Annotated in this window: 52 protein-coding genes, 1 riboswitch and 1 other annotated feature (2 of these 54 running past the window's edge); of the genes, 15 read left to right on the forward strand and 37 right to left on the reverse strand. The window is 56.6% G+C overall.

Features of this window, described 5'->3' with window-relative positions:
- The 6 genes from ELR57_RS12070 to modA all read right to left on the reverse strand — a co-directional run.
- On the reverse strand, positions 1–1,457 hold the 5' portion of the coding sequence (locus ELR57_RS12070) for an ABC transporter ATP-binding protein (RefSeq protein WP_192896566.1). It extends 247 nt beyond the left edge of the window; 1,457 of the gene's 1,704 nt are visible here — the first part of the coding sequence; the start codon lies at positions 1,455–1,457; the stop codon falls past the left edge of the window.
- Complete coding sequence (locus ELR57_RS12075) at positions 1,430–2,323, reverse strand: energy-coupling factor transporter transmembrane component T (protein ID WP_238162494.1); 894 nt, start codon at positions 2,321–2,323, stop codon at positions 1,430–1,432. The genes ELR57_RS12070 and ELR57_RS12075 overlap by 28 nt, the downstream gene beginning before the upstream one ends.
- Positions 2,320–3,291 carry a DUF4430 domain-containing protein gene (locus ELR57_RS12080; protein ID WP_126959316.1) on the reverse strand — a complete coding sequence of 324 codons (972 nt, stop codon included), beginning with the start codon at positions 3,289–3,291 and terminating at the stop codon, positions 2,320–2,322. The genes ELR57_RS12075 and ELR57_RS12080 overlap by 4 nt, the downstream gene beginning before the upstream one ends.
- Positions 3,292–3,359: 68 nt before the next feature.
- Complete coding sequence (locus tag ELR57_RS12085; RefSeq protein WP_126959317.1) at positions 3,360–7,721, reverse strand: S-layer homology domain-containing protein; 4,362 nt, start codon at positions 7,719–7,721, stop codon at positions 3,360–3,362.
- Positions 7,722–7,900: 179 nt separating this feature from the next.
- Positions 7,901–8,086: riboswitch (cobalamin riboswitch) on the reverse strand.
- 81 nt (positions 8,087–8,167) lie between these two features.
- A complete protein-coding gene (gene modB, locus ELR57_RS12090) occupies positions 8,168–8,854 on the reverse strand; it encodes a molybdate ABC transporter permease subunit (RefSeq protein ID WP_126959318.1) in 687 nt (228 codons plus the stop codon).
- A 2-nt stretch (positions 8,855–8,856) separates the two neighbouring features.
- Positions 8,857–9,666 carry a molybdate ABC transporter substrate-binding protein gene (modA, locus tag ELR57_RS12095; protein ID WP_126959319.1) on the reverse strand — a complete coding sequence of 270 codons (810 nt, stop codon included), beginning with the start codon at positions 9,664–9,666 and terminating at the stop codon, positions 8,857–8,859.
- 160 nt (positions 9,667–9,826) lie between these two features.
- On the opposite strand from modA, the gene ELR57_RS12100 reads away from it, so the two are divergent.
- Entirely contained in the window at positions 9,827–10,789 is a 963-nt protein-coding gene (locus tag ELR57_RS12100) for a helix-turn-helix transcriptional regulator (protein WP_126959320.1), read from the forward strand.
- 222 nt (positions 10,790–11,011) lie between these two features.
- Here ELR57_RS12100 and ELR57_RS12105 read toward each other — a convergent pair whose 3' ends face one another.
- The 5 genes from ELR57_RS12105 to rnz all read right to left on the reverse strand — a co-directional run bounded on the left by ELR57_RS12105 (position 11,012) and on the right by rnz (position 16,625).
- Positions 11,012–11,542: a hypothetical protein gene (locus tag ELR57_RS12105; protein WP_126959321.1), complete on the reverse strand. Its 531-nt coding sequence runs from the start codon at positions 11,540–11,542 to the stop codon at positions 11,012–11,014.
- 2 nt (positions 11,543–11,544) lie between these two features.
- On the reverse strand, positions 11,545–13,107 hold the full coding sequence (locus ELR57_RS12110) for a tetratricopeptide repeat protein (RefSeq protein ID WP_126959322.1): 1,563 nt from the start codon (positions 13,105–13,107) through the stop codon (positions 11,545–11,547).
- Positions 13,108–13,247: 140 nt separating this feature from the next.
- Positions 13,248–14,168 (reverse strand): heme o synthase, encoded by a 921-nt coding sequence (gene cyoE, locus ELR57_RS12115; protein ID WP_126959323.1) that lies wholly within the window; start codon positions 14,166–14,168, stop codon positions 13,248–13,250.
- 258 nt (positions 14,169–14,426) lie between these two features.
- Entirely contained in the window at positions 14,427–15,485 is a 1,059-nt protein-coding gene (locus ELR57_RS12120; RefSeq protein WP_126959324.1) for a DHHW family protein, read from the reverse strand.
- 195 nt (positions 15,486–15,680) lie between these two features.
- Positions 15,681–16,625 carry a ribonuclease Z gene (gene rnz / locus ELR57_RS12125; protein ID WP_126959325.1) on the reverse strand — a complete coding sequence of 315 codons (945 nt, stop codon included), beginning with the start codon at positions 16,623–16,625 and terminating at the stop codon, positions 15,681–15,683.
- 222 nt (positions 16,626–16,847) lie between these two features.
- On the opposite strand from rnz, the gene glsA reads away from it, so the two are divergent.
- Together glsA and ELR57_RS12135 are read left to right on the forward strand one after the other, a co-directional pair.
- On the forward strand, positions 16,848–17,789 hold the full coding sequence (gene glsA / locus ELR57_RS12130; protein ID WP_126959326.1) for a glutaminase A: 942 nt from the start codon (positions 16,848–16,850) through the stop codon (positions 17,787–17,789).
- Between the two features lie 439 nt (positions 17,790–18,228).
- Complete coding sequence (locus tag ELR57_RS12135; protein WP_126959327.1) at positions 18,229–20,064, forward strand: UbiD family decarboxylase; 1,836 nt, start codon at positions 18,229–18,231, stop codon at positions 20,062–20,064.
- Positions 20,065–20,067: 3 nt separating this feature from the next.
- Here ELR57_RS12135 and ELR57_RS12140 read toward each other — a convergent pair whose 3' ends face one another.
- The 4 genes from ELR57_RS12140 to ELR57_RS12155 form a co-directional block, all read right to left on the reverse strand.
- A complete protein-coding gene (locus ELR57_RS12140; RefSeq protein ID WP_126959328.1) occupies positions 20,068–20,814 on the reverse strand; it encodes a hypothetical protein in 747 nt (248 codons plus the stop codon).
- The gene (gene cysC, locus ELR57_RS12145) at positions 20,811–21,332 is read right to left on the reverse strand and encodes an adenylyl-sulfate kinase (protein ID WP_126959329.1); all 522 of its coding nucleotides are present in this window, start codon (positions 21,330–21,332) and stop codon (positions 20,811–20,813) included. Before cysC ends, ELR57_RS12140 begins: the two co-directional genes overlap by 4 nt.
- A 128-nt stretch (positions 21,333–21,460) precedes the next feature.
- Entirely contained in the window at positions 21,461–22,192 is a 732-nt protein-coding gene (locus ELR57_RS12150; RefSeq protein ID WP_126959330.1) for a YebC/PmpR family DNA-binding transcriptional regulator, read from the reverse strand.
- Between the two features lie 48 nt (positions 22,193–22,240).
- On the reverse strand, positions 22,241–23,002 hold the full coding sequence (locus tag ELR57_RS12155) for a DUF2087 domain-containing protein (RefSeq protein WP_238162495.1): 762 nt from the start codon (positions 23,000–23,002) through the stop codon (positions 22,241–22,243).
- A gap of 750 nt (positions 23,003–23,752) precedes the next feature.
- On the opposite strand from ELR57_RS12155, the gene ELR57_RS12160 reads away from it, so the two are divergent.
- The gene (locus tag ELR57_RS12160; RefSeq protein ID WP_126959332.1) at positions 23,753–24,205 is read left to right on the forward strand and encodes a VOC family protein; all 453 of its coding nucleotides are present in this window, start codon (positions 23,753–23,755) and stop codon (positions 24,203–24,205) included.
- Positions 24,206–24,295: 90 nt separating this feature from the next.
- On the opposite strand, the gene ELR57_RS12165 is transcribed toward ELR57_RS12160, so the two are convergent.
- From ELR57_RS12165 to ELR57_RS12180, 4 genes are all read right to left on the reverse strand, one after another.
- The gene (locus ELR57_RS12165) at positions 24,296–25,255 is read right to left on the reverse strand and encodes a hypothetical protein (protein ID WP_126959333.1); all 960 of its coding nucleotides are present in this window, start codon (positions 25,253–25,255) and stop codon (positions 24,296–24,298) included.
- Between the two features lie 82 nt (positions 25,256–25,337).
- On the reverse strand, positions 25,338–26,273 hold the full coding sequence (locus ELR57_RS12170; RefSeq protein WP_238162496.1) for a tyrosine-type recombinase/integrase: 936 nt from the start codon (positions 26,271–26,273) through the stop codon (positions 25,338–25,340).
- Positions 26,274–26,376: 103 nt separating this feature from the next.
- Positions 26,377–26,784, reverse strand: coding sequence for a DUF1259 domain-containing protein (locus ELR57_RS12175; protein WP_126959334.1), 408 nt, complete (start codon positions 26,782–26,784; stop codon positions 26,377–26,379).
- 220 nt (positions 26,785–27,004) lie between these two features.
- Positions 27,005–27,952 carry an EamA family transporter gene (locus ELR57_RS12180; protein ID WP_126959335.1) on the reverse strand — a complete coding sequence of 316 codons (948 nt, stop codon included), beginning with the start codon at positions 27,950–27,952 and terminating at the stop codon, positions 27,005–27,007.
- 246 nt (positions 27,953–28,198) lie between these two features.
- Here ELR57_RS12180 and greA point away from each other — a divergent pair, with 246 nt between their 5' ends.
- A complete protein-coding gene (greA, locus tag ELR57_RS12185) occupies positions 28,199–28,666 on the forward strand; it encodes a transcription elongation factor GreA (RefSeq protein WP_126959336.1) in 468 nt (155 codons plus the stop codon).
- Positions 28,667–28,770: 104 nt separating this feature from the next.
- Here the strand turns inward: greA and ELR57_RS12190 are convergent, their stop codons facing one another.
- Positions 28,771–29,853 (reverse strand): MBL fold metallo-hydrolase, encoded by a 1,083-nt coding sequence (locus tag ELR57_RS12190; protein WP_238162497.1) that lies wholly within the window; start codon positions 29,851–29,853, stop codon positions 28,771–28,773.
- A gap of 174 nt (positions 29,854–30,027) precedes the next feature.
- Here ELR57_RS12190 and ELR57_RS12195 point away from each other — a divergent pair, with 174 nt between their 5' ends.
- A complete protein-coding gene (locus ELR57_RS12195; RefSeq protein WP_126959337.1) occupies positions 30,028–33,360 on the forward strand; it encodes a DEAD/DEAH box helicase in 3,333 nt (1,110 codons plus the stop codon).
- A 9-nt stretch (positions 33,361–33,369) separates the two neighbouring features.
- On the opposite strand, the gene ELR57_RS12200 is transcribed toward ELR57_RS12195, so the two are convergent.
- Positions 33,370–34,866 (reverse strand): outer membrane protein assembly factor BamB family protein, encoded by a 1,497-nt coding sequence (locus ELR57_RS12200; RefSeq protein ID WP_126959338.1) that lies wholly within the window; start codon positions 34,864–34,866, stop codon positions 33,370–33,372.
- Between the two features lie 229 nt (positions 34,867–35,095).
- Between ELR57_RS12200 and ELR57_RS12205 the strand changes: the two genes are divergently transcribed.
- Both ELR57_RS12205 and dapA read left to right on the forward strand, forming a co-directional pair.
- A complete protein-coding gene (locus ELR57_RS12205) occupies positions 35,096–35,857 on the forward strand; it encodes an alpha/beta fold hydrolase (protein WP_238162498.1) in 762 nt (253 codons plus the stop codon).
- Between the two features lie 129 nt (positions 35,858–35,986).
- Positions 35,987–36,856, forward strand: a complete 870-nt coding sequence (dapA, locus tag ELR57_RS12210) for a 4-hydroxy-tetrahydrodipicolinate synthase (protein WP_126959339.1) — start codon at positions 35,987–35,989, stop codon at positions 36,854–36,856.
- 371 nt (positions 36,857–37,227) lie between these two features.
- Here dapA and ELR57_RS12215 read toward each other — a convergent pair whose 3' ends face one another.
- From ELR57_RS12215 to ELR57_RS12235, 5 genes are all read right to left on the reverse strand, one after another.
- Entirely contained in the window at positions 37,228–37,698 is a 471-nt protein-coding gene (locus ELR57_RS12215) for a glutathione peroxidase (protein ID WP_126959340.1), read from the reverse strand.
- Between the two features lie 139 nt (positions 37,699–37,837).
- A complete protein-coding gene (locus ELR57_RS12220) occupies positions 37,838–38,770 on the reverse strand; it encodes a manganese-dependent inorganic pyrophosphatase (protein ID WP_126959341.1) in 933 nt (310 codons plus the stop codon).
- A 153-nt stretch (positions 38,771–38,923) separates the two neighbouring features.
- The gene (locus ELR57_RS12225) at positions 38,924–39,151 is read right to left on the reverse strand and encodes a hypothetical protein (RefSeq protein ID WP_126959342.1); all 228 of its coding nucleotides are present in this window, start codon (positions 39,149–39,151) and stop codon (positions 38,924–38,926) included.
- Between the two features lie 52 nt (positions 39,152–39,203).
- On the reverse strand, positions 39,204–39,827 hold the full coding sequence (locus tag ELR57_RS12230) for a P-loop nucleotide/nucleoside kinase family protein (protein WP_370452256.1): 624 nt from the start codon (positions 39,825–39,827) through the stop codon (positions 39,204–39,206).
- Positions 39,824–41,059, reverse strand: coding sequence for a D-alanyl-D-alanine carboxypeptidase family protein (locus ELR57_RS12235; RefSeq protein ID WP_126959343.1), 1,236 nt, complete (start codon positions 41,057–41,059; stop codon positions 39,824–39,826). Before ELR57_RS12235 ends, ELR57_RS12230 begins: the two co-directional genes overlap by 4 nt.
- 132 nt (positions 41,060–41,191) lie before the next feature.
- Here ELR57_RS12235 and ELR57_RS12240 point away from each other — a divergent pair, with 132 nt between their 5' ends.
- Both ELR57_RS12240 and ELR57_RS12245 read left to right on the forward strand, forming a co-directional pair.
- Positions 41,192–41,455, forward strand: coding sequence for a hypothetical protein (locus ELR57_RS12240; RefSeq protein WP_126959344.1), 264 nt, complete (start codon positions 41,192–41,194; stop codon positions 41,453–41,455).
- 55 nt (positions 41,456–41,510) lie between these two features.
- Positions 41,511–41,813, forward strand: coding sequence for a hypothetical protein (locus tag ELR57_RS12245; protein WP_126959345.1), 303 nt, complete (start codon positions 41,511–41,513; stop codon positions 41,811–41,813).
- On the opposite strand, the gene ELR57_RS12250 is transcribed toward ELR57_RS12245, so the two are convergent.
- Both ELR57_RS12250 and ELR57_RS12255 read right to left on the reverse strand, forming a co-directional pair.
- Entirely contained in the window at positions 41,810–42,565 is a 756-nt protein-coding gene (locus ELR57_RS12250) for a polysaccharide deacetylase family protein (RefSeq protein WP_238162499.1), read from the reverse strand. The two genes, ELR57_RS12245 and ELR57_RS12250, sit on opposite strands and share 4 nt — an antisense overlap.
- Positions 42,566–42,634: 69 nt before the next feature.
- The gene (locus ELR57_RS12255) at positions 42,635–43,927 is read right to left on the reverse strand and encodes an MFS transporter (RefSeq protein WP_126959346.1); all 1,293 of its coding nucleotides are present in this window, start codon (positions 43,925–43,927) and stop codon (positions 42,635–42,637) included.
- A gap of 256 nt (positions 43,928–44,183) precedes the next feature.
- Between ELR57_RS12255 and trhO the strand changes: the two genes are divergently transcribed.
- Positions 44,184–45,089: an oxygen-dependent tRNA uridine(34) hydroxylase TrhO gene (gene trhO / locus ELR57_RS12260; RefSeq protein ID WP_126959347.1), complete on the forward strand. Its 906-nt coding sequence runs from the start codon at positions 44,184–44,186 to the stop codon at positions 45,087–45,089.
- Positions 45,090–45,225: 136 nt separating this feature from the next.
- On the opposite strand, the gene ELR57_RS12265 is transcribed toward trhO, so the two are convergent.
- Complete coding sequence (locus ELR57_RS12265) at positions 45,226–46,413, reverse strand: aminotransferase class I/II-fold pyridoxal phosphate-dependent enzyme (RefSeq protein WP_126959348.1); 1,188 nt, start codon at positions 46,411–46,413, stop codon at positions 45,226–45,228.
- A 57-nt stretch (positions 46,414–46,470) separates the two neighbouring features.
- Positions 46,471–46,713, reverse strand: a binding site (T-box leader).
- Between the two features lie 217 nt (positions 46,714–46,930).
- On the opposite strand from ELR57_RS12265, the gene ELR57_RS12270 reads away from it, so the two are divergent.
- Positions 46,931–47,314 carry a VOC family protein gene (locus ELR57_RS12270; protein WP_126959349.1) on the forward strand — a complete coding sequence of 128 codons (384 nt, stop codon included), beginning with the start codon at positions 46,931–46,933 and terminating at the stop codon, positions 47,312–47,314.
- Positions 47,315–47,344: 30 nt separating this feature from the next.
- On the opposite strand, the gene ELR57_RS12275 is transcribed toward ELR57_RS12270, so the two are convergent.
- From ELR57_RS12275 to ELR57_RS12300, 6 genes are all read right to left on the reverse strand, one after another.
- Positions 47,345–48,823 carry a 4-hydroxyphenylacetate 3-hydroxylase family protein gene (locus tag ELR57_RS12275; RefSeq protein WP_126959350.1) on the reverse strand — a complete coding sequence of 493 codons (1,479 nt, stop codon included), beginning with the start codon at positions 48,821–48,823 and terminating at the stop codon, positions 47,345–47,347.
- 186 nt (positions 48,824–49,009) lie between these two features.
- Positions 49,010–49,375 carry an ArsR/SmtB family transcription factor gene (locus tag ELR57_RS12280; protein ID WP_126959351.1) on the reverse strand — a complete coding sequence of 122 codons (366 nt, stop codon included), beginning with the start codon at positions 49,373–49,375 and terminating at the stop codon, positions 49,010–49,012.
- Between the two features lie 92 nt (positions 49,376–49,467).
- Complete coding sequence (locus ELR57_RS12285) at positions 49,468–50,016, reverse strand: GNAT family N-acetyltransferase (RefSeq protein WP_126959405.1); 549 nt, start codon at positions 50,014–50,016, stop codon at positions 49,468–49,470.
- Positions 50,017–50,038: 22 nt separating this feature from the next.
- Positions 50,039–50,935 carry a cation diffusion facilitator family transporter gene (locus ELR57_RS12290; protein WP_126959352.1) on the reverse strand — a complete coding sequence of 299 codons (897 nt, stop codon included), beginning with the start codon at positions 50,933–50,935 and terminating at the stop codon, positions 50,039–50,041.
- A 44-nt stretch (positions 50,936–50,979) separates the two neighbouring features.
- Complete coding sequence (locus ELR57_RS12295) at positions 50,980–51,720, reverse strand: GTP pyrophosphokinase (protein WP_126959406.1); 741 nt, start codon at positions 51,718–51,720, stop codon at positions 50,980–50,982.
- Positions 51,721–51,797: 77 nt separating this feature from the next.
- Positions 51,798–53,762: an ATP-dependent DNA helicase gene (locus tag ELR57_RS12300; RefSeq protein ID WP_126959353.1), complete on the reverse strand. Its 1,965-nt coding sequence runs from the start codon at positions 53,760–53,762 to the stop codon at positions 51,798–51,800.
- 178 nt (positions 53,763–53,940) lie between these two features.
- Here ELR57_RS12300 and ELR57_RS12305 point away from each other — a divergent pair, with 178 nt between their 5' ends.
- On the forward strand, positions 53,941–54,198 hold the full coding sequence (locus ELR57_RS12305; RefSeq protein WP_370452259.1) for a hypothetical protein: 258 nt from the start codon (positions 53,941–53,943) through the stop codon (positions 54,196–54,198).
- Positions 54,199–54,278: 80 nt separating this feature from the next.
- Here ELR57_RS12305 and ELR57_RS12310 read toward each other — a convergent pair whose 3' ends face one another.
- Together ELR57_RS12310 and fabF are read right to left on the reverse strand one after the other, a co-directional pair.
- A complete protein-coding gene (locus ELR57_RS12310) occupies positions 54,279–54,926 on the reverse strand; it encodes a hypothetical protein (RefSeq protein WP_126959354.1) in 648 nt (215 codons plus the stop codon).
- Between the two features lie 107 nt (positions 54,927–55,033).
- Positions 55,034–56,278 carry a beta-ketoacyl-ACP synthase II gene (gene fabF / locus ELR57_RS12315; protein ID WP_126959355.1) on the reverse strand — a complete coding sequence of 415 codons (1,245 nt, stop codon included), beginning with the start codon at positions 56,276–56,278 and terminating at the stop codon, positions 55,034–55,036.
- A gap of 135 nt (positions 56,279–56,413) precedes the next feature.
- Here fabF and ELR57_RS12320 point away from each other — a divergent pair, with 135 nt between their 5' ends.
- Positions 56,414–57,268 carry a helix-turn-helix transcriptional regulator gene (locus ELR57_RS12320; RefSeq protein WP_126959356.1) on the forward strand — a complete coding sequence of 285 codons (855 nt, stop codon included), beginning with the start codon at positions 56,414–56,416 and terminating at the stop codon, positions 57,266–57,268.
- Positions 57,269–57,394: 126 nt separating this feature from the next.
- Positions 57,395–57,671: the 5' portion of an ABC transporter ATP-binding protein gene (locus ELR57_RS12325; protein ID WP_126959357.1), read on the forward strand. The gene runs 524 nt beyond the window's last position; the window shows 277 of its 801 coding nt (coding positions 1–277); its start codon is at positions 57,395–57,397; its stop codon lies off the right edge, out of view.

Genomic DNA, 57,671 nt, shown 5'->3' on the forward strand with positions numbered 1-57,671 from the left:
CTCTTCAGGAGCTGGCCCAGCTTCTCCTTGAAGAAGTTGTCCAGCCCTTTCGTCGGCTCGTCCAGCAGCAGGATCGCCGGTTCCAGCAGCAGCACCTTGGCCAGCGCCGCCCTCTGCTGCTCCCCGCCGCTCAGATCGTATGGATGCTTCTGAAGATGAGGCTCCATCTCCGCGAACCGAACAACCCGCTCGATCCGCTCCGCTTTCTCCTCGGCCGACAGCTTCAAGCCGGACAGCATCTCGTATAGATCAAGCTCGACCGTCTTCTTCACGAACAGAGATTGCGGGTTCTGGGGCAGGACGCCGAGGCGTCCCCGGAACAGCTTGCCCGGGCTCGTCGAAGCCGGGTCGTCGCCTCCGACTCGGACTTTGCCGCGATAAGGCTTCAGCACGCCGCTGATCAAGGACAACGTCGTCGTCTTGCCGGTCCCGTTCCCGCCGACAATCCCATAGAATTGGCCCTCTCTCACCTTCAAGGATAAATCTTTGATCGTATCCGGCGCGTGCTTGTCGAACTTGAACCAGACGTCCTTCAGCTCGATGGCGATCGGCCGCTGCTCCTTCACCGGGACTTCGGTCAATGCCTCCGCCGTCCGGAGCGGGTATTGCGCCGCCTCTGCCGAACCCAGAACCGCGTCCAGCCATTGGCGACCTTCCTTCACGGTGATCGGAGGCTCCGATACGGCGTTCGTCTCCGCTTCGGCATGAATCCGCATCGGCGTCGGCATCGAGCGGAACATCGGATGCCCGAGCTGCCGCAGCTTCTCGCCCGCTTCTCTCGGCGCCGCATCCGCCACCACGACGCCATGGTCAAGCACGATCAGGCGATCGGACACGGGAAGCACTTCTTCGAGGCGATGCTCCGTCAGAACGATCGTCGTTCCGAGCTCGCGGTTGATCTTGCTCAGCGTCCCGAGAAATTCCGCGGCCGCGATCGGGTCCAGCTGAGAAGTCGGCTCGTCCAGCACGAGCACGGACGGATGCATCGCCATAATGGACGCCAGATTCAGAAGCTGCTTCTGGCCTCCGGACAGTTCGGCGACATCCCGGTGGAACCAGGTCTGAATGCCGAAGTAGCTCGCCATCTCGGCGACCCGCAGCCGGATCGTCGGCGTATCGAAGCCGAGGCTCTCGAGGCCGAACGCCAGCTCGTGCCATACCTTGTCCGTGACGATCTGGTTATCCGGGCTTTGCAGCACGTAGCCGATCTCCGAAGCCTGCGTTCTGGCGTCCCATTCCGCGACCGGACGGCCGCGATAGAGAATCTCTCCTTCTCGCCGGCCGTGAGGCGTCAGCGCCGGCTTGAGGTGGCGGAGCAGCGTGCTCTTGCCGCAGCCGGATTTGCCGCAGATCGTGACGAACTCTCCGCTTCGGATTCCGATGTCGATATCGGATAGGGCGCTGCGCTCCTGTTCGGGGAACGTGAAGCTTACATTCTGGATGCGATAGATCTCCATTTGATGTCCTCCAAGATTTGAATGCCGACCGGCATGAGGCATAACGCGAAGTAAGCGACATAGACGATCGCGCTGAACGATGAGTAAGGATCCAACCGGATGGATGGAAAATAGCGGATCGTGTTCTCGCCAAGCGCCGCCCCCGCCAGAATGACCAGAAGGAGGCCGGCCAGGATGCCGAGAGCCAGCCGGTCCCGGTTATCGAAGCGGTAGAGCGAGAAGCTTGTCCGCTTCGGCAGCCCGTACCCTCTCGATCTCATGGAATCGGCCGTCTCGATCGCGTTCTCCAGCGCCCAGGTCGTCATGATGGAGACGATCCGAAGGCCATGCTTGGCCCTGCGGTACGGCGAGCCTTGCGTGACGTCCCTGCCGATGCTGCGCTGCGCATGGGAGATTCTCCGGATCTGGCTTTTGTACCGCGGCACGAATCGGAGAACCATCGAGAAGATAAGCGATAAAGCGGGAATCGCTCGTCCGAAAAGGTAAATGAATTTGTCCGACGTCATCACGGCGTTGTAGCAAGAGAACCAAATAATAACCGTCACGAACATGACAGCCGTAGCGACTCCGTACAGGATCGATTCCAGCGTGACCGGATTGCCGCTCTTCAAGTAGAAAAGAATCGTCACTCCCGCATGGTTGAACGCGGGATTGATCACGGCCGTTATCAAGAGGAGCGGCAGCATGTAGATCAGATTGAACTTAAGCGCACGCTTGCCTTTAAGCATCTGGGAATAAACGACGGCGCTGACCAAGGCGATAGCTTGCAGGACAGGATGCATGAAGAACATGCCGAACGCGATGACCGAGACGAAGAAGAGCATGTTGACGACGGGATGGTAACCGGAGAACGCGTCCCGCTTCACTTCTGCGCCCCCGCTGCCTTGTCTCCGCCGACGTCACGGCCGAGGTCGCACGTATACACCCATTCGATGACGTCTCCGTCCTTCAATGGATAGCGGCTGCTGCCGTAGTTCGGGAACCATCCGTTCACCTTGTACATCCACCCGCTTAGCTCGCCGCAGTCGAATTCGTAAATGTTGTTGATCCCTTCGATATAATTGCTGTTGTAGATCGGGGTCATGGAGAACTCCATGTGAATCTTGTGCTTCTTCATCTCCCGCTGCAGAACGTCGAACACGGATTCTCCCTCGTAGAAGCTCACCTTCTGCGACGCGAAAATAACGCCGTCATCCGGTAGCACCTCGAGCTTATCCTCATTGAAGTAGTCGAGGTTATCGAGGATCGTCTTGCACGTGACGGAGAGAGTGGCCGTCAGCACTTTCTTCTTGTCGACGTCCGCGTCCTGCCACTCTACCGGCTTCGGCTTGCCTTCTGGGACAGGTTCGGTCAGGTATTTGTCCTTCCCTCCCGCCGATGCCGAAGGCGACGGCGAAGCCGGTTTGCCAGCGGCGGTCTTGTTCCCCTTGCTTGGAGTCGCGCCGGCGCTTGGCTTAGAAGCGGTCTCCTTCGAGGGAGAAGCGCTCGCAGGTGCCGAGACCGATGGCGATGGCTCCCCTGACGATGGCAGAGCGGATGATTGGCCCGGACTTTCCTTCGGCGCGATCGTCGAGTTCGCGGCCTCCGGGGCCGATGCCGACTCTTGAGGAGCCGGTTCGGCGGATGAATCCGGCGCTTCCGAAGACGGATCCGAACTTGCGTCCTGCCCCGCTGAAGGCGAAGCTTCTGCTCCAAGATCGGAAGATTCGGTTGCGGCCGGCGGCGCCGCCGGCTCGGATCGGCCGGAAGGACGATCTCCGCCCCAGACGAAAGCAAGCGCCAGCACGCACAGGATCCCTGCCGCGACCAGCCATTTTTTAGGTGTCATTCTCATTGGTTTATGCACGCTCCATGCGACTAAGCAAGGGCGCCGTACGCCCTTGCTTAGCTCAAATCATTTCCTTATTTGACGTCTGTCAGGTCATAGAGCCTAGGGAGCCCTTCTGCGAAACGTTCGTATGCGACAAGCGCATACATCGCTTGATCGGTCGCCATGGCGTCGGTGTTCCCCGGACTCGCTCCGCCATTGGCGACGCCGCCGGTTTTGACGTGATAGAATCCGCCCTCAGGGGCCGCGAAGCTTAACAGCGCCTCGAGAGCCGAATGCCCGTTCTTCACGAACCGGGCATCCGCGGCCGGATCGATGCCGAGACTTGTCAGGGCCACGATTACCTGAGCGATGCTCTCCGAGTTCACGGTCTGCGAGATCGCGAAGCTTCCGTCCGCCAGTTGGGCCTTGGACAGCCAAGCGACGCCGCGGTCGACCGCCGCATGCACCTTCTCATTCGTATCGTAGTACGGTGCGAGCGCTTGGAGCGCCATCGACGTGATGTCCGGATCGGATTCCTTCGCGTTGGCGCCGAGGGCCCATCCGCCGCCGGCCACTTCGCGCTTCAGGATGAAGTCGATCAGCAACTCCCGCGTTGTCTGCGTCTTGACGCCGGTCACGGCCGGTATCTCGTAATTCCGGCTGTCGAGAGCGATCAGCGCGAAGATCGGGCCGTTGATGCCCTGCTTGATCAACGTCTCGTAATCCGCGAGCTTATCGAGCAGGTTGTACCCTGCCGCATCCGTGACGCTCTTGCCTAAGGCCGACAGGGCCAGAATTACCCGGTCGTATTCCGTGTACTTCACCGAATGCAGGTTGCCAAGCTTGTCTTTTAACGTCTTGTTCAAGTTCTCGATATATTTATCGTAATAAGACTCCGGAACTTGAACCCCCGAACGGGACAGACCGAATACCGTCCACTCTCCTCCGATGCTGCCGACGATCGGATCGGCGATCGTCTTCTGCATGTACGCGGCGGTCATCGGAATGAGCTTTTGTACTTTGTTGCGCAGATCTTCGGCCGTCGACCCTTCGTCCGCCTTGTGCTCGTTCCGGTAGTCATATGCTCTCATGGCGACCACGATCGCCATCTCGCGCGTTACCGAATCCTTCGGAGCGAATCGATCGCCCTGCCCCTTCATGATCTGAAGCGAGAGAATCTTCTGCACGTCTGACTTCGCCCAAGCCGATACTTGGTCCATATCCTTCAGCGATTCGGCTGCGGTCGCCGATTCAAGATCGAGTGCCCTAGACAGGATCGAAGCCATCTGCTCCCGGGTAATCCGGTCGTTCGGGTTGAACTTGTCGCCATAACCGCTGACGAAGCCGGCCTGTTGCGCGGTATTCACGTAAGCGTAGAACCACTTGTCTTCTGTGACGTCCGTGAAGCCGTTCGTCTTCGTCTCGGATGCGGCTATTCCGAGGACGCTTACCAGAAGCTTCGCGAATTCGGCTTTGGTAATCGAAGCCTGGGGACTCAGCTTGCCGCCGCTGCCTTGCACGAAGCCTTGGCTCGCAGCCTTGCTCATCGAGTCGAATGCCCAGCTAGAGACGCTTGCCGCATCCGAATACTGCTTCTTCAGATCAAAGTCTTCGGTTGCCGGTGCCGCAATGCCGTAAGTCAGATACGTCGTAAAATGATTCGTCTTCACGATCAGATCGTTGCCGTCCGCATAGGCGTAGGCGAACTTCTCTTGTCCGGCCGTGGCGTAAGCTCCTTGCTCGTCGGACTTGTAGATCGTGATCGGAGTGAACTTCCCGTTCTCGACGAAGCCGGCCAGCTGGTCCTTCGCCCCTGCGATCGTCAACGTAACGGGCCTGTCAAAGACGAAGGAGTCGTTATCGCTTCCCATCGAGAACGAATGAACGATGCCTTTAAGCTCCCGGCCTTCGCTCAGGCTTTCCTTGACCAGCCCGGCGAGCTTGTCGGCGTTCGCGGCGTCCGCGAACATCTCGAGCGTCTCTCCGCCAGCCTTGAGCTGCGTTCCGTAATCAATTGCAAGCTTATAATCGCCTCTGGTAACGATCAGGTTGGGAATGGCGGCTTTAACCGCCTTAAGGTTAATAAAGAACTTGAATGGCGACGTTGCCGGAATGTCGTAATAAATCTTACCGGAAGACTTATCCGGATACAGGACGTCCAGTACGAAGTCCTGCTGCTGCTCCGTCGGGAGCTTGACCACGACGTCGCCTTCTTCGGCTCCTTCGCTTCCGCCGTCCATCGGCCGCTTGCCCGGATCTTGGCCGAGGTCCTCGCCTAGATTCGTCGTGTAGCGCCATTGAACCCTATCGCCGTTCTTAAGCGTGTAATTGCTCGCGCCGTAATTCGGATATTTGCCGTTGACGCTGTACATCCAGCCGCTGCCGGAGCCGTGATCGAATTCGCCGTCTCCCGCTATGGATTGCAAGTAGACGCTGTCGTACTTGTCCGTCCATGCGTAGCTGTACTCGATGTTCCTCGCGTCAAGCTCGCGCTGAAGGACGCTCCATACGGTGTCGCCCCCGTACAGCTCGACGCTTGCCGGATCAAGGACATACCCCTTGCCGATCGTATTCTTGTCGATGGAGAGGGTGATCTTGCCCGTCGAAGCTTGTCCGCCGCCGGTCCCTCCGCCCGAGTTGACGGCGGCCGTCGAGTAAGCGACGTAGTCGGTAAAGTGATTGGTCTTGACGATCAGGTCGGGGCCGCTATCGTATGCATATTCGTCCAAGCCGCTTTCGATTCCTTCCGAGTCGGATGCGAATCGCGCGATCGGATGCGCGGATCCGCTCTCGATATAAGCGGCGGACTTGCCCTTCATGCCCGAGAACGTAAGGGTGACATAGGAGTCGAACTCGACCCGGTCCGTTCCTCCCATCGAGAAGGCTTGGGAGATCGAATCGAGAGATCGGCCTTTCTCCACGATTTTGCCGATCGTGCTCTTTAGGGCGTCGCTGGCCGGATCAAGCTTCGTCAGCCACTCAAGCTCCGAACTGTCTCCGCGCGTTACCTCCGAATTCCGCGGAAGGAGGACCGAAACGCTGCCCTTTACGGCTTCGATTCCCGGCAGCTTGCTTCCGAACGGAAGCTTAAAGCTAACGGCGGAATCCGAGTCGTCCGGGATTGCGACCTTGATCGTGCGGGAAGAGTCAGCTGCGGAGACCAGAATTCGATAGCTGCGATGATCGGCCGGAATCTCAATGCTTGCCGGATCCTCATCGGGGAGGTTGATTTGTACGGGGCCGCCTGCATTGATGCCCGTATCCGTCATCTCGTATAAGCGGGTCTGTCCCTGCTTCATCCGTTCGTAGGCGACGAGCGCGTAGGTTCCTTGATCGGTCGCCATTCCGTTCGCGGCGCCCGTCAGAACGTGCTTGAACCCGCCTGTCGGCACGGCGAAGCTTAGCAAAGCGTCGATCGCGGAGATTCCGTTCTTGACGAATCTCGGATCCGTTGCCGAATCGATTCCCAATTCGGATAAGGCCGTAATGACCTGAGCGATACTCTCGCTGCTGACCGTTCCGTAGCTCGCGAAGCCTCCCGTCGAATTCTGGGCATTCGACAGCCAGGTCACCGCGCGGTCGACGGCCGCTCTGACGTTCTCGTTCGAGTCATAGTACGGAGCCAGAGCCTGGAGTGTCATGGCGGTCAGATCGACGTCCGCAGCCGAGGTGCCGAGCGCCCATCCCCCCGCTTGCGCGGTTCCGGCCTTGATTTCCTTGCTCAGAAGATAGGCTAGGAGCTTCTCTCGCGATGCCTGGGTCTTCCCTTCGGCGGCCTGCGGGAACTCGAATTGAAGGGTATCCATAGCGATTAAAGCGAAGATTGGACCGTTAATTCCTTGCTTGACGATATAATCGTAATCGGATAAGGCCTGCGTGATGTCGTACCCCGCTACATAGCGCGGATCCAATCCCGCCGAGGCGAATCCGATGATCAATCTGGAATGCTCGGTGCTCCTGTTCTTGTCCAGAACGCCGCCGTTGGCGTTCATTAGATTCTTAACGCTGTTAACGACATTCTTGCGATAGATCTCATAATAGTTGGCAGGCACCGAATAGCCGGCTCTCGCAAGCGAGAGTACGCTCCATTCGCCGCCGGAAGTGCTGAATGTCGGGTTCGGAACGTCGGCCAGAATCTTCGCCAGGTTCTTCTCCAACTGCTCGCTGACCGCGTCCGGGCTGGCCAGCTCCTCCGAATCGCTCAGCGCATTCAGACTGCCCGGATCTTCCGATTGGTTCGGTTCTTCAAGGCTGCTCGGTTCTTTCGAGGCGTTCGGATCTTCAACATTGCTAGGTTCTTCAAGACTGCTTGCATCTTCTGAACGGCCGATCGACGCTTGAAGCCCGTCCTCCGCTGCGAAGGCTCGGCTAGGCGCGACTCCAACGTTCGCGGCGAATAACGTAATGAAAAGGACAAAAGCCAGTAACCCGTATAAAGTTTTCTTTATCTTCATGCCTCTCAACCTTTCGACTAGCTAAACTCAACTGCAGGTCCATCCATGTTCTGCATCATGCCTCCGTCGCGTACAAACCAAAAAAACCTCTTAACCCAGTAGGTTAAGAGGTTTAATCCATGCCGCGGTCGTCAAGTTTACCAGCCATGAATCAAACACCCCCTATCGCTCGTAGAGTTGATGGTGTTGTCATTCAGGCAGGTCTTCTGGCTCGAGAGTCGATGCGCTTGCTGCCTTCCCGGTTGCCCAGTGGCGCATTAGCAAGAGCTTCTCTCTTACAGCGGCGGGACCGCGCGGGATTCTCACCCGGCTTCCCTTTTAATCCTTGCGTAAGACGGCAAGGAACCTGAACTCCTATTCGATTAGTCTCTATCTTATCGCGTTCCTATGAATTTGTCATTGCTTGTTCTTGTCGCATTCCTGATATTTTTGCGTCCGGCGTTCTCTCAGCGGTTGAACGACTCGGATGCCGAAGCCTTCCGGCCCCTTCCCGTCGCCAGCAGCATCAGGAACGAGATGATGAGAATCGTTCCGGTCCAAGCCCATGCCAGCTTCGTATGCCCCGCGTCGACGGCGACATAGATCGCGGTCGGAAGCGTCTGGGTCCGCCCCGGGATATTCCCGGCGATCATCAGCGTGGCGCCGAACTCCCCCAACCCTCTCGCGAAACCGAGAATAAACGCGGTCACCAGCGAACGGTAGCTGAGCGGCAGCGTGATATACCGGAACACCTGCCACTCGTTCGCTCCGATCGATCTGCCGGCTTCCTCCAGGCTGCGGTCGACCGAATCGAAGCCCGCTCTGAGCGACTGGTAGACGAGCGGGAATGCGACGACGACCGCCGCGATTACCGCCGCCCACCAGGTGAAGATGATCGGAGCGCGGAATGCCCATTCGATCAGCTGTCCCGCCCAGCTTCGGCGGCCAAGCGCAACCAGCAGGATGAACCCCACGACCGTCGGAGGAAGCACCAGCGGCAGCATGAAGGCCGTCTCGACTAGCACTTTCCCCTTGAACGCTGCGCGGCTCATCCATCTGGCGGCGATCATTCCCGCAATCATGACTATAACGCCGGCCAGTAGAGACACTTGAAGCGACAGTTTGATCGGCTCCCAGTAATTCGCTCCATTCATCGTTATGCCTTAGGCGCCGAGAAGCCGTATTCGGTAAAAATCTTCATGGCGTCATCGGTCTGCAGATAGTCGTAGAAAGCTTTGGCGGCATCCGGATGGCTCGTTGCCGCAACGATGCCGATCGGGTATTCGATCTCCTTATACGTTGCCGGGTCGACCGAGAAGGCGATCTTGACCTTGCCAGAGACGAGCGCGTCCGTCTTGTAGACGAAGCCGACATCCGCGTTGCCGGTCTCTACGTATTGAAGCACTTGCTTGACGTCCTTCCCTTGCACCATCTTGCTCCGCAGAGAAGCCCAAAGGCCCGCTTGGGTAAGGGATTCTTGCGCATATTGGCCGGCTGGAACACTGTCCGGGATGCCGATTGCGACGAATTTTACCGCGTCCGAGGAGAGATCCGTTACGTTTGCAATCCGTGTATCGCTATCCTTCGGAACAACGGCGACCAGTTCGTTGTTCAGGAGCGTCGTCGTTTGATCGGCTTGGATAAGCTCCTTATCGACCAAAGCCTTCATGTTCTTCGTTGCGGCAGAGAGGAACAGGTCGGCTGGAGCTCCCTGCTCGATCTGCTGCTGAAGAGCTCCGGAAGCGCCGAAGTTAAAGCGAAGGGTCACATTTGGCGCCACGGTCGAGTATGCTTTCTGAATGTCGTTTAGAGCGTCGGTCAGGCTGGCCGCGGCGGAGATCGTCAACTCTGCTTTCTCTGCCGGAGCCGCTGCATCTTCCTTCGAATGGTCGTTGCCGCATGCCGCCATCGAGATCATCAAGACGGTCAACAGCAGGAACAGTCCCATTTTCCAGATCGGTCGCATCTCTACAACACCTCTCCAAATTATATCTAATTATATTTATTTATATCTAAACATCATCATACTTAGCGTCTACTGGTTTGACAACCCTGCTTCGCTTCGATTGTGCTACAATACAATCAATCGAACCCTCCATGTGAGAATGTCCAAGGGAGAATGGCGAATGACCGAAGAAATGTCCTACACGACCGAGGAGATTGCGAAGCTCCTGAGAATATCCAAGCTGACGGTATACGACTTGATCAAGAAGGGCGAGCTCCCCGCTTACCGGGTCGGCAAGCAGATGAGGGTGGATTCTACGGATCTGGAAGCTTATAAAAGACGATCCAAGGAGGCCGTCGCCGCCCATGAGGAATCCGGCAAGCCCGTCCATTCCGTTCCGTCGTTCCCCGCCGCCTCTTCCCCCGCTTCCGGCAGCCGGCGTCCGATCGTCATCACCGGGCAGGACGTCAGCCTCGATATCTTGGCGAAGCACATGGAGAAAAACATTCCGGGCGTGCGGCCTCTTCGAGCCTACGTCGGCAGCCTGGACAGCCTGATCGCCATGTACCGCGGAGAATCGGATATCGTCAGCACCCATCTGCTGGACGGAGATACCGGAGAATACAACCTCCCCTACATCCGCAAGCTGCTGATCGGCTCCTCCTACCTGGTAGTGAACCTGCTCAGCCGACAAGCGGGCTTCTATGTGCGGAAGGGCAATCCGAAGAAGCTGTACGGCTGGGACGATCTTAAGCAGCCGGGGCTGCGCATCGTGAATCGCGAGCGAGGCTCGGGGGCGCGAGTTCTGCTGGACGAGCAGCTGCGGCTGAACGGCATTCCGAGCTCCGGACTGGCGGGATATGACCGGGAGGAGAACAATCACCTGGGAGTCGCGGGCAAAGTGGCATCGGGCGAAGCCGATGCCGGAGTCGGCATCGAGAAGGCGGCGGCGATCGTCGGCGGGGTCGATTTTGTCCCGTTGGCGAAGGAACGCTACGATCTTGTTCTGCTCAAGCGTCCGGACAACCTGCCGTGGATCGAGTCCGTCCTGGCGATTCTTCGTTCGGAATCGTTCTTAAGCGAGCTGCGCTCCATCGCCGGCTATGATCTGTCGCTTACCGGCCGGATTCTCCTGGAGACATAAGAAAAACAAATGCGGCGTCCTCTGGACGCGAAATAAAAGGATCGTCCCTGCGCGCCGACGCGCTTGGGAACGATCCTTTTTTCGATTGAGCGGTTTTGGCATCTCGCGTTTACTTCGATTTTCTAAGTAGCGCCGCCCTCGGAGCCCTGTATACGCAGCTGTTACTTCGATTTCCTAAGTAACGCCGCCCTCGGAGAGCCTGAAGCGCCGCTTGAAAACAAGCTACTCCTTGTCTTCCGCAAGATCCCAACGCTCCCTATACTTAAGCAATTGGGGATGAGGCTTCTCCGGCATCTCCGCCAGGATCAGCCTCAGCTTGACGATCCATTCCTCGAACGAGGAGAACGACGCGATAGCATTCGCCATCTCCGGCGTCAAGTAAAGAAAGTACGGAGCGGGGAGCGTCTCCGTCAGATGGCGAAGGGCATAGTCGATCGGAGTGTACTTCTTTCTCTTGCCCTCCCACCTGTCGACGTCGATCCGCTCCTCTCCCCGTTCCTCCAGCCATTCGATCAGCTTTTTCTCCCGTTTATGGAACGCCAGGACCGGCTCCTTGGACATCCTCTTCCAAGTCTCCTCGTGGAGCAAATAAAGAACCAATCGCGAGAAGGAACGGAGCTCCGCCGTATTCGCCGCCCGGTCCAATTGCTCATCCGTTATCCGTTCGAACGAATCGTAGAAAATAAGCGTTCCACGCGTCCGTTCCTCAGGAGGTTCGTATCCGAAGGGTACCTTCTGGACGTTCGCCGGCATTCTCAGTCTCCCTCTCCCGCCAGAGCGTTCAACAGCTCCCGGGCTTCCTCGTGGTCGGGTTCCTGCTCTAAGGCTTGCTTCAAATATTCCGTCGCCCGGTCGTTATCCTCCTGCTCCAAGCAGCAGATCGCCAGACAGTAATACACCATCGGGTCCGGCAGTTCCGCTGCTGCCGCAACCGAGTCTTCCAGGTATCGCCGGGATTCCTCGAACTGATCCATCTCGAAGAGCAGCATGCCGATATCCAGCGCCAGGTCGTATTTCTGCTCCAGGACATAATACGACGACCACATGCGGCGAATGCCGAGCTGCAGATCCAGCTTCTCTTCGTCGGTTGCCTCCGGCATGAGCGTCGAGATTCTTCGTCCGCTCTGGGCGAACCATTCGGCATCGTACCGGCCGAGCCTCCAGAACGCGAGCAGCTGCTGCAGATGCATGTCTTCGATCTGCTTGTCGGCCCATAGCTTGAGGCTAAAGAAATCGTCCGGACCGAAGTTCTCGACGGACCTGCGATAGGCGAGCCTCGTATTCGCGAAGCTCGCGGGGTCTTGCACCGCCAGCAAGCAACCCACGTTAAGGTTCTTGTAATGATGCTCCGTGAAGAGGGCCTGGCCGCCCCTGCTCTCGAACACATGGTTGATCGCATGATAATTGGCCGTCAAGGAGAAGCTGCCGTGCACGACCAGCTTCGGAGGCTCGAGGAAACGCCAGTTGTCCGCCAGATGGTCCCCTTTGTCCGCCGTGAGAAGGATGAAGCCTTCCTGGGACAGGGCTTGCAGCCGTTCCAAGCAACGAAGGCTCGCTTCCGGGAACAGGATATGGGAATCCTCCATCTCTTCCCGATAGAAGGTCAGAATGTCCCGATAGCGGTAATCCGGAGACTCATATTCCGGCGCCCGGCGATGGTTGTAGGACAGCTCCACTGCCGCAATGGCATCCTGGGCTTTCTTCCGGCTGCTTCCCTCTTCAATCTCGATCTCCACGTCGCATTCATAAATATCGCCGTCCCCGACATAGATCAGTTCCTGGGGGAGGCTGTCGAAGAAATAATTGGCGACGACGATCAGCGGCTGCGAGAATTGTCCCTCTCTTATCGACTCGCCCGAAACGACCGGCCGCAGCTCTTCGTCGTATACGGCGTCGAAGCGGGCGAAATCCAGCACGCCTTCGCTGACATATTCCTGGAGGGCGGAATGCCGCCGCCAACCGGCTACGTTATCCGCGACCAAGTCCGTCATGAGGTAACGGTAAGGCGGCAGCGGGATCCCCGCGTATTGGACGAGCTCGTTCAGCGAATGCAGGATGTGCTTCGCCAGCCGCCCGGCCCCCGCCCCAAGCTCGACGATCTGCACCGGCTCATCTAGCTGCTTCCGTGCCGCCAAATCTTGAAGCACGCCGAAGATCATCTCCGCGTACGCCGTTCCGATCATCGGATTGCTCGTTATGTATTGAGGGACTTGGTCGTTTCTCCATGCCTGCAGTCCAAGTTCCTCGTAGTATTGCCGAAGAAGCTCCCAGATCGGGGCTTCGCTGAAGCGATATCGTTTCGCCTTTACTTTATTCATTCGGTCGGGTACCGCCTTTATCTGGATTGAATTGTTCTGGAACCGTAATCTTATCATATCATTTCAGTTTACCCAATGGACCGCGCGAATAAAAAACCATCCCGTCGTCATGGGGATGACTTAACGGGATGGTCCTCGGGTTAGAACAAGGGTTTAATCAGCGAATAGCCGATAATGATCAGCATGACGAACGTCATGTGGTACAAGGAGAAGATGAACATCGTCTTCGACCACCCGTTCTCGGCCATGCGGCGATAACCGACGATGCTGAGAACGAGCCAGGCGATGCTGAGCACCGCGTTGAGGATGGCGATGGCCGGGCTGAAGCTCCAGAACAGCGCGCTGGTCGCCAGCAGCAGAACCAGATAGAAGTTCTGCATGTAGTAAGTGCGTCGAATTCCATAGACGACCGGCAGCATCGGAATGTTCGCGGCTTTGTACTCTTCCATGCGGCGAATGGCGATGGCATAGAAGTGCGGCATCTGCCAGACGAGCATGAGCAAGAAGATCGCGAGCAGCGCCGGATGGCTCAGATCGCTCGTAATGGCCGCCCAACCGATAAGCGGCGGCGTTGCCCCCGACAAGCTGCCGACTTCGGTGTTGTAGACGGTCCGACGCTTCGTCCACATGGTGTAAGGGACAACGTACAGGAACAAGCCGAGGAAACCGAACAGGGCCGCCATCGGGGAAGCCCAATACAGCAGCAGTACGCCCGCCAGCGCCAGCGCGCCGCCGATGATCAGAGCGTTCCTCGCGCTGACCTGGCCGGTAACCGTCGGTCTTTTTCTCGTTCGTTCCATGATGATGTCGATGTCCCGATCGTAGACGTTGTTGATCGCTCCCGCCGCGCCGATGACGAAGGTTGTCCCGATCAAAGCCAGGATGATCTCCCCGATCTTATCGAAGAACGAAACGTCCGAGATGTACAGCGCCATGCAGAGACCCGCGAACATCGAGATGAGGTTCGACTTGATGATTCCTATTTTAATGGTCTCGAATACGATGTTGGTGAATGACCTTACGGATATGCCGTATCCGAGACGATCGGCTTGCGCACGCATGCACGACACTCCTTCCGCTTTCTCTCTCCTCCCATGCTATCACAAAATGAGCTTCGATTCCTCTTCAAATGACACCTAACATGATTCTGTCAAAAACTTGTGTCTCTTTCGTTAACTCCTATGGACAAAAAAGCGGCTTAAAAGCACCCTGTTCCGGATGCGCTTAAACCGCTTGGCATGGAGATCGGATGCCTTACTAGTCTGCGCTTGCGCAAAACTTCTATCCTTCATTTATCCTTAGTCGGATATTTAATGGCATTAATTAAGCAACCCATCGATCGCTTGGGCGATCCCGGCGTTGCGAGCGACCGTCGCGTTGTTCAGGAACAGCACTTCGGTTGCCTGACGCTCCTTCACGAAGTCCGTCAGATTCCCCTTGTAGGTGCGAGGATCGACGAAATAGATCGACTCGTAATGAGGCAGCAGATAAGGAATGAACGGGTTCGCGAAGGAATCCTTCACGACGACCAGCCTGCGTCCGTTCTTGTTGTCGGTCGAGATCTCTCCCCAAGGATAGTCGCCTCCCAAGAACACGGAATAAAGCCCGATGCTGTCGTTCGCATACTTCGCGTTCACGACGTCCCGCTTCATCGGTTGGTTTTTCGTCGAGTAGGCGGTGTACGTATAGTTCGTTTGGGGAACGTAATACGCGATCGTATCGGGCTTCGTCCTCAGCGCCTCGCTCTTGAGCGTTTTGTATTCGGTGCCGAGGAAGCCGTCGATCGTTCCTTCTTTGTATTGGCTGAGGCTCGCCGGTTTCTCCCCGATCGTCTCCATAAACCGGGAATAGGCGTAGTACGCGCCTAGAGCCGTCCAATGATGATCGGTTCGGAAGAACACGTATTCGTCGAGGTGCGTCGCAATGGCGTTATAAGCGTCAACCTGGTTGATCTCCGAATCCAGCTTCTCGTTAATGCGGGCGAACGCTTCCTTCTCCGAATCCGAATTCTGCTTGGCCAACTCGCTCGTCTCGAATTCCGCAGCCGTCGGAGCCAGAAGCGAATAAACGCGAATGGTCGGATCGATGCTTTTCTTGAACTTGTTCAATGCCTCGGCGTATTGATCGGCCGCGTTCGGGTCGTAAGCGAACAAGGTGACCGCCGTATTGCCGGACAGGAAGTATTTGACGGCTCCCTGGCTGATGATCTGATCCTCCGCTTCTACCGGGGTCTCCGCAGACTGCTTGGCCGCGTGGGAAGCCGCGGGCTCGGCATCGTTCTTTTCATTGTCCGCGCGAGTATGAATTATGCCGAAGATCCCCACTGCCGCGAGGAAAACAATAAAAATAGTAAGCGTGAGTTTAAACGAAGCTTTCATCCTGCATATCCTCCATGAACAATCATTCTAAAATCCTATTTACAATCCATAATGATTAGAGTACAAGTCCTAATTTAAATATTCTACGATACAAATCTTAATTTTTCTTAAAAATCGTGATGGAAAATAAAAGATCGCCTCCCGGCAGTCGGGAAGCGATCTTGTTAGATGTTGCATAAGGATAGGCGTCGAGCCTTATTCCACCTTCGTTGAGGCAGCCGAGATCTCGAATTCTCTCCCGTCGTATGCGGCGTGCAGATTGGCGAAAATACCGCGGGCATCGTCCACCATCCGCTCGACGTCCTCCTCCCCGAACCGGGCGCTGAAATGTGTGACGACGAGACAACCGGCTCTCGCGGCATGGGCTGCTTGGGCGGCTTGCGCGATAGTCGAATGCCCGTACGCCTCCGCCTTCTCTTCCATGCCCGCCGCGAAGGTCGATTCATGGACGAGTAGATCCGCATCCCGCGCCAGCTCGACCGCATTCGCGCACGGCGCCGTATCTCCTAGAATGGCGACCGTCAAGCCCGGCTGAGGCGAGAGCAGCACCTCTTCGGGCTTGATTGCCGAACCGTCCTCCAGCACGATAGACTCGCCGCGCTTCAGCTTGCCGTATGCGGGACCCGGAGGGATCCCCAGATGAGCCAGCTTCTCCAGATCAAGCGCGCCGCTCTTCGGCGACTCCAAGATCCGATACCCGAAGCATTGAATCCGATGATCCAGCTCTTCGGCTTCGACGCGGAAGCTCTCGTCCTCGAACGCGACTTGCCCTCCGTCCAATTCAAGGATCTCCAGTTCATAGTCCAGATGCACCTGGCTGATCTCCATGATCGTCTCCAGATAAGCTCTTAATCCCTTCGGCCCATGAACCGTCAGCTTCCCGGCCCCTTCGATGAAGGAGCGGCTCGTCAGAATGCCCGGCAATCCGTATAGGTGGTCCCCGTGAAGATGGGTGATGAAGATTCGGTCCAGCTTGCTCAGCTTTAGCTGCTTTATGCCAAGCAGCCGATGCTGCGTGCCTTCCCCCGCATCGAACAGCCAGAAACGGTTATGCCGTTCGGGAAAATGAAGCGCGATGGAAGTGACATTGCGTTCGAGAGTCGGGCGTCCCGCCCCCGTGCCCAGAAAGATAAGCTTCATCTTAAGTCATCCCCTTCCCGCCATGAAGCCATCCGAATAGGTTTAGTATGTCATCGATGAAGTCCTTCGATTAGGATAACACGCCGGAAGGACGAAGAATAGAATGAGCCTGTACGCAATTAGCCCTTGATAAACTTCAGCAATTTTCCGATAATAGCCTACATCAGAAGCCGGAGGACGGTGCGTAGCATCCTCTTCGCGGCAAAAAGGGGAAGTGTCATCATGACTACGGCAGATTGGCAACGCCTGGAGACAAGCTTGCCGGCATGGGTATCCGAATGCCGGGGCTACACGGCGCAGGGCAAAGTCGCCTCCTACATTCCGGAGCTGTCCAAGGCTCCCAAGGACGCGCTGGGGATCACGATTATGAGCTCGGACGGCAGGAGCGTATCCGCAGGGGACAGCGAGCTGGCGTTCACCATGCAGAGCATCTCGAAGGTGTTCACGCTTATTCTCGCGCTGATGGACAACGGCGAGGAAGCCGTCTTCCGGAAGGTCGGCATGGAGCCGACGGGGGACAACTTCAATTCGATGCTCAAGCTGGAGCTCGTGCAGCCGGGAATACCCTTCAACCCGCTGATCAACGCGGGCGCGATCACGATCTCCTCGCTGATCAAGGGCAACGGTTCCGCCGAGAAGTCGGCGCGGATTCTGCAATTCTTCAAGCGCCTCTCCGGCAACGCTTCGCTCGCTTACGATTCCGACGTCTACCTCTCGGAATCCGATACCGGCGACCTGAACCGGTCGATGGCGTACCTGCTCAAGGATCACGGCGTTCTCGAAGGCAAGGTGGACGACGTCCTCGACGTCTACTTCCGTCACTGCTCGATCCGGGGGACCTGCGCCGACCTGGCTCGCATGGCTCTCGTGCTCGCCAATAACGGCAGCGATCCGCTCACGGGAGAGATCCTGATCCCCCGCCGCTACGTCCAGATCGCCAAGACGTTCATGACGACCTGCGGCATGTACAACGCCTCCGGCGAATTCGCCATCCAGGTGGGTCTCCCGGCCAAGAGCGGCGTGTCCGGCGGCATTCTCGCCCTGCTTCCCGGCCGGTACGGAATCGGCGTCATCGGCCCGGCGCTTAACGCCAAGGGCAACAGCTGCGCGGGCGTTCGTCTTCTGGAGACGATTTCTCAAGAGATGGATTGGAGCATGTTCTGAAGCGAGGAACCGGAAGTAGGTCTAATAGTGATCTGGATCTTTGGCCCAAATCCCTTAAGGATGAGGGTCTATTTTTCTGCCCTAATTCTCAATCTGCAATATGGCTTTGGCAATTCGCTCAAATCCCATGTCTCGGCCCTCTTACCCGACATTGTCGGGGTACTGCTTCTCGATCCTATGTCGCGACTCTCTAACCGACATTGTCGGGTTACAGCTTCTCGAATCCCATGTCTCGGCCCTGTAACCCGAATTTATCGGGTTACATCCGACCAGCGCTTTCCCTTCCCCGTTTCGCCTCTGTTTGGCCTCCGTTCGGCCTCCGTTTGGCGTTCGTTTCTTCGACAACCCTTCGACAATCCGCCGCCTTTCATTGAGAACATTCGCGGATTGCGATATTCTGTTAATATCCTTTTCTATCGTCGATTGGAGATTATCCGTTATGTATAAGAGTTTGGAAGAATGCGTCCTGGATTTGGAGCGCCACGGGCATCTTGTTCGCGTCCGCGAGGAAGTCGACCCGCACCTGGAGATGGCGGCCATCCATCTGAAAGTATACGAAGCCGGCGGCCCGGCCCTGCTGTTCGAACGCGTGAGAGGCACCGCCTTCCCGGCCGTGTCCAACTTGTTCGGAACGCTCGAACGCAGCAAGTTCATCTTCCGGCACACGCTTGCCAACGTGCAGAAGGTCGTGCAGCTGCGCGACGATCCGATGCAGGCGCTCCGGCATCCGCTGCAGAACATCTCCTCCGGCTTCGCCGCTCTTAAGGCGCTGCCGTCGAAGAAGTCGAGCAGCTTCCCCGTTGCCGAGCAGGAGATCCGGATCTCCGATCTTCCTCTCATCAAGCACTGGCCGATGGACGGAGGCGCCTTCGTGACGCTGCCTCAAGTCTATTCGGAAGATCCCGACAAACCTGGGATCATGAATTCCAATCTTGGCATGTACCGCGTCCAGCTTAGCGGCAACGACTATCGCCTGAACGAAGAGATCGGGCTTCATTATCAGATTCATAGAGGCATCGGCATCCACCAGGAGAAGGCGAATCGTCGCGGCGAGCCGCTCAAGGTGAGCTGCTTCGTCGGCGGTCCTCCCGCCCACATGCTGTCCGCCGTAATGCCGCTGCCCGAAGGGCTGAGCGAGCTGCTGTTCGCCGGCCTGCTCGCCGGCCGCCGCTTCCGTTACAGCTACCGGGACGGCTATTGCATCAGCAACGACGCCGACTTCGTCATCACCGGCGAGATTCATCCGATGGATACGAAGCCGGAGGGCCCCTTCGGCGATCACTTAGGCTATTACAGCCTCGCCCATCCCTTCCCCGTCATGAAGGTCCGGAAGGTGTACGCGAAGAAGAACGCCATCTGGCCGTTTACCGTCGTCGGCCGGCCCCCTCAGGAGGATACCTCCTTCGGGGAACTGATCCACGAGATTACCGGAGACGCGATCAAGCAGGAGATTCCCGGCGTCAAGCAGGTTCATGCCGTCGACGCGGCGGGCGTTCATCCGCTCCTCCTCGCGATCGGCAGCGAGCGCTACACGCCTTACCTGAACACGAAGAAGCCGACCGAGCTGCTTACGATAGCCAACCGGATTCTCGGCACCAACCAGCTCAGCCTGGCGAAGTATCTGTTCATCACGGCGGAGGACAATCGTCCTCTCGATACGCACGATATCGTCGATTTTCTTACCTATATCCTGGAGAGAATCGATCTGCGGCGAGACCTCCACTTCCACACGAATACGACCATCGACACGCTCGATTATTCGGGCGGCGAGCTGAACGGCGGCAGCAAGGTCGTATTCGCCGCCTATGGAGACGTTCGCCGCGAGCTGTGCCGCGAGGTTCCCGACTCTCTGAAGGCCATTCGCGGATTCGAGAACGCCAAGCTGGTCATGCCTGGAATCGTCGCCCTTCAAGCCTCAAGGTTCGTCAGCTATGAAGCGGCGGCGAGCGAGCTCCAGGGGTTGTGCGAAGAGCTTCGCGCCCGCGGAGAGCTGGAAGGCTGTCCGATGCTGCTAGCGTGCGACGACAGCGAATTCGTAAGCGCAAGCCTCGCGAACTTCCTCTGGGTCGCGTTTACGCGCAGCAACCCGTCCCACGACATTTATGGCGTGGGCAGCGCTTACGAGAACAAGCATTGGGGCTGCGATAACGTTATCCTGGACATCCGGCTTAAGCCTCACCACGCGCCTCCGCTCATACCGGATCCGGTTGTCGAGAAGAACATCGGCCGCTTCTTCGCAAGCGGCGCCAGCTTAAGCGGTATCAAGAATGTATGATGGCTACAATGCGCCAGGAACAAGCACACCCGTTTGTTTAAAGCTGCGAATCGCTGCCTTCGCCTCGGAGGGGAGAGACAGAATCCTCTTCGCCAGACGGGAACGCACATAGGAATAAACCTCAAGATCGACATCGACAAGCTCTTCAATGCCGCGGAGTTCCGCCCAGGAGAGTTTGTCGTTTTTTCTAATGTCGTCCCTGCTGTTCTCCTTGAACATCTTGACTTCTCCCCAACCGAACCTTTCCTGCCATAAGTAAACGGTCTCTTCGAACCTCTCCACCGTCCCCAGAATCGGATATTTCCGCTCGATGATCTCTATCGCTTCCGCAGCGGTCGCGTTCAGCTTGCCCGTCAGCATGGTTGTCTGGTAATTGCGGAAAGCATACATAAGCTCGGAAGGCAGCTTAAGGAATTGCTTCAAGCTCCCGTTCCCCATCCATTGATGAAACGGATGATCCGCTCTCCTGACGATATAGGAATGGTAAGAGAGAATCGCATCGACCGGATTACGCATCACGGACGTATATTCGCATGAACGAGGGATATCGTCATGGAGTCCATAGAAGAAGTGCCCGAACAGGCATTCATAATGAAAAGGAAGCACCCTCAATAGTTGCTGCCAGCTCTCCCAATCGTTCATATCGATAACGCCTAGCCGTTCCTTGTATTGCTCGTAGAACATCGATGCCGCGCTAGTCCCTGCCGCTTTGGGAATGTGAACGTAGAGAATCATCGGTCCGACGCTCATCGGATCCACTTCCGAATGGCCGCAACGAGCCGGTCCGCGCTCTGCTTCGGCGACATCTCCAACGTTGGAATGACAAGATCAGGGCTAACGGGGATATCGTAAGCATCGCTAAGTCCCGTGAAGTGGGCGATTTGCCCCTCGAGCGCTTTCCGGTAGAGCCCCTTCACGTCGCGACGCGCGCACTCGGCGAACGGGCATTCCACATAGATCTCGCGATATTGGCTCAGCATCGCCCTGGCATAGGCCCTCATCTCCCGGTAGGGAGTGATAAAGGGCACCAAGACGGTGACGTCATGCTTGGCGAGCAAGCCGGCTACGTAGACGGTTCGCTTCACGTGCCGCATTCGATCGTCGTAGGTATATCCAAGCTCCGGGTTAAGCGCGAGGCGCACCTCGTCTCCATCCAGAACCTCCACTCGCATCCCTTCTTCCACGAGGATCCGCTCCGTCAGACGGGCAATCGTGGACTTTCCCGAGCCGGACAATCCGGTGAACCAGCAGACCAAGCCTTCGTTCATGGCCAACCCTCCCTAAGTAGCATATTCAACGGAGGTGCAACGGTATGGACGAGACGGCCGTTCTCCCGAAAAAAACGGCGCGGATCGAGCTTTCGCTCTCTCCGCGCCGTTACCTTGCCCAGGTTCTCTTATTCTTCGTCCTCGTCCGCCAATTCTACGTTATGATACACCTGCTGGACATCTTCGAGATCGTCCAACGCGTCGATGATCTTCTCGAAACTAGGCAGCGATTCCTCCGGCAGCGTCACATACGTCTGAGGAATCATCGTCAACTCCGCGACCGTGAACTCCGTCACGCCCATGCTCTTGATTGCGTCTTGAACGGCATGGAACTGCTCCGGATCGGAATAAACGACGACCGATTCGTCTTCTTCCACGACGTCGCGCACGTCTACGTCCGTCTCAAGCAGCAATTCCATCACGTCGTCTACCGACTTGCCGGTCAGGCCGATGACGGCCGCCGAGTCGAACATGTAAGCAACCGAGCCGGATACGCCCATGTTGCCGCCGTTCTTGCTGAACGCGGCGCGAACGGAGGAAGCCGTACGGTTGACGTTGTTCGTCAGCGTGTCGACGATGATCATCGAACCATTCGGGCCGAAGCCTTCATAACGAAGCTCGACGTAGTTCTCATCCCCGGAACCCTTGGCTTTCTCCAGGGCGCGATCGATGATCGCCTTCGGCACGTTATATGTCTTCGCGCGTTCCAGGACCACTTTAAGAGCGCGATTCGCTTCCGGATCCGGCTCGCCTTTCTTGGCGGCAACGTAAATCTCGATCCCGAATTTGGCATAAATCTTGCTATTGCTCGCGTCCTTCGACGCTTTCTTGTTCTTAATGTTGTTCCATTTGCGTCCCATGATCTGTCCTGCTTTCTTTATTTATAATATTGCATTATACCAAATGACTCATTGCTTAATCCAGTACAAGCTGCCATTCGGTTCCCGATCCATGAATCCGTACTCGATCAAATACCTTCTCAACGTGGCAAAATCGGCATGCCGCTTCTTCAGGACCTCATTGACTTCCTTCTCCGTATACTTCTTGTTATCCGAGAATTGCCGCGCCAGATGCCGCAGGACGACCAGCTTGCGCTTCTCCTTGCGCGGGATCTCGCTTAGCGGTCCGTCCGGGCCTTCCTTAAAGTAAATCTTCATGACGCTCTCTCGTTCTTGCTCGGTTACTGCATATCTCTCATCCACCATAGTCGCCGTCTTATGAGGCGTAATCAATCGCTGAGGCTTGGCCGTTCGACCGTCCGCCAGCTCCATCAGAGCCAGGAATACCTTAGCCTGCTTCGCTCTCTCCCGCAGGGCGAAACGATGATTGCGAATCGTCGACGAGCTCCCTCCTTCCATTGTCTTCACGATCTCATTGTCGGACAAACCTTCATGAAACAGCGTCAATAATCTTTTCTGCAGATCGGTAAGCCCCGTCAGCTTCTTGTCCAGTCCCATCAGGTATTCGAACATCGAGCCATGAGCCTCCGCTAGATGAACCTGCACGAATCGAGAGGCTTCGTAGAAAACCCCATCGTGAGGAAAGACGATGCCTTGTTCGAAGCTCTCCCCGCACGCAAGGCAAAGATAGGCTCCTTGCTCTTCGCGATAGGCGTACCCTTGAACCAACTCGTGAAGCGGCACTTCCCAGAACAAATCCGACACTTGCATATCGCCGACACCGTCCATAATTGTTTGTTTAATATATAGACATTTTATTATTATGTCTATTATTTGTAAACACCCTGCTGTTCCTGCTTCGAAAAGTGCAATGACTGCGAAGACGAACTCGTAGGCTAATTCGCCTTCCACCGAGTACGCATAGAAGGAATTGCCCCTTCATTATTCCGGACATCGGAAGGAACGTTTCGCTCGAACAGTGTTTACATATCTCTTATTATGTAAACTCAAAATTAAAATTTAGCGCCATGGGTCTCTTTTCCATTTTGTAATCCTGGCACCAGCAAGCATCACCATACCGTCCCAACGCGCAGACCGGCACGAATCGGACCGAGTCATTATCGCCAGATGCTTAACCGCTACCGTGTGAACAGACTCGCCTTGCATCTCCTCCTCGGATCGAACGCAATCTGAAGCTTTACCGCTTGCCCTCCTTTTATCCAAGAAATTCTCCTATCTCGAATTGTCCCAATATCCTCCCATAGAAGCTCGACTATTTAATGTCATTAATCACTGCACTCTCGTTCTATTTCGTTAAGTTTACATATATATGTTTATGTTAACTTAATTCATTTTATTTAACCATGTTAAGTGTTTTTGTTGAAATGTAAGGCTTGCACACCCGGCGAACTAGCCAAACATCGCAGCAGCATTAAAATCGTTTGATGAAATAGGAATTGTTGATAGAATAAGGATGAAGACGATCAGGCACTCCATTTGTACCCATAAGGAGCTAAATCGATGGCAACTAACCAATTACTAAGGATGGACAATGTCGGAATCGTTGTCGAATCCCTTGATGAGGCCATCTCCTTCTTCGAGGAGGTAGGCTTGAAGCTGGAAGGTCGTGCTACTGTCGAAGGTGAATGGGCGGGTCGCGTAACCGGGCTGGGCTCGCAGCGCGTAGAGATCGCAATGATGGTTACCCCGGATGGGCACAGCCGACTTGAACTTTCGCGATTTGTCACCCCGTCTCCTGTCTCGGATCACCGAACGGCTCCCGTCAATGCCCTCGGTTATCTTCGCGTCATGTTCACCGTGGAAGACATTGACGAAATGGTATCCAGGCTCTCAAAGCTTGGCGCGCAGGTCGTTGGGGAAGTGGTTCAGTACGAGGACTCGTATCGGCTCTGCTATATTCGCGGGAATGAAGGACTTCTAATCGGTTTGGCGCAGCAGCTCGGGAAAAAATAAGTTCCGAGGGACGAGTTAGCTAACTCAAAAAGCCGCCCCTTCAACGAGGCGGCTTACTTATCGAACCCGATTCGGATGGGATGATTCCCGTTATCGATTCTCGATCAATTCCTTATAGCTTCCATCCAGCCCCGCGATCTCCAGCTCCAGCCTCTTCCGCTCATCCGCCAGCCGCTCTAGCTGAACCTTCACTTCGACTACGCCTCGGTCTACCTTCCTCAACGCATCGTTGATTCGCCCTTGAACGACCCAATCCGTGATGAAACCGTCGAAGAAGTAATCCGCGAATGTCAGGAAGCCGCTCATCTCCACGTCGCCGGCGCCCGTTCGCCAGTTCAAGTCGGCCAATTCCCGTTCGAAGGCTCTCAGGGAGGATTGGGCTTGCTGCATCTGCGCCCTGGCCGCGTCGATTCGGCTATGCTTGACCGCCGTTGAGATCGCGCCTCCGCCGAGCATGTCGTACGTGCCCCAATTCCGCGCGGAACGAAGCTTATCTTGGGCGCCAGTCAGCTTGCTATACGCTCTGGAGCCGGCGTCTTCCGCTTCTGCCGTCTCCCTAAGGCGAGCGCGCAGCGTTCCCGCTTCGTTGGAGAGGCGTTCCAGCTCCTTCTCGGTCTCCTCGTCGAACAGGCGTATCCAACCTTTTTTCTTCGCGAGCAGCTCTTCGAATTCGAGCTCCGCATTCGTGACTTCGGCATACAGCCTGCTTGCTTCCTCATGCTCCGATTCCAGCGACGCAAGCGCCGATAAAGCCGAATCCAGCTTAAGCGCCGCTTCGGCGGCTTCTTTCTCCTCGCGCTCAAGCTTCTCCTCCAGCTGGCCGATCAGCTTGTACCATGCCCGCGGGAGCGAAGCGTTCGTCAGCGTCTCGACGTCGGCTTGCTCCTCGTTCGCGGCCGACCGGCATTGCTGCACAACGGCTTGCTGACGGGAAATTTGGGTCTCCAGTTCGGACAATCGGCGTTGTCGCTTCTCCTTTAACTGTCTTTTCTCCCTGCATGCCGCCAATTGTTCGTTCCATTCGAGAAGCTGCGTCCTCGCTTGATCCATTCCCGTCTCTCTCCTCTTCATCCGCTATTTTCCATATCTTCTCTATATATAACGTCTGAAGAGAGCTTTTGGTTGTCATTTATTACGAAATCGCCGGGATCAGCCCCGCTATCTGGTCCATCGCCCGCTTCATCTGTTTGTTGTCTACGTGCGTATAGATCTGCGTCGTCTCGATGCTCGAATGCCCGAGCAGTTCCTGCAGCGTGCGGATATCCGTTCCGCGGCGGATCTGCATCGTCGCGAACGAATGGCGCAGCTTATGGCAGCTCAGCTTCGTATCCCGCAAGGCCGGCAGCTGTTCGGCGAGTCGATGCAGCGTCTCTTCCGCAATCGACTGAATGCGGCGAATCGACAGCCTTCTGCCGAACTGGGAGATGAAGAACGCCTTCTCTTTGCTCTGCCGCGGCTCTCTTCTATCCGACAGGGATTGCCGAAGCAGCTCGGCCAACGGTTCCGGGAGCGGCACCAACCGCCACTTGCGGCCTTTGCCCAGAATGCGGAGCAAGCCGTCCTCCCCGAGATCCGTCGCGTTCAGCCGGTGTACCTCTCCTACCCGTAAGCCCGCGTACGCCATGAGCAGCAGAATCGCCAGGTTGCGCGAGCGATATTTGCCGTCCACCAGCTCGACCATCTCGCGAAGCTGATCTTCCTCCAGGTACGCGGGAATCCGATTCTTCTCCTGCTTCGACTTCGCGACGGCCGCGGCCGGATTTTCCTTCAACACTTCCAATTCGATCAATGCTTTATACAAGGAACGAATCGACGACAGCTTGCGGTTGCGAGCTTCATCCCCGGCTCCGCTCTCCCTGCACTCGGACAGATACAACATGAGTTCGATTTTGCCCGTGTCCGCCAACGCTTTGGGATAGATCGATCGAAGGTAGCCTCTCGCGTCGTTTAGATAAGCCCTTTGAGTAGCCGAGGTCATCCCCCGGTTCTTCATCCAGAGGAGGAACAATCGAAGCTCTTTCTCGTACTGCTCTTCCAATTCGTTCTTCATGACGTTCGACATGCCCATGCTGCGCCTCCTGATGTGAACAAAGTCCTTCTATCCTATCAAAAAAACGGCTTAGAATTCAAATAGCGTGAAATTCATATTTCGCGCCATTTTTTTTGCGCGTTTACGCAACGGGATAACTGCTTAAGAAGGAGAAGGAATGCGCCATCTTTCTAGCGAAACCCAGCGGAGGTTCGACCGATTGAATGTGCATGTAATAGATCGAAGGCGTCATGTACAACCAGTGATTGTGCAAGGCGCTGACGATCAGCCCTTGCTGGATAACCGAATGCATAAAGCGGGGAATCTCTTCGCCCAGCACCGCTATCTCGGCCAAGCATAAGGCATTGCCGCTGGCATCCAGCGCTTCGAATGAGATTTCCGCCGGTACGACGGATTTGCTCGGTCTTCCTTGCACGGTAACCTTGAGATTGCGGTTCAAGGAGATCGAACAAGCTTCCTGGTCAACGGTGCTCTTGGCATGGAAAATAGCAGCGAATTGTTCGCAAACCGATAACAGGTTGTTGTCCATATCAGGCATTCTCCCTCTGCTCGTCAAAAGATGCCTATAAGTATTCAAGGAGGGTTAGGATTATGCGGGCATGACGCGAATATATAGAAACAAAAAAACCGCGCTTGCGCGCGGCTTCAATAAAATCGATCTATGGATCGAACGATGCAATCGAAGAATGTCGTCGAACCATGCAGTCGGTTGTTATTCTCGGGGGTGCTGCAGGTCCGCAGCTAACCGTCTAGGCCGATAAAGAATTTCTATGGCCCGACGACAGCCTGCGGCTCAGCTCCGGAATGGCGACCCCGATCAGGACCAGCGCGACGCCTCCCCATTGCAAGAGGCTGATGCTCTCATGCAAGGCAACCGCCGACATGGAGACCGTTACCGGCAGCTCTACCGAGCCCAAGATCCCCGCCAAGCCGTTGCTGATTCGCGGAACTCCGATCGCGAACAGGGCCGGCGGAATGAAGGAACCGAATAACCCGAGCGCCAGACCGAACAGCAGCAGCTCCCCCGTCATAGTCCCGTTGAACAAGTAGACCGGCGGATGAAGGATGAGCACGCCGAGCATCGAGCCGGTAATCATCCAAGCCGTTCTCTCTGCCGGTTCCGCGGTCACGACCGCTTTGCCGCTCACCAGAATAAAGAGCGAGTAGGTGACGGCCGACAGAAGGCCGAGCATGATGCCGAATCGGCTGAACTCGTCGACCCCCTTCTCCAGCAGGCCTGCCGCCAGCGCGGTTCCGCCGAGCAGCACCGCCAGCGTCAGAAAGACGGAGACTCCCGGCCTTCTGCGGCGCATGACCGATTCGATCAGGACACCGATCCAGGTAAATTGGAACAACAGGATAATGGCAAGGGAAGCCGACACGTGATGCAGCGCTTCGCCGTAAGCCAGGCTCGTGCACGTCGACGGGAGACCGCACAAGAGAAGAATCCCCCGCTGCTTCCAGGTTAAAGATGATGAAGTGGGCTGGGCTTTTCTCCCCTTGACGCGGCTTGCTCTCCAAGCTCGAATCGTTCTCAACAGCCATGCCCATCCCCAGCAGAGGCAGACACCCAGCATCAATTGCGTTCCTATGACTTGAGGCATCGAATAGCCTTCATTATATGCATGTACCGTAATCGTCGATAGAACTCCATAACTTGCCGCACCGAGCAGTACAGATAATCCGTCGTATCTCATCGTTGCCTTCTCCCTATCTGCGCGTGAAGCCGTCAAGCAACCGTACAGCCTTTTAAATAACTTCCGAACCTTCGCCATCTTACAATGGAATCCAGGGGGAGTCAATCCGACCTTACTCGCAGATCTCCAAACGCGGCTGGTCCGAATTGACAAACGCCTTCAAGAAGTCTTATGATTATAGTTCATTGAACAGCTGAACGGGATGCTCATTGAACCAATCGAGAATACGACGAAGGAGTTGTACCCATGTCTAACGAAGAAGTCATCCTCACTCCGGAAGGCAAAGAGAAGCTCGAACAGGAGCTTGAAGAGCTTAAGACGGTCAAGCGCAAGGAGCTCGCCGCCCGAATCAAGACAGCCATCAGCTACGGCGACTTGAAGGAGAACAGCGAGTACCACTCCGCGAAGGAAGATCAAGCGTTCATGGAGACGCGCATTCTGACGATAGAAGGCATGCTTCGCAAAGCCCGTATCGTTCAGACGGTCAACGACAATCGCATTCAGGTGGGAACGACGGTCGTTCTGCATGACGTGGAGATGAACGAGAAGGTCGAATACAAGATCGTGGGCACTGCGGAAGCGGATGCCATGGAGAACAAGATCTCCTATGAGAGCCCGATGGGCGTAGCCCTCATCGGCAAGTCGGCCGGGGACAAGGTTGTCGTCAATGCTCCGGTTGGCGAGATCGAGTTCAAGGTACTTGAGATTAAATAAAGAACGAAACAGAATGACAACAAAGGCAGTCCATTCGGTCGCTCGGAACCGATTGGACTGCCTTTTCGGTTTTTTGCCATTCTGCACGTCAAAATGCGATTGCGTTATACGATCCGAGTCTGAGTCGGCCCGTCCGCCGTTCCGCTTCTGCCGGTATGGGTAGCAGGGTCCTGCCACCAGTCGGCCTCCCTGCCCCACTCCGTCTCGGCTTCCGAATCCCGATCCAGGTACACCGTCTCTCCGATCTTCGGAATCCGTACGGGGACCCCTAGCTTCTCCGCTTCGGCGGACACCCTTCTCGCCGGATCGTTCCAATCGTGCAGGGCCAAAGTGAAGGCTCCCCAATGAACCGGCAGCAGCACGCCCCCCTGTACGTCGCGATGGGCCTGAACCGTCTCCTCCGGGAGCATATGGACGCCGCGCCAACGCTCATCGTATTGCCCGCATTCCATGATGGCCAGCTCGAACGGGCCGTGCTGGCGGCCGATTCTCTCGAAATGGGGTCCGTAGCCGCCGTCTCCGCTGTAGAACAGCTTCCTCTCCTCCGATTGAATGACCCAAGAGCACCAGAGAGTAGAATCCCGATCGAACAGCCCTCTTCCCGAGAAATGCCGGGCGGGAGTGCAAACGAAGCGAATGCCTTGCACGTTGCGCTCCTCTCCCCAATCCAGCTCGATGACCGCATCGGCCGAAGCCCCCCGCTTCCGGATTCGCTTGCCGACTCCCGTCGGTACGAGGAATACGCCGGTCTTCGGAACCAGCCTGCGGATCGAAGACGAGTCCAGATGATCGTAATGGTCGTGGGACAGCAGAACGATATCGATGGGCGGCAGCTCTTCGATCGAGATCGGCAGCTTCACGCTGTAACGCCGATTGCGGGAGAACGGAACCGGCGAAGGATTGTTGCCCAGCATCGGATCGATCAGGATCGTCTTGCCGCCTATCTGAAGCAAGGACGCCGAATGGCCGAACCAGACGACCTTGTCCTTGCCGTCGCGCAGGGTTGCCGGAGCGAGCGGTACGACCGGAAGCGGCTGCTTCGGCCTTCTCAACGTTCCGGAAGCAAGGAATGCCCGCAGCAACGACACCATGTCGCCGGCGCCCATCTTCATCTTCGCGGAGATCTCATTCTGGAATTTGCCGCTCCGGGCACGGCGGGACTTGTTCCAATCCTGCGTCTCGTTCATGGTTCCGCACTCCTCTCCGTTGTTAGCGATAGTCTAATCCGTCTTCTTCTCCCTGTCAAACGGGCGTTCGGCTCGTCGGCTCCAAGAGTCGGCTTCGCCCTGGTTTTATGGTACGATGGATAGAGATAAACGGGGAAAATGGATCCGGTACGCGGTTTGGAAAGGAAATCATCTATGCCTTCAACTCTATCAACCAAAGAAATCAAACAGCTGTGCGGACGGTTGTCCTATGAGCGCGGTCAGGCTTACCTGCGGGACGGACAAGTCTTCCTGCACCGATATGACGAGAACGGCGCCCGGTATGAAGCCGCCGTCCAGGCGAATAAGACCTATGAAGTGGTCGTCGAGCTGGGCGGACGCGGAGACGCCGCCGTTGTCGGCGCCCGATGCAGCTGCCCTTCATTGGAATCCTATCGGCAATACTGCTCGCATATCGCCGCCGTTCTGCTCGGGATCGCGGAGCTTAACCGGGGGAACGCAGCCAAGCCTGCCGCAACGCGGCTGGCTGCGGAGTCCGAGGAGGCGAGAAACTTGGAACGGTCAAGAAGCCATCTTTCTTCCAATGACTCCGGCCATGACCTGGATGAGCGGGTTTTGCGGCTGTTCTTGCCCAAGACGCCGGCGCCGGGCAGCCGCGCTTCCGTCGTTCGGGAAGCGCGCCGCTTATGGAACGTGGAATTCGCGGTTCGTCCGGTCGCATACGGAATCTCGGATCCTCAGTGGCTGTTCGGCCTGGAGTTGAAGCTGGGAGAGACAAAGAGTTCCTCCGTGCCTAACATTCGGGAATTCCTGGGGTTCTATGAGCGGTCCGAACGTTATTCTTTCGCGAGAAACGCGGAGTATGATCCGCTGCTTCATGCGTTCGCGCCGGTGGACGATGATATTCTTCGCCTTCTCGTTCGCGTTGCGGCGAATGAAAGAACGATACAAGCGACGGCGCCGGCCGTCGCCACGCGCATGCAAGCCAAGAGCGACGAACGGGTCTTGCCGGTCCCTCCCGTCTATTGGAAGGAGCTTGAGCCTCTGCTGGTCGCCGCCGCCCGCGTTCGCCTGATTACGCAAGATGGCGAAGTCGAAGGGCTAGCCGTCGAAGAGAGCCCTGTTCCCCTTCGCTTCGAATTCGATGAGAGCGGCGCGCAAGGCCAGTACGAGCTGCGCGCCGCAGGCTTGGACAAGCTTCAAGTCATGGAAGCCTATGGCCTCGCGATCTCGGGCGGCAAGCTTCTGAAGCTGCCCGAAGCGGAATGCCGCCAGCTGCATGAACTTAAGCGACTGGTCGGCGACCGCTCCGAGGAGACGGTGCCTATCTCCGCCGATTCGCTGGAGAGCTTCGTGGAGCATGCGGTGCCCGGCCTGATGAAGCTGGGGACGGTTGTCGTCGCACCGGCACTATCCGAGAGAATGACCCGACGACCGCTCAAGGCTAAACTCTATCTCGACCGCGTGAGGGACCGGCTCCTCGCCGCTCTGGAATTCCACTACGGCGACATCGTCGTGAATCCCGTGGAAGCCCGGGAGCGTCAGCGCCATTCGGATCGGATACTCATCCGGGAAGGCGCCAAGGAACGCGAGATTCTGGAATGGATGAACGGCAGCGGCTTCGCGATGACGGAGAGCGGCTACATCATGACGGATGAAGAGCTCGAATACGACTTCCTGTACCATCGGCTTCCGAAGCTGGAGAAGCTGGCCCAAGTGTACGCGACGACCGCGGTAAAGCTAAGGCTTCACTCCGGCCCTTCTCCGATTACGGTCAAGGTTGACCGGGAAGAGAGAACGAACTGGCTCGAATTCCGCTTCGAGCTGGACGGCATCCGCGAATCGGAGCTGCGCGAGATCGTCAAAGCGCTGGAGGAGAAGCGCAAGTATTACCGGCTTCCGCAAGGCTCCCTCCTCTCGTTGGAGAGTCCCTCTCTCCAAGAAGTCATGGAGCTGCTTAACGCGGCAGCCATCCGCTCGAACGAATGGCACGGGGCGAAGGCGCGCGTACCGCTCTCCCGCGCCCTCCTCTTGTCCGACGCCGCGGACAGGAATCGCGGAACGGTCGAGCTCGGCAAGGAAGTGCGGAAGCTGCTAGCGAACATGCGTCATCCCGACCATCTCGAGCATAAGGTGCCGGAGTCGATCGCTTCCGTGCTTCGCGACTATCAGACATACGGCTATCACTGGATGAAGACGCTCGCTCATTATCACTTCGGCGGCATCCTGGCGGACGAGATGGGTCTCGGCAAGACGATCCAGAGCATCGCGTATCTCGTCTCCGCGCTTCCCGAGATTCGGGAGTCCGGCATGCCGGCGCTCGTCGTCTGCCCGGCCTCCCTTGTCTATAACTGGCGCAACGAGCTGCGCCGTTTCGCGCCCGAAGCGCGAGCCGTCATCGTCGACGGAGACGAGGCGCAGAGAATCGGGCTCCTGAGGAGTTCGCCCGACGGCGCGCCCGATATTCTGATTACGTCCTACCCGCTTCTGCGCAGGGACATTGCCCGTTATCGGGACAGGACGTTCCATACGCTGATCCTCGACGAGGCTCAGAACTTCAAGAACGAATCGACGCAGACGGCTCGCGCGGTGAAGAGCTTGTCCGCGAGCTATCGATTCGCCTTGACGGGAACGCCGATCGAGAACTCGTTAAACGAGCTCTGGTCCATCATGGACGCCGTGTTTCCGGATTTATTCGGCGATAAGAACCGTTACTTCGAGCTGCCGCCGAGCGAGATCTCCCGCCGTCTTCGCCCCTTCCTGCTTCGCCGCCTGAAGCGGGACGTTCTGCGCGACTTGCCGGAGAAGATCGAGTCCGAGCATGCCTCGGAGCTGCTGCCCGAACAGAAAAAGCTCTATATCGCTTATTTGGCCGAGCTTCGCGAGGAAACGGTTAAACGCTTGAAGGATAAGGATCATCGGGCCAACCGGATCCGGATTCTTGCCGGCCTGACGCGCTTGCGGCAGCTCTGCTGCCACCCCGCCCTGTTCGTCCCGGGCTACCGCGGCGGCTCCGCCAAGCTGGAGCAGCTGCTGGAGCTGATCGAAGAAGGACTTAGCTCCGGCAGGCGGATTCTGATCTTCTCCCAATTCACGAAGATGCTCGATCTCATCGGGAAGGAGCTCACTTACCGGGCGTATCCGTACTTCCGCTTGGACGGCTCGACGCCGCCGGCCGAACGCGTCGAGCTGAGCGAGCGCTTCAACGCGGGCGAGAATTCCCTCTTCCTCGTCTCGCTCAAGGCGGGAGGAACCGGGCTGAACCTGACGGGAGCCGACACGGTCATTCTCTACGATCTGTGGTGGAACCCGGCCGTCGAAGCCCAAGCGACGGATCGCGCCCATCGAATCGGCCAGAAGAACGTCGTTCAAGTCATCCGCATGGTCGCGGAAGGCACGATCGAGGAGAAAATGGCCGAGCTGCAGAAGCGCAAATTAGGCCTGATCGACGAGGTTCTGGAAACTTCCGGGGGCGAGTCCTTCTCTTCCCTGACCGACGAAGAGCTGATCGAACTGCTGCAAGCTTGAGCCGCGCTCCTACTCCAGCTTAAGTCCGTAGATCTTGCCGCCTCGGGTCGCCACGACCGCATAGTCGTTGAACACGGCAGGCGAAGCTTCGGTGTTGGCCCCGAGGCTCGTGCGTCCCTTCACCTGTCCCGTCAACGCGGACAGCACATAGAAGTTGCCGGCGGAATCCGCTTGCAGCAGGCTGGCGTTCCCGGATCGGTCATAGACGTCCACCGGGGACGACCATGCGTAATTAGCCATTTTCCAAGTCCAAATCTCCTTTCCGGTCTTCTTATCGAGTGCGACCATGAGTCCCGCGCCGAAGCTTCCATAACGGGCAATGGTGAAAATAACGCGGTCGTCGATCGATTGCTTCCCGAGTACGGGAGTCGCGAGCAGGCCGCCATTCACCGGATGATCTCCGCGTTGCGTGAAGCAGGCGTACTGCCTTTGCCACACCGCTTCCCCCGTGAACCCGTTGATCTTCCGCAGTACCGCATACCCCTTGCTTCCTTGCTTATCGACCTCCGTGCCCGTATAGAGGAACGGAATGCCGTTCTCCGTCTCGATCACGATGGTCGCATCGGTATCGTCGAGGGACGGCAGCGACCAGATCGGTTTGTTCGTCGTCAGATCGATCGCCTGCAGGCTTCCCCCGTTGTCGGCGAAGAAGGCGTAATGATCGTATACCGCCACCGAATTCTCGATTCCTTGATAGGAGTTGCCCGCGATGGAATACCGGTATTTGCTGACCTCCGGCTTGATCGTCAGCGTCTTCTTGGTCGCGCTGAACTGAGTGTTGAGCTTCACGCTGTAGAACATGCCGTTCTCTCCGCCGACCAGCAGCGTATCGTCATAGCGATTGAACAACGCCGAGCTGTCGAACGCCCCCCAGCCTCTTTTGGCGAAGGAGTCGATCCCTTTCATATAGAACAGCCTCTTCTGGTCGATTAGGCTGTACAAGCCGAACCCGATCGTCCCGTTCTCCGGGATTCCTTCTCCGACATAGAGAAGCGGATAACCGCGCGAATCCACCGATACGCTGCCCTTGATCGGATTGCCGATCTTCAATGGATTGCGCGTCTGCTCCCCGGTCTCCAGATCGAGGAAGTAGACGTATCCGTCCAAGGAAGCGTAGATGACCTCGGTGAATCCCGTTTTGCTCTTGAATTTGTCCTTCACGTTCATGGCCTTCAGCACCTCGGGCTGCCACCGGACGATGGCCGGCTGCCCGGTCCATCCCGCGCCGCCGCCCCAGGAGCTCGAACGGGTCGTCAGCTTCCATACTTGCCGGGGAACGAACGTCTTCATGTCCGCGGTTCCGAAGGAAGGAGCGCTGCGATCGGCGGACCCGCGAAAGGTAAGCACGCCCTCTACATCCGTATATTCGGCCGGAAACGATTGCTTCTTCGGCTCGACGTTCCAGCGATACTGAATTTGGCTTGCCGCGCTTGCGCTGTTCCCGATGACCGTTCCGATGGAGTGAAGGACCAACAACGCCAATAAAGTGATACGACGAGACCGCATAACGAGCTACTCTCCCGACTCTCCCAAAGTCGAAGGAGATTTCCGTCTCCTCCGCTTGTTCGATTGTACCTGTCGCCGATCGAGAAGCATGTCAATCGCTCTGAGCGGATACGCGGAGAGTTTGTCGAAGGAAGTTCCCCTGGATCGAACGATGGCCGGGCATTGTCATGCCTTGCATCCGCGTGGCATAAAGTACCAATAGACTCTGAGAAAGGAGTGACCCCTTCCGATGATGAACCCGCCCTATCGTTCGATCAACCCGCTCGTCTTCGTCCTTATTCACGGGTCGTGGGCCGACACCAGCTTCTGGGACGGCATCTCCGCCGAACTTCGCCAGATGAGGCATAACGTCCATGCGGTTCCTTATGCCGGCCACGACTCGGATCCGAATCGGCAAGCGACGCACGCCATGATCGTGAAGTCCGTCGTCGATTATATCGTCCAGCGCGGCTTGACCGATATCGTCCTGGTCGGCCACAGCTTCGGCGGAACCGTGATCCAGAAGACGGCCGAGCAGATTCCGGAACGAATCAAGCGGCTCGTCTTCCTGAACGCGTTCGTTCTGCCGGATGGGCAGAGTCTCGCCGACCAGCTCCCTCCTGCCGCCGTCGATACCTTCACGCAGCTTCGCAAAGCTTCCACCGACGACACTATCTCGCTTCCCTACGCTCTGTTTCGCGAATCTTTCGCCAACTTGGGCAGCGAAGAGCAGGCGAAGTGGCTGTTCGACCGCACGCCCGCCGAGCCGGCCGGACCGTTGTTCGAGAAGCTGGGCCTTAAGAGGTTCTACTCCCTCCAGATCCCGAGAAGCTACGTTTACTTAACGGAAGACAACGTGTTCCCCCAGACCGACGAATACAGCTTCCACCCTCGCATGTCCGCTCGTCTCGGCTTATATCGGCTTATCAAAGGAACGGGCGATCATATGGTCACTCCGCGCTATGAACCGGGATACGTCGCCCGTCTGCTGTACATGGGCGCGCGGGATTAATGATGACAACGCCTGTCGAACCTTCCATCGATTTTCTCGATGACTCCCTTCGATACTATTCGGCACTTTAGAACGCCGATTATGGTAGGGTAGACTGGAGAGATCAGTTGAGATGGAGGTTCGGGATGGATGAGGGAAGATCAACTGCAAGGCTTGTTTGTCCCCGTCGTGGCGCCTTTCGATTCGAATGAAGAGCTGGACTTTGTAGCTTTCCGCCATTATATCCATAGCTTGCTGCAGGAAGATATCAAAGGAATCGTAATCAACGGCACCACGGGAGAGTCGCCAACGGTCGCTTGGGAGGAAGTTCGGCAGCTGTTCGAGATCGCCAAGGAAGTCCGAGGAGACAATAAGAAGTTGATTATCGTCGGCACGGGGACGAACGATACCCGCGAGACGGTTCGCAGGACCAAGGAAGCGAAGAGCCTCGGAGCGGACGCCGCGCTCGTCGTCGTCCCTTATTACAGCCGCCCCTCCCAGGAAGGCATTCTCGAGCACTTTCGGTTTGCCGCCAGCACGGGACTTCCGATTGTCGCTTACGAGGTCCCGCCGCGAACCGGCGTCCGCTTGGAGCCATGGACGGCGTACTCGATCCTGCAGCTGGACGGCGTCATCGGCATGAAGGATAGCTCGGGAAGCGTCGAGCTGCTGCGGGAGCTGAAGCGATTGGGCAACATCAAGCCGGTTCTGTGCGGGGAAGACGCTCTCCTGCTGCCGATGCTGCGGGAAGGCGGCGCAGGAGGCATGCTCGCATCCGCGAATGCGCATACCGCCCGATTCGCAGAGCTCCTGCGTCTAGTGAAGGCAGACCGCGATGAGGAAGCGTCAGCCCGGTTCGAGGAGCTGCTCCCCTTCATTCGGCTTCTCTTCAGGGAGTCCAATCCTTCCCCGATCAAATGGCTTCTTGCAAGTAACGGCAGCATCGCCAGCGACCGGACGCGATTGCCTTTGACCGGAATCTCGGAAGAGCTCAAGAGAGACCTCGAGGGGTGGATCTGATCCGGGCATTAAAGAAGGTCATGTCTTCCACATTGCATCGAGCCACCAACCTTATCAGCGTTTGAATGAGTGGGCAGCATGCCCACGGAACGCGAAAGGACCTCATACACACCGATAAAACGGTGGGAGAGGTCCTTTGTCTCGATATTTATTGTATTCGAATTTTCGAGCATATTTTTATCGCGATACTCGAATTCAACAAATCTATTCGAAATTTCATATATAAATTTGCTTACCATCCCAAAACAGAGAAATTATATATGAGTTATCGTATACAATCTTCTTATTCTGAATTTATCTGCAAATTATAATCGAAAAATCGAATATAATCACGCTCTGTACGCAGGATCAAGCCCATCAAAAACGAACGCTTATAGCAAAGCCGCGATCTTCGACTCGAACTCGGCAGGCGTCACCATCGGATCGATCCGTTCCACGACGTTGCCCTCGCGGTCGACGATGAACTTCGTGAAGTTCCACTTGATATCGAACTCATCGGCAGGGCCTTGGCTCGTCAAGTATTGGAACAACGGATCGGCGTTGTCGCCGATGACTTCCGTCTTCTCGAACATCGGGAAGGTAACACCGTAGTTCAGCGTGCAGAACGCTTCGATCTTCTCGTTGCTCTCCGGCTCCTGCTCTTTGAACTGGTTGCTCGGGAAGCCCAGAATGACCAAGCCGCGATCCTTGTAGGACTCATACAGCTTCTGAAGACCTTCGTATTGAGGCGTAAGGCCGCACTTGCTGGCGGTATTGACGATAAGAAGCACTTTGCCGGCATATTCGCCAAGGGTCGTCTCGGTCCCGCGGATCGTCTTCACTTTGAAATCATAAACGGACATGGGGTTGCCTCCTCTAAGGGTACGACTATTTCTTTGAATCTCAATTAGATTGTATGCAATTTAATTTCCGTTGTCAAACCCGATAAGAAAAAGGACAAAGTTCCCCGCTAACCGGGCTTTGTCCTCTTCTCCATTCGATTTATTGCTTGTTGAACGTGTCCGTCAGAATCGGAACGATCTGCGACTTGCGGGATACGACGCCCTTCAGGATCGCCTTGTTCGCATCCAGCTTCACGCCGTACGCTTGTTCGACGACTGCGGCGGACTTGCCGAGCGCGACGCCGACGGAATCGTTATTCAGGATGTCCGTCACGACGAAGAGGAACAGATCCAGTCCCTTCGCCGCGATAATGCCGTTCAGCTTGTCTTCCAGCTCGGCTTGACGGTTCAGGACATCGTTCACGTCAACGGCGTTGACTTGAGCGATCTCGACCTTCGCGCTGCCCATGGAGAATTCCTTGGAATCGAGCGATACGAGCTCGTCGATCGACTTGTCGGCGAGGTTGGCGCCTGCCTTCAGCATGTCGAGGCCGTAGACGTCGGCATCAACGCCTGCGATCTGAGCCAGCTCGCGAGCGGCGGCAACATCTTCCGGAGTGCAGGTTGGAGACTTGAACAGAAGCGAATCCGAGATGATAGCGGAGAGCATCAAGCCCGCGATATCCTTGGAGATCTCGACTCCGTTCTCTTTGTACAGCTTCTTCAGGATCGTAGCCGTGCAGCCGACCGGCTCGGCGCGATAGTACAGCGGGCCGCTCGTCTCGAAGTTGGCGATGCGGTGGTGGTCAATCACTTCGATGACGCGCACTTGGTCGATATCGCTGGCGCTTTGTTGACGTTCGTTATGATCGACGAGAATGACTTCCTTCACTTCGTTCGCGACCGTCTCCACGAGACGAGGAGCAGACGCTTTGAACGTGTCCAAGGCGAATTGGGTCTCGGCGCTGACGTTGCCCAGTCGAACCGCTTCAACGTCTTGTCCGAGCTTGGTCTTGAGGTCCGCATACGCGATGGCAGAACAGATCGTATCGGTGTCGGGATTCTTATGCCCGAAAATCAGTGCTTTTCCCATGTTCATACTCCTTATTTATCATTTGGCGTTAAAATTATACCCTAGCAAAAGGAAAGCAAGCAAGCTCTCGCCGCAATATGGAGACGGCCTCCCCGCAAAAAAACAGCTTCCTTCCTCCGCGCGGGAGCAGGAAGCCGTTCATTCTCCGGAAGCCTACGACATGACCGCCTTGCGCGTCTCCACGGATTTGATCTCGGCAGTCGCCGCGTCGATTCTCGAGGCATCGATGGCCGAGCATCTCTTGCATACCTTTAGCGACTTGCCGTTCGAATTCGTTCTCGTATAGAGCAGCTTGATTCGGGTCGCCTTGCAGACCGGACAGGTTCCCCGGCCATGCGAGGGCATATTCCAGATCGATCTTCCACGCTTCGACTTCGCCACGCTCTCACCTTCTTATTCGATAGGATGAGTCCATTGTAGCGATGTTTCCGTGTCACATGCTGTCACTATACGGGGTCGAATCCGAATTCCCGTAGATAAATTCATAGAGCCGCTTCCGTTTGGCTTCGTCCAGCTCGCCTTCATTATCCAGATAGAGCACCGAACCGTCCGGCAACTCCCATCGGATCTCTCGAATCGCGAGCGATTGGCGGAAGCGGTCCCAGTGCCGAAGCTTCCATTCGTCGGAAGCCAATCGGCGTTCGATGATCCTTCGGCGATAAAGCTCGGGATCGCTCAGGTAGACGTAGACGACTTTGACGATGGCTTGACGGCGTTTCTCTCCAAGAGATCGAAGCTCGTTCTCGAGCCATTCGCGGCTCTCGGTCTCGCGGGTGAACGGCCCGATGACGATCGCGTCGTTGCCAAGCTCCACGTTCTCCAGCGCCGCGTTCATCGTCATCCGGTAGCCCAAGTCGCGGCACAGCTCCTTATATTCGTCGGAATCGCGGTCCTCCGGGTCCAATCCGGCTAGCGTCATGAGCTTCTCCGAAGCGGGACGGGCGAAGGTGTCCATATCCAAGAAAGCCGCGCCGCGAAACCTCGCGAGCTCCTTCGCTATCGTCGTTTTGCCGGCTCCCGCGGAACCGATCACAAAGATAAGGCGTCCTATCGTCATCTCCACCCGTCCCTCCGGCCGTAGCTGCGGTTCCTTCGCCTTCTCCTTCGCTTGCGCAGCCAGCCCCAGAACAAGACGAGACCCGCGGCGGCTAACGCAAGCCAGAGCGCTCTATTCCCGTGTTTGCCGGTTTCCTCCGTGCCTGTCCTCTCGCTGGCCGTCCGCGAATCCTCAGATGCTTTCTTTTCTACCCGATCCGTCTCGGTCAGGCTTCCGACGGATTGTTCGCCGTACGGAGTATCGATCAGCACCTCTCCGTCTTGGCTCACGACCGAGCCGGGATTCGTCCCGTTCGGAACCAAGGCGGTAATCGCTTTATCGGCGGTCCACTTCACGGCAGCGCTCTCATCTTCGCGGACATATTCCTCATTCTCATGGAAGAACGTCTTCGCGTAGAAATCCGCGAAGCCGTAATCCAGCATCTTCGCGGTATCCGAATAGGCAAGCTCGCTGCCGGAGGCTCTCAACACGACGGCGATCAGGTCGACCCCGGCTCTTGTCGCCGATGTCACGAGCGTATTGCCCGCCGCCGTCGTATAGCCGTTCTTGACGCCGTTCGCTCCCTCGTAGTTCCAGAGCATTTTGTTATGATTCACGAGCTCGGACTGCCACTCTTGGCCGTTCCAAGGCATCGACTTGGTGGAGACGATCTTCCGGAACGTCTCGTTCCGCATCGCATAACGAGCGATAAGGGCCATATCCTCGGCGGTTGTCACCATCTCCGGATCGGGAAGGCCGGACGGATTCGTAAAGCGGCTGTGCGTCACTCCGACGTTCTCTTGAACGAATCGGTTCATTCGTTCGGCGAACGCTTCCTTGCTGCCATCCATATGCTCCGCGATAGCGGTAGCCGCGTCGTTGCCGGAATTGATCAGCATTCCGTAGACAAGCTTCTCCAGCGTAACCTGTTCGCCCTCCGCAAGGTACACTCGGGTACCGTCTTCATGGCGGGCTTCTTTGGACACCGTGACGATATCGCCGAGATTCCCTTCCTCGATGGCGATGATCGCGGTTACAATTTTCGTGATGCTGGCGGGATAAAGCGGCTGCTCGGCATTCTTGCCGTAGAGGACGACGCCCGAATCGGCATCGATCAGGACGGCCGCCTCCGATCCGACCAGGGGAATTCGTTCTTGTTCGGTTCCCGTTCCTTCCGCGTAGATAACAGGCGCCTGGATGAACGAAATCCCGATTCCTAATACTAGCACAGGGATGATTCCGCGACTTGCCATTGTGCACCGCCTACTATGTAGTTGATCGGAAAAGTTCCTTTATGAGCCTAGTTCGTATTATAGTATAAATAAGGAAGTTCCGAACTAGAATTTCTATCAAAAAATAGGCAGAAAGCGCGGGATATCGACAAAATGAACACATTCCTGAAAAGATGGCAATCCAGAAGAGAATTAGGCAAGCAAAAATACGTGCTTCGGTATGGGTTTATCGCCATCGGAGTGACGGCCACTCTCTTATTCACGATATCCGACCTTTCTTTTAATGGAGACATCTCCTTCACTTACCTCTTGGGAAGATTAGTCATGTTCCCCACGATAGGAACCATTATCGCCGGCATGGTATGGGAGAGAAACGAGAAAAAGTATGCCCGGCTGACCGCGAAGAACGCTCAATAATCGGCAAGAGAGACTTGCCTAGTAGTTGCTTAGAATAGAAAGAAGGAATGAAAAAGTGGCATTCGGCATTACCCGGCTCGAGTTGTCCGAATGGAAGAGGCAAGTGCTGCAAGGAGAGATCGCTTACCTCACGCATTACTGGCTGGATCCTCGTTTTCCAGGCATAACGACAGTAACGAAGGTTGGCTGCGCGAATCTGGACCGCCTTCGTTCGTGGTGCCTGGAGAACGGCTTGAATCCACGCTATATTCATGAACGGGAGACCTATCCTCACTTCGATCTTATCGGAGCCAAGCAGAAGGAGATCCTGCTTCGCGAGGGTTTGGAGAATCAGTTGGCGCGTTTCCGCCTGCTCTAATGGGTATTGTCCAACTTAACGGGATTGGACTTTCCGTGCCGCATGAGTTCCGATACGGTCACCATTCGGTAACCCCTTCGGGTCAATTCCGGCAGAATCTGCTCTAAGGCTTGAACCGTCTGCGTAGAGCCCGCCACATGATCGTGAAGCAGAACGATGTCCCCATTGCGGGCGTTATTCAGCACTTTGCGGACGATTTGCCCGACTCCCGGAGAGATCCAGTCCCTCGTGTCCTGATGCCAGGACCAGAGAATCACCGTGTACCCGCGTTCCTTCGCCATGCGGATAACCGTCTCGTTATAGAAGCCCCCGGGAGGCCGGAACCAACGGCAGCGCTGCCCCGAGATCTCCGATAGTTTGCTTCCCGCGCGGTCCATCTCGCTGGCGATATCCTGCTGCCTGTTGCGGCCGTTAAAATACATATGAGTATAAGTATGATTCGCGATCTCGTGCCCTTCGAGCGCTTCTCTTCGGACGATATCCGGGAATCGTTCGGCTCGTCGCCCGACGACGAAGAAGGTCGCTTTGGCATCGTATTTCGAGAGCAGGTCCAGAATCTTGTCCGTGGTTCTCGGATCGGGACCGTCATCGAAGGTTAACGCAATCAGCTTCTCATCCATCGGGACCTCCCAGACGATCTCCCCGCGCGATTCGTAATGTTTCCTCGAATTTTCGCGCGGCGCCGTCGTAAAGCTGCTGGTCACGAGCAAACAGGCAAGGGCCAGCGCGGAGATCCATAACGATTTTTTCAACGTTCGTTCCCCCTTCGTTCATCCTTGTTAGTATGAGAAGCGAACGTTTGATTTATGTCCATTCGCGCTTTAACGCGCGGTCGCGCGCAGTCGGCCTTCGCCGCGTTTGCTCTCCTCCCCCCATCTTCTGTCCGGTTCCGTCCCTTTGGTCTCCTCGCCTAAGAACCACACCGCGAACGCGCCGATCAGGATCGCCGCGAAGAAAATCGTAAAGATCGCGCTAAGCGGCACGTTTCTCGTCTTCAGCTCTCCGACCAGATACGGGCCGATCACGCCTCCGACCCGGCCGAACGAAGCGGCCAATCCCACCCCGGTCGAACGGATGGAAGTCGGATAGTTCTCCGGCGTATACGCATACATGGCGCCCCATGCCCCCAGATTAAAGAAGGAAAGGCAGATGCCCATCGTCAGCAGCATTCCTTCCGTGTGGGACAACCCGAAGCCTAGCGCGCTTACGGCCGTCAGAATCAGATAGGTGACGAGCACGAACTTCCGGCCCGTTTTCTCGATGAGGAATGCGGCTGTAAAATACCCCGGCAGTTGCGCTAACGTAATGATTAGCACGTATTCGAAGCTTTTGACCAAGGTAAAGCCCTTCATCCCCATGACCGTCGGAAGCCACAGGAATATCCCGTAATAAGAGAAAACGACCATGAACCACAGGATCCACAGCGTAATCGTGCTCCTGCGATGCTCCTTCGCCCAGACGGCGCCGAATCTCATCTTGAAAGTCGGTCTCTTCTCCCGCCGAGCCGCGAAACGCGGGGAATCGCTGATGGTCCGGCGCAGCAAAATCGCGTAGAGAGCGGGAACCGCCCCGATCGCGAAAGCGATCCGCCAGCCATATTCGGGAATCACGAAGTACGAGATCAGCGCGGATACTATCCAACCGATTGCCCAGAAGCTCTCCAGCAGAACGACATACCGCCCCCGATCCTCCGAGGGAACCGATTCGGATACGAGCGTGGAAGCGACCGGAAGCTCGCCTCCTAGGCCGAACCCCGCGATAAAACGCAGAACGCACAAGACCGCGAAGCCCGAAGCCAAGGCCGACAAGCCGCTTGCGAGGGAGAAAATCAACAGCGTCCAGAGGAGTATCGACTTCCTTCCGTATCGATCCGCGAGCGATCCGGCGATCGCCGCGCCCGCCACCATCCCGATCGAATTGATCGCGGTCACCCATCCGACCTCGCGGGCGGTCAGATTCCATTCGACGACCAGCGCCGCCACGATGAAGCTCACCATGCCCACGTCCATCGCGTCGAATAACCAGCTAAAGCCGGCGCTGAAGAGCAGCTTGCGTTTTTTCGCTCCGGTTAAGTAAGGTGGTGCCTGCGTATGATGCTCCTCGTTAGACAACATCCTTGCGCCCCTCTCTTCCTCTCGGTCATGCTGCTAATATTCGCCGGCGTAAGCGAACTTATGAGCAACGACGAGACGAGCGAAGCCCCTTACATTCGATACGAGCATGTTGACAAAGTGCGGTGAATTCCTTTATCCTATATAGTGTTCTTTTTACGGTCTAATTGTAGACTTAACTTTTCATATGTCAGCATAGGCGGTAGAGAGGGCGTGCCTTTCTGCCGCTTCTTATTTCTTGATGGGAGGATCATATGCGATGATCAAACAACCCGAATATCGAGTATTGCTATTCTATAAGTACGTCAAACTTCCGGATGCCGAAGCCTTCGCGAACGAGCACCGCGCTTATTGCCATGCGCTTGGAGTGAAGGGCCGCATACTGGTCGCCGAAGAAGGAATCAACGGCACCGTGTCGGGCACGTTCGAGCAGACCGAACAATATATGAACGATTTGAAGGCGAACCCGCTGTTCTCCGATATCTGGTTCAAGATCGACGACGCGGAGGGCCATGCGTTCAAGAAGATGTTCGTACGCCTGAAGCCGGAGCTTGTGACGCTTCGCTACGAGAAGCCGCTCGATCCGACCGTCTTCAGCGGCAATCGCTTGTCCCCGAAGGAATGGCTGGAGTACATTCAACGCGATGACGTCGTTATTCTTGACGGCCGCAACGACTACGAATGGGATCTCGGCCACTTCCGCGGCGCCATCCGCCCGAGCGTCGAATCGTTCAAGGAATTCCCGGAGTGGGTGCGCAAGAACATGGGCGAGCATAAAGACAAGAAAGTGCTCACGTACTGCACGGGCGGCATCCGCTGCGAGAAGCTGACCGGCGTGCTGATGAGCGAAGGCTTCGAGGATGTCTACCAATTGGAAGGCGGAATCGTTACCTACGGCAAAGACGAAGAGGTCAAAGGCCGCCTGTTCGATGGCAAGTGCTACGTCTTCGACGAACGGATCTCCGTGCAGATCAACCACACGGACGAGGACGTCGTCGTCGGCCGCTGCCACCATTGCGGCGATGCGGCCGACATCTACATCAACTGCGCGGATGATACCTGCCACCTGCAGCACATTGTCTGCCCGGACTGCCTGGAATCCGAGCACGGCTACTGCTCCGACGAGTGCGAAACGCACGATCGCGAGATGGCAGCGGCTCGCTGAACTTTTAAACGCCTCCATTCTCGCTCGATCGCGAGTTGGAGGCGTTTTTTGCACCTTATTTCCGCTTCAAATAATCTTCCTTCAACAAGCTAAATGGTACATGGTCGACAAAGTTTGAACGCTCGGTGCTTACCGCTTATCGCGGCAACTTTCTCAGCCATAGCTCCATTCTCTCCAGAGCTTCATTCAATTGCGCGAGCGAAGAGGCGTAGGAGCAGCGAATATGGCCTTCGCCTCCAGCGCCGAATACATCTCCCGGCACGGTCACGACATTCGCTTCGTTTAGCAGTCGCTCGGCGAACTGAACCGAGGTCATTCCGGTACCGGCGATCGAAGGAAACGCATAGAAGGCTCCTCCCGGATCCATGCACGGAAGTCCGATCTGGCGAAGTCCCTCGACGAACAGCTTCCTGCGCTGGTCGTAGGAATCCTTCATCCTCAGCTTCTCTTCCTTGCCGTTCTTCAGCGATTCGAGGGCCGCAATCTGGCCGAGAATCGGCGCGCACATGACGGTATACTGGTGGATCTTCAGCATGGCTCCGATCAAGTCTCGGTGTCCGCATACGTAGCCGACTCTCCACCCCGTCATAGCGAACGCCTTAGAGAATCCGCTGACCAGCAGCGTCCTCTCCTGCATGCCCGGCAGCGAAGCAAAGCTGACCGGACGGCTGCCATACGTCAGCTCCGCATAGATCTCGTCGGCGATCACGATGAGGTCATGCTCTTCGACGAAACGAGCGATCGGGAGCCAATCCTCATAGGTCATCGTCGCCCCCGTCGGATTGTTCGGATAACAGAGGATAAGCACCTTGGACTTCGGCGTCACCTTCGCCTTCAGGTCCTCGACGGTAAGCTTGAACCCGTTCTTCGCCTCCGTCTCGACTTGGACGGTCACTCCCATGCCGAGGGACGTGATGGGGGAATAGGAGATATAGCAAGGGACGGGAATCAGGATCTCGTCACCCGGACAGATCAGGGTTCGAAGAGCCAGGTCGATCGCTTCGCTGCTGCCTACCGTAACCAGAATCTCCTTTTCCGGCTCGTAGCTCACCTCGAACTCCTCGTTCAGATACTCCGCGATCGCTTCCCGCAATTCGGGCATCCCGGCATTCGAGGTATACGAGGTTCTTCCCTGCTCAAGCGCGCGGATGCAAGCCTCCCGAATCGAAGCGGGAGTCGAGAAATCCGGTTCTCCGACGCCCAACGAGATGACCTCCTTTCTCCCTTCCAGCAGGTCAAAGAACTTGCGGATCCCCGATGGCGGCATGTCTCGGACAATCGGATTCAGACGCTCTTGCATGGTTGGAACGCTCATTTTCAGCATTGGAATATCCCCCTTAGCTCGCTTATAAAGCCCAAAGACAACAAAAAACCCGTCCCGCAAAGGGACGAGTCTGCACCCGTGTTACCACCCTAGTTCCGTCAACAAATAAAAGGACGGCACTCATCTCGCGTATCCAACAATACGCGTTCCCGTTAACGCTGGAATTGCGTCGGAGCCTACTGAACTTCAGCCCGCTTCTCGGAGATGGCTTTCGGTTATCACCTGAACGTCGGCTCTCAGCGCGCCCGACTCTCTGGAGGAACAGATGGATAACGTACTCTTTCTCGTCAATGAATTTGTGTGAACGATTTGGAATTATCGCCATTATAGGCACGATTCCCTCAAGGATGCAAGCTTAATCTATAAATTCACTTTATTTAATGTCAATAATTATTCCCATTAAATAAATTCAGAATCCGCTAACTATTGGAAAAACGGGGCTTGTAACGTATAATGAAATTGCATATGGCGGAACTGCGTTTTATCTAATGGAACACATTTCGAAGGAGATGTCCCTATGAGCTTCCAATTTATCGGCCTCAATCATGTCCAAATAGCCGCTCCCGAAGGCAGCGAAACTGAGGCTCGAAGCTTCTTTCACAACATTCTTGGCTGGCCAGAACTTCCGAAGCCGGAGCCTCTTCGGAGCCGAGGCGGCGTATGGTTCCAATGCGGCAATCATCAGGTACACATAGGAATACAGCGGGATTTCATACCTGCCGTCAAAGCCCATCCTGCTTTCGAAGTGACCAATCTGGATGGGCTCCGCTCACATCTATTGCTTCAACGCATACCCGTGATCGAAGACGACGCGAGAGATGGCGAAGGCATTCGCCGCTTCTACCTGAACGACCCGTTCGGCAATCGCCTTGAATTCATGGAACGGCCGGGAGAGCAATGAGGGAAGTCGATCGCCCCATCCCCTGCTTGATCATCCCTTCTGGAAAATGCTCGCCGAATCGATATTGAGAAACTCCGCCACCCGTTCCATGTGCTTTCGCCTCAAGGAATAGTTCTCGACCGCCCGGCTGGCGACGCGGTTCGCATCTCCGAAGAAGAATCGCTCGTAGAGAGTCTGCCGACCGCCGAACGAGCTGGCGCCGATCTCCCAAGCGAGGCGAAGCAGCGCAGTTTTGCGCTTCGCATCCAGGCTGCCCGAACGCAGATACTTCTCGAGCTCCGATCCCTTCGCCGATTCGAAGTCCTTCTCGCCGGGAATCATGATCAAGCCGCCGGCTCCGATCAATTGCAGGATCTCGACAAGCCTGGGATACAGCCTGGGGTACAGAAAGTTCGCGCTGTAGAGAATGTCCGGATTCGGCAGCATGGAACCGAAGCGGTCTTTGGCTGCCGTCGCCTCCGATGCCAGCAGCATCGACCTTAGGGTCTCCGTCATCGCCATCACTTCGGCGGATTTCTCCGTCACGTGCGAATACGTCGACAGCCCCATTGTCTCGATGATGCATTCCAGCAGTCCTCCGATAAACTCCGTTTTGGCCACGACGCGGCACAGAATCTGATGAGAAGCATGCGGGTGGAACCGGCACTCTCTCATCCAGCGGTCCACCATGAACGAATCGCCATACAGGAAGACTCGATCGGCCGGTATCTTCACATGGTCGAAAAGGACAAGCGTGTCCATCTCATCCATCGCGGAGCTTAGAGGATAATCGTAAGCCGAATCGGCGTTCGCCCAATTCTCCCGGCAGACGAACGTCATCCCTTCGAGATTGTTCGGCACCGCGAACACGAATGCGTACGGATTGTCGGTCGCGGACAGATGAGGAAGCGGGGTGGGAAACACGATGATCTCTTCCGCCGTGACTCCCTGAGTCGTCATGTAGAAAGCGCCGCTGACGATGATGCCGTCCGTGGTTCTTTCGACGACGTGGGCAGCCGCGGGAGGCTCCAACGATTGCAGGAAGGACGTCATGCGAGCCGATGGCGGCTGAATAAAAGCATGCGACAACGTAATATCGTTCTCCCGGCAGTACTTGTAGTACCGCTTGACATTGTCCGCATACTCCGGATATTCTTTGGCCAACAAGGGCGCGGACACGCTGAAAGCCATGAGCGCCGTATTCATGTAATCCGGAGAACGTCCCAGAAAACCATGATGCCGTTCCGCCCAGGTCTGCATCATTCCTCTTCGCCGAGCCAGATCGCGTTTGGTCTTGGGCTGAAGATAGGACAGTCCGACCGGTTGATCGAGTTCCGGATCCCAGTAGGTAAGCTTGTCTCGATGCTCATCCGAACCCTGCATGTCATACAAAGCCGCTTGCGTGCGCATCAAGCCGCGAAAAGCCGGATGCTGCGACGGCTTGACGGCAAGCTTCTCCCCCGCCAGCCAGACGTTCGGATTCGCTTCATCGATCCGAGCGATATAGTGCTCCCCCGACTTGATTCCCATCGTCTAAACCCGCTCCATTCCCTGTAGGTTCGGCCGCTTTCCTCACCTGTTACGCACGTACGGCGCCGGCCCCGTTCTCGCTTCCCTCATTCTATGAGCGAAGCCCTTCAGAGGAATCTCCCCATCCGAATAAAAAATCAGGGCCAATCCCTAACGGCATGAAGCCCGCAAGGATTAACCCTGATTTTATTTGTGCTTGAGATGCTGGAGCGTCACGTGGAAGATCTGTTCGATATGAGAGTCGTCCAGCGAATAATACACCGTCTTGCCGACCTTGCGACGCTTCACCATTCGAACGTTGCGCAAGTATCGAAGCTGATGGGAGACGGCCGACTGGCCCATCTCCAGCAGAACCGAGAGGTCGTGGACGCACAGCTCCCGTTCCAGCAGCGCGCCGATGAGCTTGACTCTCGTCGGATCGCCCAATGCCTTGAACCATTCCGCCATCTCATGGACGGAGGCTTCATCAAGCAGCTGCTCCTTGACGACGGCCAGATCCGATTCGGTGCCGGTGCAAGAATCTTCGCAATCCTCAAGAACAGTCGTGTCCATGCCGACTCCCTCCTTTCTCGATCGTTCGGATGCAGCTTCCGGTATGGGAATGAATGAGGTCATTATAGCAAATTCGGCGACCATCAGGGAAGTTATCCATCGATGCTATCCAGAAGCAGCTCATATTTGCAGAAGCCGCTCTCGGAGATTCCCCTATGCCGATACCCCATCCGGGCGTAAAAATCGTTCAGGACCGGGTTGTCCGCGATGCAATCGAGCCGGATGCGATCCTGGCCCTCGAAGCGGATGCCGTTCTTGGCCCAGTTCAGCATATCCCGGCCAAGCTGCCTGCCGCGGTACAGCCTGGAGACGGCGAGCCGATGGAGATAGACCGAGCCTTCATGGCCGGTCTCTCCCCACAGCTCTTTATCCCATTGGCTCGGCTGCCGGAGCAGCATCACCATGCCCGCAAGATGCCCGTCCCCTTCGAAGACGAAGACGTCCCCTCTCGCCACGGCGTCGACCGTATTGTGGGAGTCAACCCCCTCGAGCAAGCCGCTCCATTGGGTGGATCCCGTGCTGCGCAGCCATGCGGCCGTCTGCACCAACAGCTCCATCACCTTGGAAGCATCCTCGGGCCGGGCCTGCCTAGCCGAGATCTCCGAATTAGCCTGTTGCGTGATATAGGTAAAGTCACCCATCGCTATTGTTGCGAGAGCGCCATCAAGCTCCGCCATTCGCTTGATTCGCTCCCTCCTCCTCCGGTTCGATATGAATAAACACATGCTCGACCTGGTGCTCTTCGATCATGCGCTTCTCGATTTGTTCGGTAATCTCGTGACTCTCGGCTACGTTTAAGCTGGGCGCGACTTCTACGGTCACGTCCAGAAGAACGTTGTTGCCGTGAATTCTCGCTTTGAGATCCGTCACGCGGCATACGCCCGGCGTGTTCTCGATCGTGCTGCGGAACTGCTTCAACGTCTTGTCGTCGAAGCCGTCCGTAAGCGCGAGGGTCGCATCCCGGAAGATGTCGATGGCCGTCTTGCAGATGATGAGCCCGACCGCGAAGGCAGCCACCGGATCCAGCCAAGCAAGACCAAGCTTGGCGCCAATGATCCCGACGAAGGCGCCCAAGCTGACAAGCGCGTCCGAACGGTTGTCCTGCGCCGTCGCCATCATGGCGTTGCTGCCGATCCTCTTCGCCAAGCGCGAATTGTAATAGTAGACGACGAACATGATGATCGAGCAGAACAGAGCCGTCCAAGCCGTGATCAATTCCGGCTCCTCGTAGGAGCCCCTGACGAAGTTCGCAACAGCCTGATACAGAACCTGAAGGCCGACGACAACCATGATGAAGGAAGCGATCAACGCGGCGACGGTCTCGGCGCGGAAATGCCCGTAGCGATGGTCGCGATCCGGCGGCTTCCGCGAGATGCGCAGCCCGATCAGCACGGCCAGGGAGGCGACGATGTCCGTCGAGTTGTTCAAGCCGTCGGCGCTCAGCGCTTCCGAATGGTAGGCGTATCCGATGATGAGCTTCATGCACGCAAGCGCGATATAAACGCCAATGCTGAGCATCGCCCCGCGCTCTCCCTGCTTGATCTTCTCATAGGCTTCCAATGAATCTGCTCCTTCGCGCTTCGGCTCTCCGCAGAAGTTCGATATTATTCGTTCTCCGAGAACAGCCTCAACATCTCGGCCGGAATCTGGATCGGTCCCGACTGGCCGATGAGCTGGCCGAGCTGGGCCGACAAGTCGTCTTCCCGTTCCGATCGGATCTGGCTGATCTCCTCATGAAGTCTCTCCATCTGCTTATCGAGCTTAAAAGCAGCCTCGGCCGCTTCTTTAAGTTCTTCCGTCAATCGATTCGGAACCGTGGCGTCGTATTTATAATAGATTTTGTGCTCCAGGCTGGCCCAGAAATCCATCGCGATGGTGCGGATCTGAATCTCGACGCAGACCTGCTCCTCCCGGTCCGACATGAAGACGGGAACGCCCACGAGCAGATGCAGGCTGCGATAGCCGTTGCCCTTCGGTCGCTCGATATAGTCTTTCTCTTCGATAAGCGTAAGATCGCTTTGCGATAACAGCATGTCCCGAATCCGGTAAATATCCGCAATGAACGAGCAAGTAATTCGCAGCCCCGCGATATCCTTGATGTTGCTGCGGATCTCCGGCAAGCTCAGCACGCAGCCTTTTCTCCGGATTTTGCCCAAGATGCTCTCCGGCGACTTTAATCTCGACTTCGTATGTTCGATCGGGTTATAGTCGTGCAGCAGTTGGAATTCTTCCTGAAGGATCTCCACCTTGGTCTCCAGCTCGGCCAGCGCGAATCGATACATCATCATGAACCGCGTGATTTCTTCTTTGAACTGCTTCAGTCTTGCAACCGGGAATGAATTCATCGTTTCTCTCCGTTCGTCTCCGTCTAACGGTTTGTCGAATCCCATGTCTTCCCTTCTATTGTAGACGTTACGGCTTCTCAGAACAAATCGCGGCGATCTCCCGTCCGAAGCTCGACCCCATGAGGAAGCAGCTTCCGAACGACTTCTTGCAATTCGGCGGATGAAGCGAGCTTCTCGTCCAGAAGCGCAACGATGCCGCGGTCCTCGCGTGTGCGAATGAGACGGCCTAATCCTTGCCGCAGCCTTAGCTGCATGTAAGGGAGGTCCACTTCCTCGTAAGGATCGCGCGCCTCCTTCCTTCTGGCCTCGAAGACCGGATCATTCGGCGGAAAAGGCAGCGTCCAGACGATAACGTTCGACAGCGAGGGGCCAGGAATGTCCAAGCCTTCCCACAGCGTAACCGCGGCGAGCACGCTTCTCTCCTCGTTCTGGAAGCTCGAGATCAGATCGCTGATCTCCCTCTCTCCTTCGAAGTAGAAGGCGTAATCGGCTTGCTGCCTTGCCGCCTCGCTGGCAACCTTGAACCGCTGCAGCTCTTCCTTCGAATTGAAGAGCACGAGAGCCCGTCCATCGGTTCGGCGAATGAGCTGCAGCGCCGCCTCCGTCTTCTCCTCAAGCGTCGGCTTGCCGGTCCATGCCGCGGCGACAGCTTCCATCCGCTCCTCATATTCGTAGGGCGAATCGACGCTGAAGCTCAGATACTTGCTTATTCCCAGACTGTCCGCGACGTAGTCGAACGAACCACCGAGCGAGAGCGTAGCCGACGAGAAGACGATCGGCATTCTCTGGGAGAACACCCGCTCCTGAAGCACTTCCTTCACCGCGCGAGGCATGATGACGAGCGTCAAGCCGTCCGGGCTCTCTTGCGCCCAGCAGATCGGCGGCTGCTCCCGCTGGAATAGGGCGAGCGCCCGCTGCATCATCTCCAGATGCTCCTCGACGATCTTCAGGTGGTAATCGTTAAGCGTATACAGCTCGCTCTCGAAGACCAGCTCCTCTTCGACTAGGTCCAGCGCCTTGCGGAATAACGAGATCTCGGTCCGAAGCGCTTCGTCCAGAGGAATGGCCCGGCGATCGGATCCCGGAACGGCGACGCTTGTCCGCTCCAGCTGGTGGAAGAGCTTGTCGCTTCGCATGAGCGCCTCTTCTATGCTTAGCGCTAGGGATTCGCGCACTTCTCCCTCCAGCATCCTCGTGATCAGCGCCTCGAACACGGAATGCTTCAACCGGTAGGTCAACGCCTTCTGGGCTGCCGCTTCCAGCAGATGCCCCTCGTCGAAGACGACCGAGCTGTGCTCCGGCAGCAGCGGAAGCTGACCTTCCCGCTTCCGGCTCTCGTACGTCCAGACATGCTCCATGTAGAAGTCATGGGAGCAGACGATCAGATCGGCGGACCCGCGGTAATGATCGCGGGACAGCGTCTGCCCGCAGCGATGGCGCCGGTCGCAGACGAAGCAATCCTGGAATGGATCCCAATTGATACGTTCCCACTGCTCATCGTTCAAGTACGGGTATTGCTTCCGATCCCCGTAAGCATGGAACGATTGCATCGCCGCGCTCTTGTAGACGAAGCCGGGAAGCTCGGAGCTGACCTTCTCGAACAGCTCGGCCTCCGCGTCCTTCTCCCTCGCCTGGTCTAGCTTCACCAGGCACAGATACTTGTCCGGCGATTTGCCCAAGCGCGCGTCGACCGACAGGTCCAGGTGCTTGGCCAGCTTCGCCAGGTCCCCTTCCGGCTTCGCGAGCTGTTCGATAAGGGATTCATCGGCGCAGGCGATGATCGCCGGCTTTCCCGTATAGCGGGCATAGCAGACGGCGTAGAGCAGATAAACAAGCGTCTTGCCGGTGCCGACGCCGGCCTCGGCGAAGATGGTCGTCTTGTCCGCGAACGCTCTCTCGAGCTGGTAAGCCATGTAGATCTGCTCGTCCCGGACCTCGAACCCCGCCTCAGGCAAAATATCGTAAAAGACGTCCGCGACCCATTCCCCTACCTGCTGGAGGAACGGCTTCGACTTCTCGTATTCGAATGGATATCGATTCACTGGTTTCTAGCCCTTTCTTCTAATCGACGATAATGTGCATATCCGAGTGACTATAGCATAGATGGAATCCGCCTGCAAACCATTTCGGAGCAGAACAAGCGGGACGTTTGACCCGATCCCGCACGCGGAGCATAGAATATACGAGAACATTCAACAGGAGGGATTCATCCCGATGCTAATGCCGTTTGCGAATCAAGGCCAGCCGCAGCAGCCGCTGTCAGGCAGCAGCGTGACGGTCCAGCAGAAAGCGATGTACTACATGGGCAGGCCGGTCGGAGTATCTCTTCGCAACGGCCAAGGCGTGTCCGGCATTCTGTGCAACGTGTCGAACTCGCAGCTGTTCCTGCTCCAGTATTTGTACAACACGCAGTTCGCGACCTTCCACTATCCGTTAGGGGAAGTATCCGACGTGATCCCGTATCCCGCCTGCGGTTAACTTTTTGCTTCGGATATCGGTAAAAAGACGGCGTCGGGATCTCTCCCTAACGCCGTCCTGTCATTTCCTATATTCGGTTGTTACGCCTGGGGCTGCTCGCTCGGTTCGTTCTCGTGCTCCTCGAGAATCCGGTAAAGCCCGTCTATAATCAGATCGGCCGGATCGCGGTTCATCAGATGATGCGCAAGCAGAAGATGCAGCGGCATCGCGCAAACGTTGTTGCCGTCCTTGTATTTCGGGAAGCCGGCTTCGAGTACCGGTCCATGCTGCGGGTGAAGGTCGAGTCCGGAATAAATCTCGTCCGCATCGAATTCTTCCTTGATCGCATTGAAGCAATGAGGGAGAATCTGACCGTCCATCATCTTCTTGGCTTCCTCTTCGTTCTGCGGAGGCCTTGGCAGCAGCACGCTCTCCGGAACCTTCATCAGATCGACATAGAAGGAAGACATCCATAGAGCCGGATTCGGGCTATTCTGGAAGGCGTTCAACAGCTCGCGGAGGAAAAATCCGCATACGTAAGCGTTCCCGTCTTCCTTCGTCACGCGGAATGTGAACATGGGGCCGTACACGCTGTGTTGATTCGCCTGCCCGTCCACTTTGCAGCCTTCGAATTGGGACTGAAGCGCCACGATCCCGTTATGGTGAAGCGCCTTCACGAGTTCTTGTAATTTCTCGTTCTGTTGCTCCGCTTCTTCGCGTTCATTCACATTATCTGGGGTTGTCGTCATGAATAGCACCTTCCTTGCCTCTATCATACCATCCGAAGGGTCCTTGAAGGAAGAGAGTGCGAGGAGGATCCGATATTTTTCCAGATCTCCCCGCCTCGCTTGGCGCGTTACTCTTCCGAATCCATTTTACTCAGCACGATAACCGCGTTGTGGCCGCCGAAGCCGAACGAATTGGACATGCCGATCCCCAGCTCCGCCTTGCGCGCCTCGTTGGGCACGTAATCCAGGTCGCATTCGGGATCGCCCTTCTCCTGATTGATCGTAGGCGGGATTACGCCCTCCTGCAAACCTTTGATCAGCGCGATCGCCTCCACCCCGCCGGATGCGCCGAGAAGATGGCCCAGCATGGACTTGTTCGCGGTGATCGGCACCTTCCCCGCATGCTCGCCGAACATCCGCTTGATCGCTTGCGTCTCCGATCGGTCTCCGATCAGCGTACTGGTCGCATGGGCGCTGATGACATCGACCTCCGACGGTTCGATCCCCGCTTCCGCAAGAGCGGCACGCATCGCCAGATAAGCTCCGTAGCCCTCCGGGTGCGTCGCCACCATATGATACGCATCCGAGCTGGCGCCGTATCCGATCACCTCCGCGTAGATGCGGGCTCCGCGCTTCCTGGCATGGGTCAACGACTCCAGCATGAGAATGCCGGCCCCTTCCGCCATGACGAAGCCGTCGCGGTCCGCGTCGAACGGCCGGCTGGCCTTCGCCGGGTCGTCATTGCGTGTCGACAGCGAAGTCGCGTTGCCGAAGCTGGCCAGCGAGATCGGCGTGATCGCCGCTTCCGCGCCTCCGGCGAACGCCGCGTCCGCGATGCCAAGACGAATCAGGCGGAAGGCTTCTCCGATCGCCGTGTTGCCGATCGAACAAGCCGTTACCGGCGACAGGGAAGGTCCCATCACGCCATAACGGATGCTGATCGATGCGGCGGCCATGTTCGAGATCATCATCGGCACGAGCAAGGGGCTGACCCGGTCCGGCCCTCTATCCCGCAGCACCTGGCTTTGCTCCTGAAGGGTCTGGATGCCCCCCGTGCCGGAGCCGACATAGACGGCTAGCCGTTCCCTGTCCACCTTGTCCGGGTCAAGCCCCGAATCGTTCCAGGCTTGCTCGGCCGCGGCAAGCGCGTATTGGGTGAACCGGTCCATTCTTCTGGCTTCCTTCTTCCCGAACCGGCCTTCCGCGTCGAAGTCCAGGACCGTCCCCGCAATCCTCGACTTGAAGGCTGTTGTATCGAAGCCTTCGATCGTCCGAATGCCCGATTCCCCGTTCGCCAGTCTTCTCCACATCGCGTCGACTTCATTCCCAAGCGGCGAGATCGCTCCCAGACCGGTAATGACTACTCTTTCCATGGGATTGGTACCTCCTCATAATAGCTGATTATGGTATTAGCATGTCACAGCCATTATCCTATTACAAGTTGTTGGTTATCCTAGTATAATAGGTACCATGAACAGCCGTTGAATAACCGTTTAAGGAGACGACCCATGAATCGAACCGCACGTCTTCAAGCGCTATCCGCTTTCCTTCAGTCGCAACGGGCCAAGCTGAAGCCCGCGGACGTCGGACTGCCCGAAGGCGTCCGCCGCCGTACGCCCGGCCTCAGGCGCGAAGAAGTCGCGCAGCTCGCCGGAGTTAGCGCAACCTGGTATACGTGGCTTGAGCAAGGACGCAGCATCCAAGTGTCGGCAGCCGTTCTCGACAGCATCGCGGCGGCGCTTCGGCTGACCGTCGACGAACGCAAGTACCTATACTCGTTGGCCATGGAGTCCGCCGGGAGCTTCGCCCCGTCGATGACCAAAGAGCCGCCTCGAATCGACGCTTCCCTGCGGCACATTCTGAAGGAGCTCGTCTCCTGCCCTACGATCATCTCCGATCGGCACTGCCAGATCGTCGGATGGAACGAAGCGGCCGCCCAAATGTTTATCGACTTCGAGCTTGTCCCCGCCGAGAAGCGCAATCTGATCCGAATCCTGTTCGAGCGCCCCGAGTTCCGACGATTGGCGGTCAATTGGGAGCTGTTCATCCGCGGCTTCCTCTCCATCTTCCGTTCGTATTACGGGGAGTACGTGAACGACGAATGGTACGAGCGATTCCTCGGAGAGATGAGCGAGCTGGATCCCGACTTCCAGCGCCTGTGGATGGAGAGCAAGGTTAGCTCGGCGCCGGAGATGGTGGTCGAGTTCCGCCATGCCAAAGCGGGCAAAATGCAATTCCACCTCACCTCGTTCACGGTGCACGGGGAATCCGATTTGCGCTGCAGCGTCTATACGCCGGATCCGGACACTCGTACCGAAGAGAAGCTTCGCCAGCTGCTGCTTCGTTCCGGCAAATCAAGATAAAGAGTCGTTTTGCCGAACTCCGATCCGAGGCCTACCCACTTTCTTCCGTACCGCCTATAATTAGGTCTAGCAAGGTCTAGCAAGAGGCAAGCGGTCAATCACTCGATCCTAACGGGAGGAACCTGCATGGCGGATAAGCTGCCGGCTCTATCAGACCAAACAGATCAGTCGAATCAATCGGATGAGAGGAAAAGAAGCGGCAATCCCCCGGCAATCGAGCTGCGCAAGCTCACTAGAACGTACGGCAGCCGCACGGTGTTGAGCGAAATCAGCCTCGAGATTCGCCGAGGCGAACTGTTCGGTCTGCTGGGTCCTTCCGGCTCCGGCAAGACGACGCTCGTGAAGCAGATCATGGGCCTGGACGCGCCGAGCGGCGGCACCGTCACGCTGCTCGGCGAACGGA

Source organism: Cohnella sp. AR92 (assembly GCF_003990975.1).
In the GTDB taxonomy this organism is placed as follows: Bacteria; Bacillota; Bacilli; order Paenibacillales; family Paenibacillaceae; genus Cohnella.

Coding starts and splice junctions, on each gene's coding strand:
- ELR57_RS12085 (WP_126959317.1), bottom strand. CDS start 7,721: ATGAAGATAAAGAAAACTTTATACGGGTTACTGGCTTTTGTCCTTTTC.
- ELR57_RS12320 (WP_126959356.1), top strand. CDS start 56,414: ATGAATCGAACCGCACGTCTTCAAGCGCTATCCGCTTTCCTTCAGTCG.
- modB (WP_126959318.1), bottom strand. CDS start 8,854: ATGAATGGAGCGAATTACTGGGAGCCGATCAAACTGTCGCTTCAAGTG.
- glsA (WP_126959326.1), top strand. CDS start 16,848: ATGACTACGGCAGATTGGCAACGCCTGGAGACAAGCTTGCCGGCATGG.
- ELR57_RS12270 (WP_126959349.1), top strand. CDS start 46,931: ATGAGCTTCCAATTTATCGGCCTCAATCATGTCCAAATAGCCGCTCCC.
- fabF (WP_126959355.1), bottom strand. CDS start 56,278: ATGGAAAGAGTAGTCATTACCGGTCTGGGAGCGATCTCGCCGCTTGGG.
- dapA (WP_126959339.1), top strand. CDS start 35,987: ATGAGGGAAGATCAACTGCAAGGCTTGTTTGTCCCCGTCGTGGCGCCT.
- cyoE (WP_126959323.1), bottom strand. CDS start 14,168: ATGCGTGCGCAAGCCGATCGTCTCGGATACGGCATATCCGTAAGGTCA.
- ELR57_RS12230 (WP_370452256.1), bottom strand. CDS start 39,827: ATGACGATAGGACGCCTTATCTTTGTGATCGGTTCCGCGGGAGCCGGC.
- ELR57_RS12295 (WP_126959406.1), bottom strand. CDS start 51,720: ATGAATTCATTCCCGGTTGCAAGACTGAAGCAGTTCAAAGAAGAAATC.
- ELR57_RS12175 (WP_126959334.1), bottom strand. CDS start 26,784: ATGGACAACAACCTGTTATCGGTTTGCGAACAATTCGCTGCTATTTTC.
- ELR57_RS12165 (WP_126959333.1), bottom strand. CDS start 25,255: ATGGATCAAGCGAGGACGCAGCTTCTCGAATGGAACGAACAATTGGCG.
- ELR57_RS12155 (WP_238162495.1), bottom strand. CDS start 23,002: ATGCAAGTGTCGGATTTGTTCTGGGAAGTGCCGCTTCACGAGTTGGTT.
- ELR57_RS12105 (WP_126959321.1), bottom strand. CDS start 11,542: ATGCCGGCGAACGTCCAGAAGGTACCCTTCGGATACGAACCTCCTGAG.
- ELR57_RS12220 (WP_126959341.1), bottom strand. CDS start 38,770: ATGGGAAAAGCACTGATTTTCGGGCATAAGAATCCCGACACCGATACG.
- ELR57_RS12180 (WP_126959335.1), bottom strand. CDS start 27,952: ATGAGATACGACGGATTATCTGTACTGCTCGGTGCGGCAAGTTATGGA.
- ELR57_RS12120 (WP_126959324.1), bottom strand. CDS start 15,485: ATGAAAGCTTCGTTTAAACTCACGCTTACTATTTTTATTGTTTTCCTC.
- ELR57_RS12135 (WP_126959327.1), top strand. CDS start 18,229: ATGTATAAGAGTTTGGAAGAATGCGTCCTGGATTTGGAGCGCCACGGG.
- greA (WP_126959336.1), top strand. CDS start 28,199: ATGTCTAACGAAGAAGTCATCCTCACTCCGGAAGGCAAAGAGAAGCTC.
- ELR57_RS12310 (WP_126959354.1), bottom strand. CDS start 54,926: ATGACGACAACCCCAGATAATGTGAATGAACGCGAAGAAGCGGAGCAA.
- ELR57_RS12280 (WP_126959351.1), bottom strand. CDS start 49,375: ATGGACACGACTGTTCTTGAGGATTGCGAAGATTCTTGCACCGGCACC.
- ELR57_RS12265 (WP_126959348.1), bottom strand. CDS start 46,413: ATGCTGAAAATGAGCGTTCCAACCATGCAAGAGCGTCTGAATCCGATT.
- rnz (WP_126959325.1), bottom strand. CDS start 16,625: ATGAAGCTTATCTTTCTGGGCACGGGGGCGGGACGCCCGACTCTCGAA.
- ELR57_RS12215 (WP_126959340.1), bottom strand. CDS start 37,698: ATGTCCGTTTATGATTTCAAAGTGAAGACGATCCGCGGGACCGAGACG.
- ELR57_RS12110 (WP_126959322.1), bottom strand. CDS start 13,107: ATGAATAAAGTAAAGGCGAAACGATATCGCTTCAGCGAAGCCCCGATC.
- ELR57_RS12140 (WP_126959328.1), bottom strand. CDS start 20,814: ATGAGCGTCGGACCGATGATTCTCTACGTTCACATTCCCAAAGCGGCA.
- modA (WP_126959319.1), bottom strand. CDS start 9,666: ATGCGACCGATCTGGAAAATGGGACTGTTCCTGCTGTTGACCGTCTTG.
- ELR57_RS12195 (WP_126959337.1), top strand. CDS start 30,028: ATGCCTTCAACTCTATCAACCAAAGAAATCAAACAGCTGTGCGGACGG.
- ELR57_RS12200 (WP_126959338.1), bottom strand. CDS start 34,866: ATGCGGTCTCGTCGTATCACTTTATTGGCGTTGTTGGTCCTTCACTCC.
- ELR57_RS12305 (WP_370452259.1), top strand. CDS start 53,941: ATGCCGTTTGCGAATCAAGGCCAGCCGCAGCAGCCGCTGTCAGGCAGC.
- cysC (WP_126959329.1), bottom strand. CDS start 21,332: ATGAACGAAGGCTTGGTCTGCTGGTTCACCGGATTGTCCGGCTCGGGA.
- ELR57_RS12160 (WP_126959332.1), top strand. CDS start 23,753: ATGGCAACTAACCAATTACTAAGGATGGACAATGTCGGAATCGTTGTC.
- trhO (WP_126959347.1), top strand. CDS start 44,184: ATGATCAAACAACCCGAATATCGAGTATTGCTATTCTATAAGTACGTC.
- ELR57_RS12235 (WP_126959343.1), bottom strand. CDS start 41,059: ATGGCAAGTCGCGGAATCATCCCTGTGCTAGTATTAGGAATCGGGATT.
- ELR57_RS12100 (WP_126959320.1), top strand. CDS start 9,827: ATGACCGAAGAAATGTCCTACACGACCGAGGAGATTGCGAAGCTCCTG.
- ELR57_RS12240 (WP_126959344.1), top strand. CDS start 41,192: ATGAACACATTCCTGAAAAGATGGCAATCCAGAAGAGAATTAGGCAAG.
- ELR57_RS12190 (WP_238162497.1), bottom strand. CDS start 29,853: ATGAACGAGACGCAGGATTGGAACAAGTCCCGCCGTGCCCGGAGCGGC.
- ELR57_RS12275 (WP_126959350.1), bottom strand. CDS start 48,823: ATGGGAATCAAGTCGGGGGAGCACTATATCGCTCGGATCGATGAAGCG.
- ELR57_RS12080 (WP_126959316.1), bottom strand. CDS start 3,291: ATGAGAATGACACCTAAAAAATGGCTGGTCGCGGCAGGGATCCTGTGC.
- ELR57_RS12205 (WP_238162498.1), top strand. CDS start 35,096: ATGATGAACCCGCCCTATCGTTCGATCAACCCGCTCGTCTTCGTCCTT.
- ELR57_RS12170 (WP_238162496.1), bottom strand. CDS start 26,273: ATGGGCATGTCGAACGTCATGAAGAACGAATTGGAAGAGCAGTACGAG.
- ELR57_RS12255 (WP_126959346.1), bottom strand. CDS start 43,927: ATGTTGTCTAACGAGGAGCATCATACGCAGGCACCACCTTACTTAACC.
- ELR57_RS12150 (WP_126959330.1), bottom strand. CDS start 22,192: ATGGGACGCAAATGGAACAACATTAAGAACAAGAAAGCGTCGAAGGAC.
- ELR57_RS12285 (WP_126959405.1), bottom strand. CDS start 50,016: ATGGGTGACTTTACCTATATCACGCAACAGGCTAATTCGGAGATCTCG.